This is a genomic window from Allobacillus saliphilus, from assembly GCF_018138385.1.
In the GTDB taxonomy this organism is placed as follows: Bacteria; Bacillota; Bacilli; order Bacillales; family Alkalibacillaceae; genus Allobacillus; species Allobacillus saliphilus.
On sequence record NZ_JAGSIE010000007.1, the window covers coordinates 115,344 to 160,829 of the forward strand.

General features: G+C 39.0%; 34 protein-coding genes, 1 riboswitch and 1 other annotated feature (1 of these 36 cut by a window edge). Of the genes, 8 read left to right on the plus strand and 26 right to left on the minus strand.

Going from position 1 to position 45,486, the window contains the following annotated elements; all coding sequences use genetic code 11:
- Positions 1-1,121, minus strand: partial view of an NADP-specific glutamate dehydrogenase gene (gene gdhA / locus KC820_RS02880; protein WP_212367854.1) — the 5' portion only. The gene continues 256 nt to the left of window position 1, outside the view; only the first 1,121 of its 1,377 coding nucleotides appear in the window; its start codon is at positions 1,119-1,121; the stop codon falls past the left edge of the window.
- Between the two features lie 119 nt (positions 1,122-1,240).
- On the opposite strand from gdhA, the gene KC820_RS02885 reads away from it, so the two are divergent.
- A complete protein-coding gene (locus KC820_RS02885) occupies positions 1,241-2,152 on the plus strand; it encodes a glutamate biosynthesis transcriptional regulator GltC (RefSeq protein WP_212367857.1) in 912 nt (303 codons plus the stop codon).
- Between the two features lie 76 nt (positions 2,153-2,228).
- On the plus strand, positions 2,229-2,936 hold the full coding sequence (locus KC820_RS02890; protein WP_212367861.1) for an SDR family oxidoreductase: 708 nt from the start codon (positions 2,229-2,231) through the stop codon (positions 2,934-2,936).
- A gap of 322 nt (positions 2,937-3,258) precedes the next feature.
- Here the strand turns inward: KC820_RS02890 and KC820_RS02895 are convergent, their stop codons facing one another.
- The 11 genes from KC820_RS02895 to KC820_RS02945 all read right to left on the minus strand — a co-directional run bounded on the left by KC820_RS02895 (position 3,259) and on the right by KC820_RS02945 (position 22,314).
- Positions 3,259-3,912, minus strand: coding sequence for a class A sortase (locus tag KC820_RS02895; RefSeq protein WP_212367865.1), 654 nt, complete (start codon positions 3,910-3,912; stop codon positions 3,259-3,261).
- Positions 3,913-3,975: 63 nt separating this feature from the next.
- Positions 3,976-13,587, minus strand: a complete 9,612-nt coding sequence (locus KC820_RS02900; RefSeq protein WP_212367868.1) for a Cna B-type domain-containing protein — start codon at positions 13,585-13,587, stop codon at positions 3,976-3,978.
- A gap of 172 nt (positions 13,588-13,759) precedes the next feature.
- A complete protein-coding gene (locus KC820_RS02905) occupies positions 13,760-14,884 on the minus strand; it encodes a response regulator (RefSeq protein ID WP_274237397.1) in 1,125 nt (374 codons plus the stop codon).
- Positions 14,871-17,939 carry a hybrid sensor histidine kinase/response regulator gene (locus KC820_RS02910; RefSeq protein ID WP_212367874.1) on the minus strand — a complete coding sequence of 1,023 codons (3,069 nt, stop codon included), beginning with the start codon at positions 17,937-17,939 and terminating at the stop codon, positions 14,871-14,873. The genes KC820_RS02905 and KC820_RS02910 overlap by 14 nt, the downstream gene beginning before the upstream one ends.
- A gap of 256 nt (positions 17,940-18,195) precedes the next feature.
- Positions 18,196-18,978: a sulfite exporter TauE/SafE family protein gene (locus KC820_RS02915; RefSeq protein ID WP_212367877.1), complete on the minus strand. Its 783-nt coding sequence runs from the start codon at positions 18,976-18,978 to the stop codon at positions 18,196-18,198.
- Positions 18,979-19,041: 63 nt separating this feature from the next.
- Complete coding sequence (locus KC820_RS02920) at positions 19,042-20,172, minus strand: MBL fold metallo-hydrolase (protein WP_212367881.1); 1,131 nt, start codon at positions 20,170-20,172, stop codon at positions 19,042-19,044.
- 62 nt (positions 20,173-20,234) lie between these two features.
- Positions 20,235-20,807 carry a sulfurtransferase TusA family protein gene (locus KC820_RS02925; RefSeq protein WP_212367883.1) on the minus strand — a complete coding sequence of 191 codons (573 nt, stop codon included), beginning with the start codon at positions 20,805-20,807 and terminating at the stop codon, positions 20,235-20,237.
- Between the two features lie 18 nt (positions 20,808-20,825).
- The gene (locus tag KC820_RS02930; protein ID WP_144089520.1) at positions 20,826-21,122 is read right to left on the minus strand and encodes a rhodanese-like domain-containing protein; all 297 of its coding nucleotides are present in this window, start codon (positions 21,120-21,122) and stop codon (positions 20,826-20,828) included.
- Positions 21,123-21,140: 18 nt separating this feature from the next.
- Positions 21,141-21,620, minus strand: coding sequence for a DsrE/DsrF/DrsH-like family protein (locus KC820_RS02935; RefSeq protein WP_212367886.1), 480 nt, complete (start codon positions 21,618-21,620; stop codon positions 21,141-21,143).
- A 105-nt stretch (positions 21,621-21,725) separates the two neighbouring features.
- Positions 21,726-21,953, minus strand: a complete 228-nt coding sequence (locus KC820_RS02940; protein WP_212367889.1) for a sulfurtransferase TusA family protein — start codon at positions 21,951-21,953, stop codon at positions 21,726-21,728.
- A gap of 100 nt (positions 21,954-22,053) precedes the next feature.
- Positions 22,054-22,314, minus strand: a complete 261-nt coding sequence (locus KC820_RS02945; RefSeq protein ID WP_144163145.1) for a metal-sensitive transcriptional regulator — start codon at positions 22,312-22,314, stop codon at positions 22,054-22,056.
- Between the two features lie 183 nt (positions 22,315-22,497).
- Between KC820_RS02945 and KC820_RS02950 the strand changes: the two genes are divergently transcribed.
- From KC820_RS02950 to KC820_RS02960, 3 genes are read left to right on the plus strand one after another with little or no spacing between them, the layout of a single operon-like run.
- Positions 22,498-23,001 (plus strand): sigma-70 family RNA polymerase sigma factor, encoded by a 504-nt coding sequence (locus tag KC820_RS02950; RefSeq protein WP_212367892.1) that lies wholly within the window; start codon positions 22,498-22,500, stop codon positions 22,999-23,001.
- Entirely contained in the window at positions 22,994-24,010 is a 1,017-nt protein-coding gene (locus KC820_RS02955; RefSeq protein WP_212367895.1) for an anti-sigma factor, read from the plus strand. Before KC820_RS02950 ends, KC820_RS02955 begins: the two co-directional genes overlap by 8 nt.
- The gene (locus KC820_RS02960; RefSeq protein ID WP_144163139.1) at positions 23,995-24,288 is read left to right on the plus strand and encodes a hypothetical protein; all 294 of its coding nucleotides are present in this window, start codon (positions 23,995-23,997) and stop codon (positions 24,286-24,288) included. The genes KC820_RS02955 and KC820_RS02960 overlap by 16 nt, the downstream gene beginning before the upstream one ends.
- On the opposite strand, the gene KC820_RS02965 is transcribed toward KC820_RS02960, so the two are convergent.
- From KC820_RS02965 to KC820_RS02975, 3 genes are all read right to left on the minus strand, one after another.
- The gene (locus KC820_RS02965) at positions 24,276-24,533 is read right to left on the minus strand and encodes a hypothetical protein (RefSeq protein ID WP_212367897.1); all 258 of its coding nucleotides are present in this window, start codon (positions 24,531-24,533) and stop codon (positions 24,276-24,278) included. The genes KC820_RS02960 and KC820_RS02965 overlap by 13 nt on opposite strands.
- A 394-nt stretch (positions 24,534-24,927) precedes the next feature.
- On the minus strand, positions 24,928-25,260 hold the full coding sequence (locus KC820_RS02970) for a hypothetical protein (protein ID WP_212367899.1): 333 nt from the start codon (positions 25,258-25,260) through the stop codon (positions 24,928-24,930).
- A gap of 378 nt (positions 25,261-25,638) precedes the next feature.
- Positions 25,639-26,967 (minus strand): MATE family efflux transporter, encoded by a 1,329-nt coding sequence (locus KC820_RS02975; RefSeq protein WP_212367900.1) that lies wholly within the window; start codon positions 26,965-26,967, stop codon positions 25,639-25,641.
- 215 nt (positions 26,968-27,182) lie between these two features.
- Positions 27,183-27,433: a binding site (T-box leader), on the plus strand.
- 175 nt (positions 27,434-27,608) lie between these two features.
- Here KC820_RS02975 and brnQ point away from each other — a divergent pair.
- Complete coding sequence (brnQ, locus tag KC820_RS02980; RefSeq protein WP_212367954.1) at positions 27,609-28,949, plus strand: branched-chain amino acid transport system II carrier protein; 1,341 nt, start codon at positions 27,609-27,611, stop codon at positions 28,947-28,949.
- Between the two features lie 147 nt (positions 28,950-29,096).
- Here brnQ and KC820_RS02985 read toward each other — a convergent pair whose 3' ends face one another.
- The 4 genes from KC820_RS02985 to KC820_RS03000 form a co-directional block, all read right to left on the minus strand.
- Positions 29,097-29,258: a hypothetical protein gene (locus KC820_RS02985; protein WP_186279671.1), complete on the minus strand. Its 162-nt coding sequence runs from the start codon at positions 29,256-29,258 to the stop codon at positions 29,097-29,099.
- Positions 29,259-29,537: 279 nt separating this feature from the next.
- On the minus strand, positions 29,538-29,918 hold the full coding sequence (locus KC820_RS02990; protein WP_212367903.1) for a VOC family protein: 381 nt from the start codon (positions 29,916-29,918) through the stop codon (positions 29,538-29,540).
- Positions 29,918-30,319, minus strand: a complete 402-nt coding sequence (locus tag KC820_RS02995; protein WP_212367905.1) for a hotdog domain-containing protein — start codon at positions 30,317-30,319, stop codon at positions 29,918-29,920. Before KC820_RS02995 ends, KC820_RS02990 begins: the two co-directional genes overlap by 1 nt.
- Before the next feature lie 832 nt (positions 30,320-31,151).
- On the minus strand, positions 31,152-32,336 hold the full coding sequence (locus KC820_RS03000) for a DUF4145 domain-containing protein (RefSeq protein ID WP_212367906.1): 1,185 nt from the start codon (positions 32,334-32,336) through the stop codon (positions 31,152-31,154).
- Between the two features lie 607 nt (positions 32,337-32,943).
- Here KC820_RS03000 and KC820_RS03005 point away from each other — a divergent pair.
- Entirely contained in the window at positions 32,944-33,714 is a 771-nt protein-coding gene (locus KC820_RS03005) for a M48 family metallopeptidase (RefSeq protein ID WP_212367908.1), read from the plus strand.
- Between the two features lie 26 nt (positions 33,715-33,740).
- On the opposite strand, the gene KC820_RS03010 is transcribed toward KC820_RS03005, so the two are convergent.
- From KC820_RS03010 to KC820_RS03035, 6 genes are all read right to left on the minus strand, one after another.
- On the minus strand, positions 33,741-36,677 hold the full coding sequence (locus KC820_RS03010) for a type I restriction endonuclease subunit R (RefSeq protein WP_212367910.1): 2,937 nt from the start codon (positions 36,675-36,677) through the stop codon (positions 33,741-33,743).
- Positions 36,674-37,972, minus strand: coding sequence for a restriction endonuclease subunit S (locus tag KC820_RS03015; protein WP_212367912.1), 1,299 nt, complete (start codon positions 37,970-37,972; stop codon positions 36,674-36,676). The genes KC820_RS03010 and KC820_RS03015 overlap by 4 nt, the downstream gene beginning before the upstream one ends.
- Positions 37,965-39,449, minus strand: a complete 1,485-nt coding sequence (locus KC820_RS03020; protein WP_212367914.1) for a type I restriction-modification system subunit M — start codon at positions 39,447-39,449, stop codon at positions 37,965-37,967. The genes KC820_RS03015 and KC820_RS03020 overlap by 8 nt, the downstream gene beginning before the upstream one ends.
- Positions 39,450-39,779: 330 nt before the next feature.
- Positions 39,780-40,802 (minus strand): aromatic ring-hydroxylating dioxygenase subunit alpha, encoded by a 1,023-nt coding sequence (locus KC820_RS03025; protein WP_212367916.1) that lies wholly within the window; start codon positions 40,800-40,802, stop codon positions 39,780-39,782.
- Positions 40,789-42,141 (minus strand): uracil-xanthine permease family protein, encoded by a 1,353-nt coding sequence (locus KC820_RS03030; RefSeq protein ID WP_236782497.1) that lies wholly within the window; start codon positions 42,139-42,141, stop codon positions 40,789-40,791. The genes KC820_RS03025 and KC820_RS03030 overlap by 14 nt, the downstream gene beginning before the upstream one ends.
- 221 nt (positions 42,142-42,362) lie before the next feature.
- Positions 42,363-42,464: riboswitch (purine riboswitch) on the minus strand.
- 355 nt (positions 42,465-42,819) lie between these two features.
- Positions 42,820-43,461 carry a pentapeptide repeat-containing protein gene (locus tag KC820_RS03035; RefSeq protein ID WP_212367920.1) on the minus strand — a complete coding sequence of 214 codons (642 nt, stop codon included), beginning with the start codon at positions 43,459-43,461 and terminating at the stop codon, positions 42,820-42,822.
- Positions 43,462-43,632: 171 nt separating this feature from the next.
- Between KC820_RS03035 and KC820_RS03040 the strand changes: the two genes are divergently transcribed.
- Positions 43,633-44,010: a DUF4870 domain-containing protein gene (locus KC820_RS03040; protein ID WP_212367922.1), complete on the plus strand. Its 378-nt coding sequence runs from the start codon at positions 43,633-43,635 to the stop codon at positions 44,008-44,010.
- 84 nt (positions 44,011-44,094) lie between these two features.
- Here the strand turns inward: KC820_RS03040 and ltrA are convergent, their stop codons facing one another.
- A complete protein-coding gene (ltrA, locus tag KC820_RS03045; protein ID WP_212367924.1) occupies positions 44,095-45,378 on the minus strand; it encodes a group II intron reverse transcriptase/maturase in 1,284 nt (427 codons plus the stop codon).
- Positions 45,379-45,486 lie beyond the last annotated feature (108 nt).

Below are 45,486 nucleotides of genomic sequence, written 5' to 3' on the forward strand. Positions count from 1 at the left end.
TCATTTTCCAGTAAATAGTTTACCGCATCATACGTACAAGGCATATTCGCGCCTTCCCCTACTGCTTTCACATTATTTTTCACTAAAGCTTTCGCAGCGTCCATATCAAGTTCATTTTGAGTGGCGCACGGCAATGCAATATCACAAGGAAAAGACCAAATATTTTCGCAACCTTCTACATACTTCGCTTTTGAATAGACGGTTGTATAATGCTGAACACGCTCTTTTTCATCTTCTTTAATTTGCTTTAAAAATTCGATATCCAAGCCGTTTTCATCATAAATGCAGCCAGATGAATCACTACATGCAACAACCGTCGCACCAAGTTCAGTCGCTTTTTCCATTGCATACAAAGCAACATTTCCTGAACCAGATACAACGACTTTTGCACCTTGAAAGCTATAATTACTGTCTTCAAGCATTTCTTTTACAAAATAGACGGTGCCATAGCCAGTTGCTTCTTTTCTTCCTAAACTTCCACCAAATGCGATTGGCTTACCTGTCAATACACCTGGTTCGAAACTATTGCGCATTTTTCGGTACTGACCAAACAAATAACCAATCTCTTGTTCGCCAACACCGATATCCCCTGCAGGTACATCGACGTTTGGTCCTATATGACGGCTTAATTCAGTCATGAAGCTGCGACAAAAACGCATAATTTCGAGATCTGACTTCCCTTTCGGATCAAAGTCAGCCCCTCCTTTTCCGCCGCCGATCGACTGTCCGGTTAACGCATTTTTAAAAATTTGTTCAAAGCCTAGAAATTTCACGATACTGGAGTTAACCGTCGGATGAAAACGTAGGCCACCTTTATATGGTCCGAGCAAGTTATTAAATTGAACTCTGAATCCACGATTTACTTGAACATAGCCTTCATCATCGACCCAAGGCACTTTGAACGAAATCATCCGATCCGGTTCAACAATACGCTCCAAAATATTTAGCTTCATATAAACGGGATTATCATATAAAACCGGTTTAATCGTATCAAAAATCTCTCTAACAGCTTGCAAAAATTCGTATTCGCCTTCATTACGCTCTTCAACTTTTTTATAAACATTTTTTATATATTCATTTACTTGATTCGTCTTCACTTCTTTCAATTGACTGATAGACATAGAACAACCCCTCACGTGATAGACTTTCTCTTTTATCTATCTTATAATGAATCAAATAATCGTTTCAATATAACAATTACATCAAACCTATGCATTAAATGCATGAATGGAGGTAAATGATGGAATTTAGACAACTGGAATATTTTATGGAAGTAGCTAAACGAGAGCATATGACTGATGCAGCAGAAGAATTGCACGTCTCGCAATCTTCTGTCAGTCGCTCGATTTATAATTTAGAAGAAGAGCTTGGGGTAAAATTATTTATCCGAGAGGGTCGGAATGTTCGCTTGACACCGACAGGACAAATTTTCTTGGAGCGCGCCACACAAATTTATAATTTAGCAGAAGAGTCCAAGAGGGAAATAAAAGAATCACTGAACCCACATTCGGGAACCGTCCGAATCGCATTTCCGATCAGTCTGGCGGCACATACGCTCCCTTCAATTATCTATTCGTTTCGAAAAAAATACCCAGAAGCGAAATTTGAAATGAACAACGCCCTTTTTCACGACTTGATCGGAGGCGTCAAAAAAGGTGATTACAATATGGCGATCACCTCACCGATTCCGAATGACGAACAAGATTCGCAAATCAAAAGCCGGACCCTTTTTCGAGAAGAAATTGTCGCCTTACTGCCGCTTCACCACCCTCTAGCGAAGAAAAAGGAAATTTCCTTATTGGAGCTAAAAGACGATCCATTTTGTATTTTGCCTGAAAGCTATATGTTTCATCAGCTTGTTTTAGACTCCTGCCGGAATGCAGGCTTTGAACCTGAAATTGCATTCGAAGGAACAGATATCGACGCGCTGAAAGGATTGGTTTCAGCAGGACTAGGTGTTGCCCTTATGCCAGAGATGACGTTAATCGATAACATTCCACGAACAGCGGCCGCCGTTCGAATCAATGACCCGGTCATTCACCGCCCGGTTGGTGTCATAATCCCGACACAACGACAACTCTTACCGACCGAGCAACTCTTCTATGACTTTTTACATGAATATTTTGAGCGGTTGGATCAGTTTAGGGCGTAAATTACGGACGCGGACACCAAAATTGAAGTATGATAGAGTAAATTTTAGTTACGATTTTCTAAAGGAGGTCATTCCATTGAAACAACTAACTGGAAAAACAGCCATCGTCACCGGAGCAAGCAGCGGAATTGGAGCTGCGATTGCGGTTGAATTTGCTAGTGAAGGTGCAAATGTCGTGCTGGCTGCTAGACGGACGGAGAAATTAGCTGAAACCGAACAGCAAATCAAAGATCAAGGCAATGACAACGTGCTTTCTGTTCAAACGGATATTTCCAAGCAGGAAGATGTTGAAGATCTTATCAAACAGGCTGAAAATAAGTTTGGCCAGATCGATCTTTTAGTCAACAATGCAGGGCAAGTGCTGACTGGTCCGGTTCGTTCCGGAAAAGTCGATGAATGGGAAAAGATGATCGACACCAACATTAAAGGAACCTTGTATGCGATTGATGGCGTATTGCCAAGCATGGTCGAACGCTCAAGTGGGCATATCATCAATATCGCCTCCGTTTCCGGGTTCGAGGTCACGAAAAAAACTACCGTTTACAGTGCAACCAAATATGCCGTCCGTGCCATTTCGGCTGGTTTGGAAAAAGAACTGGCAAAAACCGGTGTCCGTGTCACAAATATTTCACCTGGGATGGTCGGTACCGAGAGAAACGGAAACGCACCGTGGCCGGGTGAACGGAAGAAATTGGAGACAAAAGATATTGCACGCGCAGTCGTCTACGCTGTGACTCAACCGGATTATGTGAATGTGAATGAAATTACGGTAAGGCCTGTTTAAATGGATGAGAAAAGCGTTCGATTCCCGTTGTGGTTACGGGATCGAACGCTTTTTTACTGGACTCATCACTTGATTTCTATTGGAAATTACCTCGTTCTATTGGACAAACCGCGAGTACTATTGGACAAAGTTAGGCTGCTATTGGACGAAATTTGGATTCTAATGGACAAAATCACGATTCTATTGGACAAAAATGCATTTCTTATGGACAATAACCCATCCTATTGGACAAAAAATACCTTTAATGGACAAGTTACCATTCTATTGGACAACTCAAGCAATCTACCCAACTTCATTTGGAAAATCGGGGCGCACCTAATATTTAGTTAAAGATTTCCTCCGAATAATCATAGATCATTCGCAAATCCCCCTGGACCATGACCCGATTATGCGGTTCGCTCGGGATGTCGCACGTCAGCAGTGTGATTTCATCTTTCCCATTATCTTGAATGACCTCTGTTTCACTTTCTTCAATGACACTCGGATCATTCACTCGATATTCGAATACCCTTTCCATATCCGTCACATAAACGATATCGCCATGTTGCAACCGGGGAATATCGTGAAAAAGCAATCCTTCTTGTTTCATTCGATGCCCAATAATTGAATAGTTTCCTTGTCCTAGCTCTTCGTAATCTTTCATTTCGCCTGCACCATACAACAAATTGGTGTTATTTACAGTCCCATAAATCGGCAATTTCAAACCTGTTCTCGGAATGTACATGAATGCGACTGGATCACCTTTGAAATTCATCGATTTAAAAACATCCATTTCGCTCGGTAGTTCATTGACAGTTTCTTCTTTTCCGCCTTTTGCCCGATTCATTTTTAAGTCTTCACTATTGAGTCGATTCATTTCATTCATGGTTTTATCAACATTTCGATCAATAATGTAATCTTTCAGAAAGGGAGCTGCGATGAAAAATACTCCAAGCACCAAGAATGTACCGACTAGCCCGTATTGCCATTTTTTCATAAACCCTCACCTTTTGAAGAACCTAGCCAAGAGCATCTCAGCTAGGTTCCTATCAAATTGAATTTACTCTTCTGACTGAGCGTTCTTTCTTCTGGAAAAAACGATGATGCTAACAGCTAATGCGATAAAGATTGTACCGATTCCGATCATGATCGCTCTTGAACGTTCCCCAGCTCTAGGAAGATTCGTATCATCACTTTCAGATTTGACGGAATCATCGTCTGCGTTGACATCCTCTGTTTTCGTATTCACAATCTCAAATCCATAATCTGTTTCGTGAATCGCTGACTCGTACCCTTCGACTTCATCCTCTTCAACCGTATACGTATACGCTCTTCCTTCTTGATCAAACTGATTTAAATCTAAGAATTCGTGCGTCCAATCCGTATCAGCGGTTAATTCAACCGTTTCAAGCACCATTCCGTTTTGAAGGAGATGGACCGTAATCGATCCCGGACGATTTTCTTCATCGTCATTCTTCCATTCTTTCAAAACTTCAATCGAATGTTTCCCGATTCGGGTATTGGTGATATCAAAACCGTTGACTTCGGATGCATAGCCTTCTACAGGTTCTTCTTCAATGGCATACGTATAAGCCACACCATTTTCGTCAAATGATTCTAATTGATCAAATTCATAGCTCCAGCCATCCGCTTCTGTGATTTCAACCGTGTCATACACTTCTCCATTTTGCAGCAAATGGACGGTGATGGATGCTGGACGTGATTCAGAATCATCATCTTTCCAGCTCTTTGTAATTTCAATCGATTTTTGTTCAGACCTTGTATTCGTGATGTCAAAACCATCTACTTCTGATTGATACCCTGGGACATCTTGTTCCTTGACGGTGTATTCGATTTCGACACCATTCTGATCATATCTGTCGAGGTCTGTGAATTGATATTTCCAATCCTCGTCAGCCGTAACGACTCTCGTATCGACAACGGTTCCATTTGCCAATAGATTCACAGAAATCTGTTCTGGACGGTCTTCGGAGTCATCATCCACCCACGTTTTCTCACCGGATACAGATGTCTGGCCGACACGCAAATTGGTAATATCATAGCCGTCTACTGTCGATTCATAACCATCAACCGGCTCTTCTTCCACCGTATAATCATAAGCCACACCATTCTCATCAAATTCTGGTAGCTCATCAAATCGATAGGTCCAATTGAATTCAGCTGAAACTTCTTGTTCGTCGATGACTTCCCCATTTTGTAACAAGGAAATGGAGATGGATTCTGGTCGCTCATCTGAGTTGTCATCCAACCAAATTTTCTCACCTGCTACTGATGTTGTACCCACACGGAGGTTTGTGATGTCAAATCCGTTGATGGTTGTTTCGTAACCAGAGATTGGTTCCTCTTGGATACTATACGTATATTCAACACCTTCGTTATCATACTGGTCCAAATCTGAGAATGTATGGGACCACTGATCAGATGCAGTAATCGTTGCTTCTTGAACAATTTGATCGTTTTGTTTCAGATAAACTTTGATGGATTCTGGACGATTTTCTGAATCATCATCTAACCATGTTTTTGTCACAGTCACGTCAGTCTTCCCAGAGCGAGTGTTTGTTAGATCATGTTGATCAGTTTCCTTCGTATATCCCTCGACCTCTTCTTCATCAATGGTGTAATCATACTCTACACCCTCGTCATCAAATTGATCCAAGCCAGTGAATTGATACTGCCAATTTGTTTCCTCACTTACTTGTTTCGTATCAATTACATTTCCGTTTTGCTTTAATTGGACCATAATTTCTTCTGGTCGCTCCGGATTGTTATCATCCAGCCATGTTTTGGCGCCTTCAACAGAAGTCTCACCTACACGGAGGTTCGTAATATTAAATCCGTCGATGCTTGTTTCATAACCTTCTACCGGCTCTTCTTCAACCGTGTACGTATATGCCTGACCATTCTCGTCAAAAGCTTCAAGATCTTCAAAAGTGTACGTCCAATCGTCTTCTTCTTTGACGGTCACCGTTTCAAAAACGTCACCATTTTGAAGTAAGTGAACTGTTACTTCGCTCGGTCGTTCTTCTGAATTGTCATCTAGCCAACCTTTTGTGACGACAATATCTTTTTGCTCAGATCTCGTATTGATTAAATTGAAACCATCATTGTCCGAGTCATAGCCTTCGACATCCTTTTCGGCAATCTTATATTCATAAATGACGCCATCTTCATCATATTTGTCTAAATCACCGAAATGATACCTCCAATTATCCTCAGCAGAGATATTTTTCGTATCGATGACAGCATTATTTCTCAGTAGATTCACGGTTACAGAGTCCGGTCGATCTTCTTCATTGTCATCATTCCATGTTTTCGTGCCTTCAACTTCAGTAGTCCCGACACGGACATTGCTGACAATAAATCCTTCCTCTGAGTTTCCAGTAATACTGGAAAGATTATAATGATCAGTTAGCCCTTTTTCTTCAACTGTATACTCATATCGATCTCCTGTTGGATCATATACCGCCAGATTCTCAAATGTATGCTGCCATTCACTTGATTCATCAATCGTTTCTTCCGTCAAATATTCTCCATTTCGATGTAATTCGATCGTTACTTCATCCGAACGCTCGGTATCATCCTCATCATCTAACCATTCTTTTGTGACATCAACAGAAGTTGTTGACACGTTCGTAATGGCGAATCCATTCTGCTTATCACCGAAAATGCTTTCTTGTTTATAACCATCCATAGGCTTTTCTTTTACGGTGTATTCATAAGCAACCCCGTTATCGTCGAATTCATCCAAATCGGAGAATGTGTGCTGCCATTGACCTTCTTCATCTGAAGAAATGGTGGCGGATTGAAAAGGGTCACCGTTTCGGTATAAATCCACTTCTACCTCTTCAGGGCGTAAATCTACCTGACCACCATCGTTCCATTCTTTTGACACATCAATCGAGATGACTCCTTCACGTACGTTGGTAATTTGAATCCCATCCGGCGTTTCCTGTTGAGTTGTTTTATAACCATCCACTGGTAATTCTTTCACCTCATACGTGTATGGCTGTCCTTCATCATCGAATAATGCCAGCTGATTAAAAGTATGCTCCCAATCATCTTCTGGGCGAATAACCTTTGTATCAACAGCCTGATCCTCATTGTCACTACGATAAAGCTCGACCGTAATTTGAGCTGGTCGGTCATTCGTCGCGTTTTCATCGTCCAACCATTCTTTCGAAACTGTAATAGATGTTTGGTCCGAACGTGTGTTAATTAGGTCATAACCGTCGACTTCTTTCTCATATCCATCTACCGGTTCTTCATCGATGATATATTCATACTCCACACCTTGCTCATCGTATTGATTTAGATTCTCAAAACTATATGACCAATCATCTTCCGCGTTCACCGTCTGTGTTTCTCTGAATTCCAAGTCCCCTTCACGGGTCAAGACTACAGTGATTTCTTCTGGGCGATTGGCTGTTCCTTCTTCATCTAGCCATGTTTTGGTGCCTTCGACATCTATTTTTCCGGTTCTGATGTTTGTGATATCAAACCTATCAATGGTTGGTTCATAACCGACAACAGGTTTTTCTTGAATGTAATATTCATAAGCTTCACCGTTGTCGTTATACGAAGCCAATCCACCAAAACTATATTCCCAATTTTCTTCAGCTGTCACTGTTTGTTCTTGAACAAAATCATCGTCGCCTTCTCGTTTAAGCTCTACGGTAATTTCCTCAGGACGATCTGGTGAATTGTCATCGAGCCACGTTTTCGTACCGGAGAAGGATGTCGTTCCAGTTCGGACGTTTGTGATTTTAAATTCCGTATAGTCATCGCCTATTGGAGTAACGACGGTAGAATAACCTGGTACATTTTCTTCCTCTATTGTGTATTCGATGGTTTGGCCTTCACCGTCAAATTTATCAATGTCAGTAAACGTATGTTGCCAATTACCATTTTCATCAGGACCGATAACTACAGATTTAACTGTTTCTCTCTCGTTGTTTTCTTTCAATTTAATTAAATTGACAGTAATACTCTCTGGACGATCGGCGGTTTCTTCTGTATCCAGCCACTCTTTTGTTATCTCAATGTCCATCTTCTCGGAACGAACATTTGTAAATGTATAGCCTTCGTCATTATTACCAGAGCGTTCAGAAGTATAGTTATCTCCCGGATCAACTTCAATTACTTCATATCTATAAAGCTCACCATCTAGTGCGTACACCGGCAAATTATCGAAAGTATGACTTTGACTATCTTCGCTGCCGTCAAAGGTTACTGTTCTATAATCTTCATCTGCATTCCGTTGCAAATGAATGGTAACCGGTTCACGGTCAGCTGAATTTTCATCTTTCCAAACTTTTTCGACGTCAATGGACGTTTCAGGTACGTTTGTGATTGTAAATCCGTCTTCTGCGTTACCTGAGATTTTTTGTCTTTGGTACCCTTCTACGTCCCTCTCTTCAACTGTGTATTCGTACTTTTCTCCATTTGAATCAACGGCGTCTAAATCTTCGAAAGTACCAGACCAGTCGTTTTCTTCATTTAATTCAATAGATTGGTCTTCAAGTGCCGTTCCATTTTGAAGGATATCTACGGTGATCGATTCTGGACGAAGACTTTCGTTGTCACCGTCATTCCATTCTTTTGAAACTTCTACATCGACTAACTCATAATTGACCACTTCAACTGGTACTTCCTTGTCAGAACCGAAATCAATCGTAAATTCAGTATCTCCCCAATAGGGTTGATACCCGTCCAAAGGAGCAACCTCTTCAAAAACATACGTGCCTGGACGGAGGTCTTCAACATTTATTTCTCCATTCTCATCCGTGAAATGAGTCGTTTCCCCATATGTTCCATCATTTTCTAGAGAAATGGCATCTAATCTGAATTCCACACCCTCTAAAGGTTCATTTGAGTCCCCATCCGTTTTCGTTAATTTAACGGAGCCGGTGATGATGTCATTTTCGAAGTTTCCTAGTTCAATTTGTTTTGTTTCTGTACCAGAAGTTACTGTAAATTCCTGCGTTAAACCATCCCCTTGAATTTCGTAACCAGATGGCGCTTGTGTTTCTAAAAGCTGATATGTGCCCTCTGGCAAGCCAGTGATACTTAGCTTTCCTTCTGAATCAGTCGTTAAACCGGTAAAACCTTCAATAGATTCGTCTGTTCCAGCATTTACCACATCAAATCTTGCACCTTCTAAACTGTAATTCGTATCAGCATCGACCTTTTGCAATGTTACTTCTGCATAAGGAGTGTTTGACACCTGAACAGGTACCGAATCCTCATCTTCAACATCATCTAAAGAAACTTCAACTTCAAATGAATTAGAATTTCCAACATAACCAGATGGCGATCCAACTTCAGTTATTTCATAAGTCCCTGGTTTTAAGTTTTCAAAAATGACCTTACCATTTATATTTGTCGTTTCAGTTTGTGGACTATCTAAAGGGTAATCTCCACCTGCGTATGTTATTTCAAATTCTGCACCCTCCAGTGGTTGCCCATTGATGCTATCCTGTTTTGTCAATTCAATTGAAGTCGTTTTGACACTATTTTCAATTACCCCTAATTCTAAAGGTTCCGGATTTTCTTCCTCACTGCGATCAATTGTAAAACCAATAGGTGTATCATTCACTGAAAAACCATGAGGCGCTTTAGTCTCTACTAATTTATACTCACCTGGTCGCAAATCACCAGTCTCCACCAGCCCTTTTTCATCAGAAGTTACAGTGCTAACAACAACTTCATTTGCATCTTGTATTTCAAATACAGCACCCTGCAAACCAACAGATGGATGGTCGGCATCAACTTTTGTGATTTGAGCACTGCCAGGGATTAATTCATTTTCAACCTCGATAGTATCAATTTCAATTTGCTCTTCTTCAATTTTAAAATCATATTTATTACCATTAACTTGATAATGCGTAGCAGGGTCTGTTTCAATAAAGTAATATTCACCTGGTTCTAAATCTTCCTCAAAGATAATACCCTCTTCATTTGTAGTTAAAGTTTGGACTGGAGGATCATCAGGATCATCATCTGCATTTCTCAACTCAAATTTGACACCTGATAATTCCGTTCCATCTGTTCCATCTACTTTAGTTAGCTGAACATGTCTCTTTATCTCATGGTTTTCAACTGTATGCTCTGATAACTCTGAATCAACTGTCACGGTTTCTGTATCATCTATTCCGACAACATAACCTTCTGGGGCTTCTGCTTCCTTCAATTGATAGTCAGCATGCAATAGGTTTTCAAAAGTCACGACCCCATCAGCATCCGTTGTTGCCGAATCAATCAATACTTCTCCTGTTTCGTCGTACAACTCGAAGATCGCTCCTTCAAGTGTCGTGTCAGAGTCATCCGCATCTACTTTGGTTACTTGAAGTGAACCAACCTCACCGTAGATTGTTCCAGAAATCGTTGAGAAATCGATCTCTCTGAGAATGTTCGAATCGGTATCAAGTTCTCCTGTTTGTTCAGCATCGAACTTCAATTCATTTGAAATACTTTTATCTTCACCCGCATAGAGGATATACGAGTCATATTCCAACACATACGGCTTATCAATTACTTCTTCCATGAATTCAATGGTGAACTGGTCTTGCCCACTTTCATTTTTTGTAATCGTTATTTTATAGTCATTGCCTTCCTCTAACGGATCGTCGTTTTGGGAAATCCCTGATTCCGTTACGGTTGTGTCATACACCTTGATAGTCTCAGGCAACAATCTTTGGTTGATACTCAGTGTATCTGTAAGTGAGAGATTGTTTACCGTTGATTGCGTATAGTTGATTCGGATATCCCAATTGACTATACGCCCATTTTGAGAAGCTTCTTTATTGGTATATTCTCCTCCATGATCAGGACTAACCGTTGCATCAACTTGAATATCATCAGAATTATCAACCGTAATCAATGCCTCATTCTTATATGATCGCTCAATTAACATGTCATTTAAGTCTGTTGTAAATTCAATCAGGTAAGGAGAGTCGATATCCCCAAAATCTACATTAAAACCAGGCTCGTCATTTTCACCTGAAATATCAGTGAGACTGAATTGGTCAGTCACATCTTCCCCTTTGCTGTAACCCTTTTCTTCACCTGTCAACTCCATCTTGTATACAGCAACATTATTAATGTCAAAGTTTTGTTCGCCTTGAATAATGTCTTCTACCTCAACATTTTCTAACGTTTCTTTATTGTAGTTAACGCCAATTCTCCAAGTAATTTCTTTTGTTGCTGGATTATAGGAACCATTTTTAAACCCATTATTTTGTGTGTATTCATCAGGTGTAAATGTTGCTGTTCCTGTTTTCGTTACTTTTTGGGTTTCGTTTTCCGGAATCCACTCTAAGGAAGCATTATTGACGAAACTTCCCTCTGAAAGATCCGCTTTATCAAAATCAATTTCAGTGGTATAAGTAATGACCACTTTTTCAGTTAAGATTTGATTAAAATTAATCTCAATTTTACCGGTGTCTTCGGCAAAATCAAAAGTAAAATGGTTACCTTCTGCCCATTCATTCCCACCGTGGGTCACTTCAAGGTTCTTTGGTGTAAAACCGTTCGGTAATGTATCAAACACACCCACGTCTTCCATCACATGTTCATCTCGATTGATTTCAATACGCCAATTCGTCTCTTTTGCATTGTAATTAGTATTTCCGTCGTGAGACTTCGTGAAGATTCCTTGGCTGACAAACTGACCGCCACTTATAATATTATCAAATTCATCTTTAATTTCATTTTCAACTGTAAATCCTTCGTCAACTCGATCTACAACCGTGGTTTGATATAAAATTTTATACGGTTCATTAATTGAATCTTGAAATTGCAATTCAAAACCTTCATCCGTTTTAGTCATCGTATATCGTGATTCATCAATCGTTTCCGTACTCGCTTCCTCTCCTGTATTAGGGTTAATTGAAACTTCCAACACTTCAAAACTATCATCTACTAATTGTTGATTCTTTCCAAAAACATCAGTCAGCTTGGCATTTCCTTCGTCAATCGCTTTCTCATCATAGTTATACTTAACTTCCCAATCAATTGTCTGTGCTACATCATCATATTCAATAGCATCTTTTTCCAATGGTTGACCACGTGTTACAGCAACTGACGCTTCAGCATCTAAAGGGTCGATATTATTTCCATTTAATGTTGCTTTATTCGTATAACTTTCCCCAGTCCGATCGTTCACTTCCGTGTCATAAACGACCCGGTAGGCAGAATCGATTTCTCCCAATTCAAGGGGGAATCCAGTACTAAATTCTTCCGTCACTTCTGTTTCACTAACAACAGTTCCGTCAGCATTCATTTCTAATTCATAAACGTGCATCGTACCATTTACAAACGAATGATCTCCTTCAGTTATTTCATCATTTAGTACAGCATTTTCTATCGTTTGCAAGTTTTTATTGAAATCTACTGTCCAAGTGATTGTCTCGGTATTATAGTCTTTATTTGGAACACCGTTTTTATCTATTGAAGAACCGGACGGTATGAATTTGATAGGAAATTCAAGCGATTCTTCACCATTGATTGGTATGGTGATCGGGCCAGGTTCTGCTGGTCCATTATAGTCTTCATCGAACGAAGCTTTTAGCTTAATCTCACCAGCAATGTTTGAGTGATTGGTAATTTGCTCGTTGAATTTGATTTCAATGTTATTTCCATTTGTTGTAAATGAACCAAAAACTGTATCGCCTAGCGACAGTTCTTCTGGTTCAGCCACTTGTGGAATCGAAAACACTTCCGGAACTTCAATCGTATAAGTAGAACCATCCCCATAGTTATGTCCATTGGGTAGCTTGAATTTATAGGTCATATTAACGTCCAAGCGATTATATGGAGGTTCGATTATGATCGGCTCTCCTGGTGTTAGTTCCTCGTTTTCACCATTCATGATCTTTTGCAAGGTTACACCTGTAATTATGTTTTCAGTTATTTCGCTATTCAGTACTTCACTGGATGAATGAGACTGAATTTTTCCTTGGCCAGCATCCTTTGTTTCTTCTGTTTCATCAGTTGGATTTACCGCCGACTCATCTTTTTGCTGCGAATCTTTTTGAGAGGTTGCTGATGAATCCTCTCCGCCTTTTTCATTCTGTCCTTGTTCATCTTGGTCTTCTTGCACCTCTTCATCCGCCGCTTCTTGCTCCTCTTCATCCGTAATAGTGTCAGATCCATCTACTGAATCCTTACCATTTTCATCCATATGAGATTCACTCGCTGACTCTTCAAACTCCTCCTCTACGGCTGGCTCTTCATTAACTTCTTCGTTAACATTCGTCAAGGTCACATCTACTGTAAATTGCCCGCTTGCTTCTGGAGCACCCTCAATTTCCTCATTAAAAAACACCTCTACAAGGCCTTCAGTAGAAGCAGTAAACGTACCGACTTCAACATCTTCAATTTGAAGTGTTCCATCTTGATCTTGTTCAATCAAGACGTCCTCTGGAACAGTGAACGATTCAGTGTATTCATACTGGATGTCTTTACCGTTCACATCCCATTGAACATGGAGCTGCGCAGCCCCCTCCTCTGTTTCACTCTCCTCTACTGTCATTTCTGTAAATACACTGTCATCTTCCTTCTCATTTGTTGGTTGTCCGGTCAATCCTAAACTGGTCGTAAATGTTTGTAACATCATTAGGAAAATGACTGATAACGCGATTGTACGTTTCATTATATATGCCCCTTTCTAGTCCTACTGTATATGTAGAAAATTTAAGTTTACATTGACTAAATTTTGATTTTATCTGCTTATAAATTACTAGAAAAGAGTATACAGAAACTATACATTGCTAATTTTCTTCATGAAAAAAGAGCGCTATCGATTCAGCGCTCCAGTTTCGACATTATTTTTTATTTAGTGAACCGATCTGACTCTCGTACCAATCGATCACTTTTTCACTTAGTCCAACATCCAATTCTTCCTCTAACATATTGGTCAACTCATGATAATATTGATTGACGAGCATCGTTTTTCCGTCGGCAGCATATGTTTTCATTAATTCAAAATAGCCTTCTTCTTCCATGGGATACCGTTGATAAATTTCGAAAGCGTGTTTCAACGCTTCGTCCAATTGTTGATTTTGACGATACCAATCGATCACCTTCATTTTTGAAGTAAGCCAAAGCATTCTCATGCGAAATTGATCATTGTCCGCCCAAATGAAATCATAGCCTTGAAAATATTCTCCTGTGAAAAAGGTTAATGCTCGTTCATATTCTTCAATGTTTTCCTCACAAACGGACTCATTCAGTCTGAGAAGCTGTTCGAATTGATCAACATCTACTTTTACATCCTTCAATGCTATACGATATCCATTTCCCTCACTGAGGATTGAAATTTTTTCCTTGAAAATCTTGATTGTTTTTCTCACCTGATAAACAGTCGAGTATAACTGCGTTTGTGCTTTTTCGATGATAAAATCTGGCCAAAGCAGTTCAATCAATTCTGATTTACTGACCATTCGGTCCCGATGATGGATCAAGTAGAAAAAGAGTTGCTGGGCCTTTGATGTCCTCCACTTCAATGAGACTGCTCGGCCATCACGAACTATTGACGGGTCTCTGAATAATTGGATGTGTAGAGATTCTTCTTCTGTTTGACGGTGATTTTTCAACAGATCCATCTGCTTTTTCAGTCGCTTAGTCGTGGATTGTATTCGTTCGAATTGAATCGGTTTTAACAAATAATCGAGTGAATTCAGTTCAAATGCTTTAATCGCAAAATGATCAAAGGCTGTTACAAACACAATGGAGGAGTTTGGGTTCATTTCGGTGATCTTTTCAGCCAATTCAATTCCGTTTAAACCAGGCATTTCAATGTCCAAAAACACAACATCCACTTTCATTTCGGTCAAAGCTTTTTTCGCCTCGATAGGATTCGTATACTTCCCAACGATTTCATATTCAGCTATTTTATTCAACAAATGTTCCAGGTAATCCAACGCCAACGGTTCATCATCTATGAGCACGGCTTTCAACAGATCCACCTCCAGTTGATTGAGTAGGAAAAGAATTTATATTAAAAGCAATGACAGTACCGATTCCTTGTTTACTTCTCACCTTCAAACCTTCGCCAAAATGTTTGATGAGCCGTTTATTTGTATTTAACAGTCCAACACCTTTTGTCTCATGATCTTCAATCGATTGAATGACCGAGTCTTCCATTCCAACACCATCATCCTTTATGATAATCCTCAAATAATCTATTTTTCGAAAGACTTTTATTTCGATTCTACCACCATCCGGTTGTTTCATAATTCCGTGTTGAATTGCATTTTCCACAATCGGTTGAATGGTTAAAGCCGGTAATTGAAAACCTTCAATATCACCGATCTCCCACCTTACATCCAGTTTATCACCGAAACGAACCTGCTGGATATATAGATAAGAACGAACGATCGAAACCTCTTCATCCACTGTGATCCATTTATAGGCCGCGTCAAAATCAAATTTGTTTCTCAAAAACTTACTGAATTCATCAATTAACTTTTGTGTTTTTGCAGCATCCATCATACTTAATGCATTGATCGTATTTAATGTATTAAAAATGAAATGAGGTCGAATTTGAGCTTGCAACCACCTTGTCTCAAGCGCTAATTGTTCCTGAGTCATCTTTTTCAAATTTGTGAGGTGGCGGACGCGGGCTCTCAATTCCTTTGTCTCTACTGGTTTGGTAATATAGTCATTTGCGCCAACCCGAAAGCCTGTATCAATGTCATTCGGGTGGTTTCTCGCTGTCAATAATAGAATCGGAAGCTCAGTTTGATTGTAACGTTCTCGGATTTTTCGCGTCAGATCATACCCTGACATCCTTGGCATCATGACATCGATAATCAATAAGTCCCATTGCTCGTTATCCAGATAATCCATAAACTCTTCGACGTGCTGAACACCCATCAGCTCATAGTTTTCCTCTGATAGTACAGACTCAATGACATTCAGATTCACCAGATCATCATCAATGATTAATATTTTCGAATGCAAGTCATCAGATTCACCTTGAACAGGATCTACTGAACGCTTTTTAGGCAAAAATGGTTTTACAGCAGACGAAATTTCAGGAATCTCTTCCTCACTGATCGGCAATGTAAATCTAGCAATGGTTCCTTCGTTTTTTTCCGAATCAATAGAAATCTCTTCACCATGCAGTTCGACTAATTGCTTACTGATGTTCAGTCCAAGCCCAAAACCTTCCGATTGGTTACGTGTGTTCCTTCCTTGATGATAGGGATCAAAGATTTGTTGGACAGTCTCCTCGTCCATACCGATGCCAGTATCTGAGATCGTAACAACGACCTTGTCGTTTTCAACTCGAGCATCTACGGTAATCTCACCTTCATCCGTGTATTTAACCGAATTATGAAGGAGATTATACAACACTTGAATGATTCGGTTTTGATCTGCATGAACTACCGGCACATCGTCAGGAACCCGGTTCACCAGTTGAACCTTATTTTCATTGATCGTATATCGGAACATGTCAAGAACCCCGCCCACAATCGACTGGAGGCGAAACGGTGAAGGAGAGATTGTTGGCTTGGTTATTTTCAAATTAGCTATTTCAAATAAATCATCAAGCAATAGAGATAGACGGTTACCAGAAATCAAAACCGTCTCCAATTCTTTTACACTTCGTTGATCCAATCGATCTTTGTTTCGCTCAATGGTCGTTTGCGTCAAGTTCAACATGCTATGTAGTGGATTTCTTAATTCATGTGATGTTTTGACCAGAAATTCATCTTTTTCATCAGAAATTTTTCGTAATCGATATGCTTGCTCCTGAGAATTTTTATATAGTCCAGCATATTGAATGATCCACATCATCGTAAAACAGCCGATAGTAACCAGTAAGTCAATCGGATAAAAATACGTGTTGATCCCTTGTATATTCCAAATTCCCCACCAGATATAACTATTTAATAGAGCGATTAAGGCAAGTTGCATCCATACGCTGTTTTTACTTTGGTTTTTGAACAGTAGAATGATTGCGAGAACCAATGCTACGATAAAAAACAGACTAAAGAAACCTTGTAATTGCTCCAACGATTGAACTGGCATAGCAAAAATCGCAATCGTCAAAACAATTGTGAGATAAGCAATGATTCGTTGCGCGTTTTGATTGATCGTTAACGAAGTATTTTTCACTAACAGCCATAAAGCGAATACCAATCCGACCGATGCTGCGTTCGCTAGTTTCAAGTTCCATAGATAATCAAGGTCTAACCAGACAGCCAAGAGTTTTTCATCACTTCCCAATGAATGGGTAACGATTGCGCCAAATAATAATAATGAGACTTGTATGAATGACCAATTTCGATCATTGATGAAAAACAAACTGACTGCATAAATGGCACAAAGTACAAACGCGACGAAAATGATTAACTGCATAGTATAGGATGATTGATTCTCGGAAAGCACTTGAGAGGTTTCTCCGAATTTAACCGAACGGACGATTCCGCCATCAGAGGGGTTCAAATGATTGGCAACCTGTAACTGAATCGTGATGAACCCATCCTCATTCGGTGAAAATGTAGCTGTATAGGGTAAGTTTTTTGCAACATAATTCGCTTTGGACGTAGCGATTGTTCCCGACTGTTCGACCTGTTGTCCATTAACAAATAAAGCCGAAGCATTCCTGATGCTCGGAAAATGTAAACTATATGTACACGGTTGGTCAGGGTCTACTAAGATAGTCAGTTCATATGTACCATAGGCAACCGATGAATCTTCCTCCGCTGAGCTCTCGGACCATTGGCCTGGAACGTCGACCGTCGAGTACGCCTCCCCCAGATCGGACGAAAGCTGATTTGGAAAAAATCGCCACTCCCCATCCAAGTTGACCGTTTGTCCATCGATGATCGAAGTATCGCTTAGATCCAATAACCCTTCCTCAATTGCGGGCCGATCCGCTTCGCTTGGAACAAAAATCGTCATCCAAACCATGCGTAATAGGGCCAATAGCAATATAAAACCTATGATTATGAGCCAAACATTCTTTTTATTCGTTTGACCAGAACTATTCATTAGTATACGACCTCTTTTACGATTTCATTATGATTCAAACATATACTATTTTCCTTTGTAGGTAAATACCGGTGCTTAATTTTGGACAGATTAATTAATGATTTGGTTGATAAACTGATGAGACTTTGTGGCCGGTTGAGAAATGGTTCTTAACTTATGAGATTCGGAGATATTTTGATAGATTTATGTGCCCACCAGCAAAATAAATGGGCCCATATACGGAATATATGCGCCCATTTCCAAAATATATGGTCTATTAAATAAATTCCAACCATATTTTAATCGCTGAAGCAAAAATCAATACAGATAAAATCCACTGTAAGATTTTTGTATCCATTTTCTTACCCATCATCGCACCGATTGGAGCTGCGATTAAGCTAGCAACAATCATGACTGCAGAAGGAACGAAAAGAATTTGACCGGTCATTAATTTACCTGCTGTCGAACCGATCGATGATATAAATGTAATCGCTAAAGATGATGCGATTGTCATTCGTGTAGGAATTTTCAGGACGATTAACATAATCGGCACTAAAATAAATGCTCCGGCTGCACCAACTATTCCGGCTCCAATACCAACTGCCAATGCTAGACTAGATGCTAACATTTTATTGAATATAACCTCATCGAACGATTGATCATCCAATCCTTTTTTCGGCAAAAACATCATAACGACTGCGATGGTCGCAAGGATGGCATAGACAAAGTTAACGGATCCTTCTGATAGAAAACGAGAACCAAAACCACCGATAAAGCTACCGATTAAAATGCTGACACCCATGTAAATAATAAGTTGTTTATTTAAATATCCGCCTTTACGATAAGCCCAGACACCTCCAATGGTCGCAAAGAATACTTGAATGGCGCTTATCCCAGAAACTTCATGTGCTGAAAAAGCAGCAAAACCTAATATTGATGGTATATACAAAAGCATTGGATACTTAATAATGGAGCCACCGATTCCGACCATTCCCGAGATGAATGAACCGACAAAGCCAATGATAAAAATCAGTAATAGAAACAAAATGCTATATTCCAATGAAATCTCCCCCACTTCATAAGAAGGAAGGATTAAGGACGAGCCTCAATCCTTCCATTCCTTTTACTGAATCGCACAACGGTTTGGTCCAATTTCCATTTCACGTTGTCGATCGTGATCTGGTGAAATTTTACCCATATTCGTTTCGCGAATTTCTTGGTGTGAATTTGGTTGTGGTGGTAAGTTTTCTGTTACCATGCTACGGAATTCATTCTCATCTTCAACGTTTAATCCGTGGTTCTTTTCATATAGAGTTCCTAGCTTCTCACCGACAGAACCATCGTTATTCAATTCATCGTTCGTCATGAAGTGAGCTGGTAAAACGTATAAGTCAGAAGATACTTCTTTATATCTACTGTATAGTGTTTCACGTAAATCTCCTACCCAGTCTTCTGCCTTACCTGCCAAGTCTGGACGACCGATGGAATTAACAAACAAAATATCGCCTGACAATAGATATTGATCATCTACGATAAATGAAGTCGATCCAATCGTATGCCCTGGTGAGTAAAGTGCATGGACATCAATATTTGATGAACCAACTTGAATAACATCCTCATCATTTAATGGCTTATATTCAAATTGAACTTCTGTTGCATCTTTTGGTGGTAACCAGTACGTTGCTCCTGTCTCTTCAGCTAAACGACGACCGCCAGAAATGTGATCGGCGTGTAAGTGCGTGTCTAACGCGTGTGTGATGTTAGCACCTTTTTCTTTAGCGAAATCAACAAACACATCCGTCATTCGTACCGCATCAATCGTTGCCGCTTCATCTCCAGAAATAATCATATACGATAAGCAACCTTTACCTAAACGAACAAATTGATATAGCTCGCCACCATCTGTTAAATCAGCTACTTTTATAGGCTCTAAATGTTCACTCCAAGCTTTCATGCCACCTTCTAATGAGTAAACATTTTCATAACCTTCTTCAACTAGCATCTCACCAACAAACTCAGAAGAGCCGCCTTTTGCACAAACAACCAAAATATCTTGGTCTGTTGGCAATTGGTCTTTGATTGGATCAATACCGTCAATCAAGTCAAAATATGGTGTATTTACATAGCTAAATTGTTCGCCTTCAATTTTCCAATCATTAAAGTCATCTTCGTTTCTTACATCTAGAATAAACAATTGTTCTTTATTTAAAGCTTTTTTCGCTACTTCTTTTACATTCATTGTTTGAATAGACATCTAAAAATACCCCCTATGGTATTAAAATTTGTAAAATGAAAACCCGCCCTTAGACGAGTCGATTATTCACTACGGTCTATATCTCCATCCCAAGTACTCATCCCCGGCACAACATTATAGACGTTCTCGAAACCTTTTTCAGTCAATAACTGTGCAGCTAAATCACTACGATTTCCAGTTCGGCATACGACATAAACTGCTTGATCTTTTTTAATCTCGTTTAAACGAGCTTCTAATTCACCAAATGGGATCGATACAGCACTCGGTATGTGACCGAAAGCATATTCAGCTGGCTCACGCACATCAACTAACGTAACATTTTCTGCTGTCAATTTCTGCTTCAGTTGTTCATTATCCACTTTATTTTCATGTGTCGTCTCTTCATTAGCTTCGTCTGTTGAAGCTTTACGGATATAATGTTTAATGACATCATCTTCTTCGACAACCCCTAAATATTGGTGTCCTCCACGCTCAGACCAAGCTTTCAAGTCTGCTTTGGATCCAGGGTCGGTCGCTTCGACTAATAACACTTTTCCTGGCTCTAACTGATCAATCTCCTTACGCGTTTTTACGACAGGCATCGGACAAGCCATTCCTTTACTATCTAATACATGATCCACTTTAATTTCTGTCATTGCAAATCCCTCCAATAATTATTCGATTGAACCTTCCCAATCCAGCATTCCGCCAGTCATATTGGTAACGTTAAATCCTTTCGATTCAAGGTACTGAGTCGCTTGACCACTACGTCCGCCAGAGCGGCATACCATAATATACGCTGCATTTTTATCTAATTCATGCTCGCGAAATTCAACTAAACCAAGCGGCATGTGTAACGCGCCAGGTATTTTCCCAGTAGCAACCTCATCCGCTTCACGGACATCAATTAGATTCAATTGCTCTCCATTTTCTAATTTTTCTTGTACTGTCTTTGCATCAATTGTTTTCATTCGTTATTCCTCCAAAAATTAAATAAATAAGTTAATGGTGCCGTCTTCACCGTCAGCGATGTAAGCTGCGACACCACCGTATTCGATGTTATCCATTAATTCTTCTTTTTTCAGTCCTAATAGATCCATCGTCATCGTACATGCAAGCAACTTAATATCCTGTTCTTTAGCCAAGTCGACTAAATCGGAAACTGGCATTGCGTTATGCTTCTTCATAACTTTTTTGATCATCTTTGGACCCATACCGAGAAATTGCATTTTCGATAATGGCATTTTTTCTGCCCCACGAGGCATCATTTTCGCAAACATTTTCTCCATAAAGGACTTCTTCGGTTGCAATTTTTCATCTTTACGCAACGTATTTAATCCCCAGAACGTATGGAAAATCGTTACATCATGATCATAAGCTGCTGCACCGTTCGCAATAATATAGGCAGCCATCACTTTATCGTAATCACCACTAAACAAGATGATATTCGTCTTTTTTCTTTCGGACATTTTACTTCCTCCTAATTGATTATTTGAAAGGAGAACGAATGTTGTTTTTCGCTCTCCTCCACTTTATCCCCATACCTGTATAGGTATAATACAGTCTAAAAAAATTTATGCTTTTTTAATATAGAAATAGAATACGCCGTCTTCTTCTTTCATATCAACAAGTTCATGACCAGAAGACTTCGTCCATGCAGTAATGTCACTCTTAGATCCTGCATCAGTTGCTATAACCTCAAGAATTTGACCACTTTCAATGTCATCAATCGTTTTCTTTGTTCTTACAACTGGCATTGGGCATGCAAGTCCTTTAGCGTCTAATGTCTTCTCAATATTCATTATAAATTCCTCCTGTTAATTGTTTTTTATATTTTAATACCCTACGGGGTATATTTTAAGATAAAAGAATGATTGTCAACAAGTAAATTTATTTTTTTACTTATCGACTTTTTACCAATAAATTCACAGCTTCCTTAACTTTATCATCTGTGTTCTCGCCGTTTTCTTCTGCTTCACGCACACATTCAATTAAATTTTCGCTGACGATTACACCAATTGCTCGGTCAATCGCCGTTCGACTTGCGGAAAGCTGCGTAATGACATCTTGACAATCCGAGCCTTCTTCCATCATTCGAAGTGCGCCTCTAAGTTGGCCTTCCAATCGTTTAATACGATTCTTTATTTTATCATCGTATTCCATTGCGTCTTCCCCCCTCTACTAATTAATCCCAAGTTTATCATGTGTTATTTCAACCGATATATTTATATCATATACCCCTAATGGTATAATGTCAAACAAAAAATTGTAACCATGATAAAATGTCAGTAAACGTGCAACTTTTTGTACCGCTCATCCGTTGTTTGAGTGAAAGGGGGATCATAAATGGAAATTGACGATATATACAAAAACTACATGTACGATCTATATCGTTATTTATTCTCCCTTTCAAAAAATCACCATACTGCTGAAGATTTAGTACAAGAAACATTTTACCGGACTTACTTAAGCTTACCTGAACAAAATATTACGAACATCAAAGCTTGGTTGTTTAAAGTTGCCTATCATACATTTATCGATGATACGCGCAAAAATAAGAAACAAATTCCTAATGAAGAGATCGAACGATTAAAAGACAAAGAGTCCAGTGCTTGGACACCCGAGGAGCAAGTACTTCAAAATGAAGAGTACCAACAACTTATCGAAATGGTCCATCAACTGCGGCCGAAACACCAACACGCTGTCATCCTTTGTGATCTACACGAACTTACATATGAAGAAGGTGCACAAATTATGGAACTAAACATCAATTCATTTAAAAGTAATTTGTATCGTGGTAGGCAAGCATTGATGAGTAAATTAAACGAACGGAGGAATCAAGATGAGTGATGATCAAAATTATTGGAAGATGATTGACCGATCAAAAAAGCAATTTGATGAAAACACAAATATTGATTCCAATAAAATACTAAAAAAAAGTCGCCATAAAGCTTTGACAACAAACATTTTAATTAGTTTGGCAGTTCTTTTGATGATTGTACCCACTTTAACACTGCTTACCTATTTTTATTATGGAAGCGGTGGCCATGACGGCCGGGCAAACACGCAAATCAAAGTCGCTAGTGACGTTATCGAAGTGACCGAGCCGAATATGTTTGTAAAACGAATGGAATTAGAAGAAACGATCGATTTCTTTTCAATGGATTTGAACTTTGATGTTTATAAACGGATTGGAAAAGAAGAATATCGAGTGGGAGAATATGACATCGATTATATGTTGGATCAACCCGCTTTCCCGAATCGAACGTTCTTTTTGGATCGACCGCATCCAGAAATACCGCCTAGAGATGAGCCTAGCTATTTTATCCATCCAGCACTCCATGTACCTTATGAATTCAAAAAAGAGTGGGAAATTGTTCAAAACGTCCCTGATGGAACGGTTGTAGAAGCCTATATATCTTTCAGCAATCCAATGAAACCAGATGACATTCGTGACATTAACCCCGGTCGCGATCCAGATATCGATTTTTTATGGTTAGCTGTTGATACAGGTGTCGAAAGGAAAGTCGTTGATGATCAAGGGCTACCAGTTACACCAATCGGATACCCTATTTATAAAGATCCACCAACGTGGACGCCTTTTGATAACAGGCAGGATAATAGCGAAGTTTTTAAAGAGATTTTAAACCATTTAGAGATCCACGAAGAACAAGCGACGAAAATTGCCCGTGCAAAAACATTAGCTCTTGAGGAACGCATTGATTACATTCAAGAAAATGGTGTAAATATTTATGGAGCTGTTGTTACAGGACCAGCATCTGAAATTCGAAAGCTTCAGGACAACGAGTATGTTAGAAGCCTTAAAGTTGGCGAGGTGAAATTATGGAATTGGCGATGAAAATTAAATCGAAAGTAGCTGGTATACCTGGGTTGGTTTCCATTATTAGTGCGCTTCTCGGTTTAGCCTATTTCAATGTTGAGTATTTAACGAAAATGAACACGTCAATCTCACCATACGTCTTTTTTATAATGGCATCAGTATTCTCAGGAATCGTCGGCCTATTTAGTAAAAAAAGTCGTTTGTATGCAATATGGGGTTTAGGAATCGGAATTTTTCTTGTGGTTCATCTGATCTTGATGATTTTCTTTTCAATCAATATTAATTACAAACCGTAAAACTCCAATCTTGACGGAGGGAATTTTTCTAAAACGTTTTCGTCGGGTGGTTGCACGCGCTTGTCGGGTGGTTGCACGCGCTTGTCGGGCGGTTGCACGCGTTTGTCGAGCGGCTGCATGCGTTTGTCGGGCGGTTGCACGCGCTTGTCGGGCGGTTGCACGCGTTTGTCGGGCGGTTGCACGCGTTTGTCGAGCGGCTGCAAGCGTTTGTCGAGCGGCTGCATGCGTTTGTCGGGCGGTTGCATCCGTTCGTCGAGCGGCTCTAAACGTTTTTCGAGCGGTTGGCAGCCGACAATGTCATAACTCGATGATTTTATAATTTTTATCTGGGATTAAGATGTCGTCGCTTGTATGATCCAAGGGGTGACTGGTGAGAAAACAGGCATTTAAATGAAAAGTATATCCAAAACGATTGGGATACGAAAAATATCCTAGAAATCGATGTAACCTCATCTCGTCAAGCTTAATCGCGAGATGGGGTTTTGTTTACCGAAACGAAAATCATGAATAGTGAATGGCTTAATTGCAATTCGACGAGCAGCAAAACATAGATATTTATCCGCATTAAATCAAATGATTTGTTATACCCTCATGCAAAGAAAACATTTTTTCCTTATGTATGCACTTATGAAGGATAAATTAAGTATTATTTTTCAAATGTCGTTCATAACGAAAATAAGAAACCAAACGTAATCCTATTGGCAACAAGGCGAATAACGCTACCCACTTAATCGATTCATCAGCGAATAACACCCATAGTAATGCAGCAACTACGAAGATAATAAAAGTTGCGTTCCCAGAAAACCCGTTCAGAGGTTTATTATCCAACACAATTGTTTTCGCACCTTTTAAATCTTTTGTATAACAATCGTCATGAAATGCAACCACCTCAAACACAATGGTCGACGTCACTAATTCATCTTGAACATGAATTTCCCCATGACATCTATTACAAATAATTGACTTAGACAATCAAACACTTCCCTATCTTATCCTTAATAACTTGATTTTAACATAGTTATTTGTTTTTTCTAAATTGGATAATAATTATATAAACCTATGTGTGAAGCCACAGAGCATTCGTGTATAAAAGCCCTGAAAATTTGTGATTTAACACTGAAGGTAACGATATTAACACTGAAGATTTGCATTTTAACACTGAAGGTAACGTAATTAACCCTGAAGCTTTATATTTTAACACTGAAGAAACTGAAATTAACCCTGAAGTTTTGTATTTTAACACTGAAGATAGTGTGGCCGATAGCGTAGCACAAGATCAACAACAAATTTTAAAAATGATAAACGCAAAAACATCTCACCTTTTTATCAGTGAGATGTTTTTTATCCAAACTATCGGAACAATTCTTTTTCTCGCCAGTTCCCCCATTTGTAATAAGCAATCGAGAATAGACAGCTAAGAAAGAAGCTCGAACCCATTCCAAGTGGGATCCCAATTTCTCCGTAAACGGATGAAAAGAAATAAGTAAGTGGAACACGTAATACCCACAGGGATATAATGTTTAACATCAACACTTGGAACATTGCTCCTGAGCCTCGGACGACACCATTTAAAATAAAATTTAATCCGATAAACAGATAGAAGAAAGCGATTGTTTTAACATATAACGTCCCGAAAGCGACGCTGGCCTCTTCTTGAATAAACAAGCGAACAAGTGGCTCTGCCCAAATGTAAAAGGTGATCGTGACGAGAGCCATTAAAATCGCATTATAGATCAACCCAACTTTTGTCGTTTTGAAAACACGATTCCATTGTTTTGCCTCTATGTTTTGAGCAGCCATCGTATTGACTGCTGTTCCGAGAGCCGAGGCTGGCAGTAGAATCAGTTGATTCAACCGTTGAGCCGCACCGAACCCAGCAACCGTCGATTCGCCGAAGCTATTCACGATCGAAAGAATGACATTCGATCCAGCATGAATGACAATCATTTGGGTAATAGACGGTATACTCAATTGTAAAATTGTTCGAACTTCCACCCAACGAGGCTTTTGAAATCGAAACTTGAATGTCTGATATTTCCGTCCTACATAGTACAAGCTTACGAGAAAAATAACGATATATACGATCACCGTCGCATAAGCCGCACCAGCCAAACCAAGGTTTAACCCTTTAATGAAAATTGGATCTAGGACAGCATTCAATAATGCCCCGACTAAAATGAAATAAAGTGGCGTTTTGCTGTCACCGAAAGCACGCAGGACTGTTGCGACAAAGTTATAGCCGACAAGAAAAAACATCCCGAAAAAATTTATAAGTAAGTATTCTTTCGCAATCGGTTTAATAGACTCGGGTGTATTTAACCATCCGAGCAATGGCCCAACTACAATGGAACCAACGACCGCAACCATTAACGCCAACCCCATTAACAAAATAACCGAAGAGCTTAAATACGATTTAATTTCTTTCGGATCGTTTTTTCCACTTAATTGAGCGAAAATCGTCAAAATGGCATTATTACTCCCTAAAACAAATGCCAAAACAATCGACATGACGGTTAAACCAATCGTAATCGCCCCGAATGCCGTACTCCCAAGTAGATTTCCAACCCATAAACTGTCCGTCAACTGCATCGACATTTGTAGTAGATTGGTAAATAAGAGCGGTAACGCAAATATATATAATTTTCGATAAATCGAACCTGTCGTTAAATCCTCTTTCAATTGCCATGTTCCTTTCTACTATATCCAACCTGCTCACCATCATAGTATACAACATTCACATAGACTAGCTCGCATATCTTAAGATGAAAATTCATCATTTTATTTACATTATTCATAGTCAAAATTAAATTTTTCAGATAAAAATCAAAAAAATACTTGATAATATATTTAAAAGCAATATAATGAATTTAATCAATTATTTAAAAGTTTAGAAACCAAAATCGATGAAGAGAATAGTAGCTTGTCAATCTAAAGACTACAGAGAGTCCGCAATTGGTGAAAGCGGACGTCGGCGGATCAAGTGAAAATCATCTCTGAGATGCAATGCTGAAATCATCATCCAGTAAGCATTTGCCGGAATTCCTGCCGTTACAATTGGACGCGTATGATAGTACGTTGATCGAGTGCCACAATTATAATGATTGTGGAATTTGGGTGGTAACGCGAGTACAAGCTCGTCCCTATTATAGGGACGGGCTTTTTTTGTTCCTTCAGATTGGATTGCTTTCCTTCTTTATTCAATCATTAACGAGGAAAGAATTCCAATCAATTCTACCTACTCCGTAGTACATCGATCATCAAACGAAACGCACTTAGGCATGGAAGTATTTTTAAACAACATCAGAAAAGGAGCGAGTGGAATGAAAAAGAGAGAAACGTTTTTTGTAGGACTTATGTTATTTTCAATGTTTTTTGGGGCTGGAAATTTAATTTTTCCACCATTTCTTGGTAGTGGGTCTGGCACTTCCTTTTGGCCGGCAATGATTGGGTTCATCGTAACAGGAGTCGGCTTGCCTCTGCTAGTCGTATCTGCCATCGCATTGGTTAAAAATGGTGCGAATGAACTTGGCAGCAGAGTTCATCCTTGGTTTGGTGCTGTTTTTACCTTATTGATTTATTTGTCGATTGGACCATTCTTTGGCGTACCACGTAACGCAAACGTCGCATTTGAGATGGGCTTTAACCCGCTTATGGCAGGAAGCTCCTTTAGCCAATCATTGCTGTTACTCGGATTTACAGCATTATTCTTTTTCTTCGTTTTCTTATTGAGTATGTATCCATCTAAAGTTGTGGATTTAATGGGGAAAGTTATTACACCGACATTGCTAATTTCGATTGTGACGCTATTTTTATTCGGTTATTTCCGGTTGGATAAATCATTTGAAGCACCGAATGAAACGTATCAAACGGCATCATTTTTCAAGGGAATCATTGACGGCTATGCCACGATGGATGCTTTAGCAGCAATGGCATTCGGAATTGTTATTTTAACGGCAATCAAGCAAAAAGGAGTTACTGATCATAAACAGTTAAGAAGCTATACGGTAAAAGCTGCACTAATCGCCGGTACAGCACTTGCCTTAGTCTATACTGGCATTGGATTTATGGGAACTCAAGTAGCTGGTCAGGAAACATATGAAAATGGTTCAGCCGTATTATCCACCGCCGTCACGATTCTGTTAGGCAATAACGGAAAAATTTTACTCGGATTCATTTTCACCTTAGCTTGCTTCACAACGTGTGTTGGTTTGACGATTGCTTGTGGCCAATACATCTCAAAATTATCGAAAAAGCTAAGCTACCGTGTCGTTGTTTTTATGGTCACACTTGCTAGTTTCCTAATTGCGAATCTCGGACTGAATCAAATTATCGAAGTGACGATTCCATTCCTAGTCATGTTGTATCCATTAACAATCGTCCTTGTCACATTACCATTTATCGACCGATTTTTTGGCGGTTCGAGAGGAGTTTACCGAGGTGCAATGGCGTTCACTGGATTCGTCAGCATTTATAACGGACTTGAAATGCTTGGATTTCATGTAGAAGCATTATCATCATTCATGAGTGTATTACCTTTTGCATCACTCGATTTAGGGTGGGTTGTACCCGCATTCGTCGGTGGTTTACTCGGATTCCTTTGGGATCAATTCAGCCAAAATAAAGTAAGTGGAGAGAATCCTCAAATTGAAAAAGTATCGTAATACTAAACCGGGCGAGCTTTCGTCCGGTTTTTATTTTTGTCGTCAATCATTTGTACGCTAATACCGAATCCGAACTCATTTTTTTACATAAAAAAACAAGATGCGTTTTATTCTTTGTCTACGCATCTTGTTATTAAAGTGGTTTCATTATCTATGACCAACTTCCATATCCATTTGGTTGGAAATCTGTGGGTCAATCATACGACGGTTTTTTCTGTTCTGGAAATGTTGAACAGCATCTGTAACCGCAGCCATAATCATAAAAGTCGCCAATACGACTAAAGTGACAATCACTAATGATAAATTCATAACGAACACCCTTCCTTTCTTAAAAATCTTCAAATTTCTTTGTTTACAAGGATATACTACCAAATATAAACGTTTGAGTAAATAGTTAAACGTATTCTTTTACATCTTTTTGTTTTCTTACACATTTACCCATTTTCTCCCGATTTATTAATCATTTAAAGTAGAAAAGTATGAATTTTCTTACACTTTCACCGGAATGGCTTTTCGAGCGCATTTACAACAAAAAAGACAAGGAATCATCCTTGTCTCAAAGGGTTAACCGATAGTTTTTTTAGCAAATTAACAATTACAAATCATGATCACATTTCCATCAGGATCTTCAATATTAAACCACGCTGTTTTACCGACCCACTCAATCTCTCGCACGACTGGAATATCTTTATCGCGAACATATTGATACGCAGCATCAATATTCGGTGCAAACAAATTAAACAACGGATTCGGTGTCACTTGATGCTTGAAATTCGGGTCAAATGTGTGGTCATCCAACGTTAGCGAAGTCGTCCCGGTCACTGGTAAATTAAATACAGGGGATTTTACCTGATCCAAATCGATCGACAAGCCGACCAAATCAGAATACCATTGCGCTGACCGTTTCAAATCAGTTACATGAAAAAAGATTCCATTCATTTGATTTTTGATCGGTACTGTTTTCTCCATTAATCTCCCACCTCCTCTTGATCTTGTAGAATAATCCCGGCAAAATTCTCGGTTAGCACTTGCTTACCTTTTTGATTCGTGCAAATAAATGACGCCATAATCGATATCCGCTTTTCATCTCTTCTTTCAAGCTCCTCGATTGTTACGACGCACTCAACCGTGTCATCTGTAAAAACAGGTCTCAAAAATTCGAAATTCATTGTCCTAGCAAGCACATTGTAATCCCCACCGACTTTTGTCGGCAGCGTAGCCGTAAGCAATCCTTGAACAACAATTCGACCAAGTTCATCCGGGGTCGTATGGTGATCACCTTCATCCATAGAAACTTTCGTAAATAACTCTACGTCTTCTTTTGTAAAAGTTCTCTCAAATTTGATTTTGTCCCCTACTACCATATTCACTGGAGTTCCTCCTTATCCTGATTGAATGCTCATTCGTTTGCGCTACGATCATACATAGTCAACCTAAGAATTTTATTCAAAAATAGGAATCTATTCTGTGAGTATCTGAGAAGGATTAATCATTTATACAATTGAGTTTGGGGATTGTCTATTCAAAAAGCAAGGTGGTAATTTCATTGTTTCTTCATTAAAAATAATGCAATCGTAGACATAATTAGAGCAAGAATGGAAAGGATAAAAGCTGTCCAAAGCATATTTCCAACCTCATTTCTTGTTTTATTCGAAAAGGAAGCTATAATAAGAGTAAGATATGGGTGGGAAGGGATTTCTCCCTTCCCGGGTGGTAGTGAGACTTTCGCTTGGTAGAGCGGGGGTCTCGTTTTCGTTACTAGAGTCGGATTGCAATCAAATATTGCCCAATACCGTATGTCTTGTTTTTTTCGAATAAGGCAGTTATAATAAGAGTAGAATATGGAGTGGGAAGGGGTTTCTCCCTTCCCGGTTGGGTTACTGAGACTTCCGCTTTGCCGAGCGGGAGTCTCTTTTATTGTTACGAGAGTGACGTATTGCAATCGACAGCTCTATGGCTGCGACTACAAAGTTGATCACCACAGTAACAAACACCAACACTTCCATATCTACACACCCCCTTTCCAGAAGAAAGAATCTTCTTCCCGATAACAACCAGGGTTGTTAGGGGGTATAAATATTATAGCATTAATTCAACTGAAAAGGAACAAACGTTCTTAATAACAACTGGTTATTTTTATTAAATTATTAAGGATATTAAGTTCGATAAGGAAAAGGCAGGGATTTTCTCCCTACCTCGTAATTAAACCAGTTCTTCTATTTTGGAGACTTGTTTCTCCTTTAATTGATTAAAGAAACTTTCTACTCTACTTGTTCCTACGCCTTTATACTTACCCAGAATAACAAGTTCCTTCGGTAAGTCACGCACGAATTTAATCCCATCTTCATTGAGTTGATCAATTAATCCTGGCATACCTGTAAAGTTTTCTTTGTTAATCTCAATCTTCCCTAGTTCCTCTGTTACGACTATTTCTTCTGACTTGTAGAATAAGAACAATTCTCCTGGTCGATTTTGCATTAGTTTTCTTCTTCTAATTTCTTCATTTATGAAGTTTTTTAACTCTGAGAAAAATACTTCTGAATGAGTTTCATTATAACGAACGATTCGGTTGTGGAATCCATCTAGTCTTTCAGGAAGTTCGCTCATAATTCTTGCTTCTTCCACACCGCCTAAGCGGACCAAGAAACGTTCTGAGTTTTCAAATCTCTGTGGCAACAAGAAGGTATCTCTAAGAAAATAAGGAACCTCAACGCCATCATTCCCATAAGAAATTGTTCTTATAGGAATTAAACCCGGCGCTTTATCCATGGTTTCAGAAAGAGATACTTCTTGTTTCTCAACAGGACCTCCTGTTTCACTATCGGCATCATTTGTACTCTTTGCATTCAGGTTATGCGAATCAACTGATACCTGTTTTGGCTGTTCGTTTTGGACCGCTTGCTTTAACAGCTCCTCAATCTTTTGAAAGCGAAAATTCATCTCTTCTAAGTCATAAGAGTGATCTCTTCTCATTACCGGATCCACATACTCTGGAACCTCAATATCATGAGAGCCATAAACTTCAACAAACCATTTTACGATGATATAGATATGTTCCCATGCAGTTAATGATTCAGAAAACCTAAATTGTCGTGTATCATGTGCTGCTTTATTCCCTAATTTCCTGACTTCATGTAGTGAGTTTTTCACTTCGTCTGTTAATAAGCCACTCTCATCTAAATCTTGTATTCTCTCAATTATCGTTAAATAAGGTTCATTCTCCATATTTTCATGGATCATCACTTTTTCGAGAAGCGTCTCAATAAATGTCCGGCTATGTGTTAACATCGATCGCGGACTATTATAAATGGCATTCTCCAATTCTCTTAGCGTTCGTGTAAATTCTTCAGAAATTTGATTTAAGAAATCATAGAAATAATTCTCCATAAAAATCTACCTCCAATCCTTATCAATTAATTTGATAAACCTATCTTTGCTAAAACTTCTCGTTTAAAGTCTTCTTCTTTACTTGGTACGATAACGTGTTCTGCCAATTTCTTTTTCTCTACCGAGAGATTATGTAGTACTTCTTCAACAGATGTTCCATTGTCATCAGCTGAAGCAATCGAGTAGTATACATAGACTTCCTTTTTTTGACCAATACGATAGACTCAGTCGGTTGTCCGATTTCAATCGTGGGATTCCACCATCTACAGATCCTATAATTACTGCTTATATAGCAATTCGATTGCTATAAACGTAGTTATTACAATATGTATAAGAATCAAATTCACTATTTATGAAGTTTTCTCTACTTTATTGGTAATGGCACCCGAAAAGCTATCAGTTCTATCCATCATTGAAGAAACACCCCCAAAACCCATTAAAATTAAATATATATTTACAAAAATTATACCATATATTAGTAGTTAATTTGACATATTCATTCAAATTTCTTATTTTTCTGACTTAATTAATTACACTGGAATCAATAACATTTGCCGCTTACTTTAATTCAGTTTAATATAAGTATAGAAAGAAGGTAGATTAATAAATGCCTAGTCTAAAATACGGAACCACAACTATTCACTACTGTCATTACAAACAAAATAGAAAAGATATCAAAGTATCTGTTACACTAGTCAATGGTGTTGAGGTATATACTCCAAAGGATATAAGTGACGATCAACTTACTGAAATTCTTTACAAGAAAGCGCCTTGGATTACTCAAAAACTTGAAGAACTTAATGAAGTAAAAACGGCCGTTCAACCGAAAGAGTTCGTCAGTGGTGAAAAGCTGCCATACTTGGGACGAAATTATCGTTTGAAGGTTTTGAAGCAGCCTGTCCAAAGGGCCGACTTTCAGTTTAAACAAGGGCGGTTTATTGCGAGGGTTCCAGAACAATGGAATCAAGATCAAATTCAACATACCCTTGAACAGAAATTAATCCAATGGTATAGACTGCACGGTCACAGAAAGATTCTAGAACGTGCTGATTACTATCAAAACATACTCGGTGTGGAACCAAATTCACTCCAACTGAGAACACAACATAAACGCTGGGGAACATGTACACCGATTGGTGATATTTATATTAATTGGCGAATCACGATGGCTCCTATTTGGGTGATAGATTATGTGGTTGTTCATGAACTCGTTCATTTAAAAATTCCTGAGCACAATGAAAAGTTTTGGCGATTAGTTAAAGCAACGTTACCTCATTATGAAGAAGCTAAAGAATGGTTAAGAGTGCATGGCGTGGAGTTGCATTGTGTCGGTTTAAAAGAAGGGCAAAATAATAGAGACATGACTTACTCAGTTTAAGTCATGTCTCTTCTTCATACATAAAGTTATTTATAATGGACTTCCCCTAAATCCAATAGTTCTCTAGCGACGTTTTCAACCATGTGATTGGGTATGGAGCTTGCGCGTAGTTGTCGTTTGACTTTCTTTCGCATTTCGCGCTTCACATCTTCTTTTTCTGTCCAATCTATAACTGCATTTTCTTGTATGATTTCAGTGATGATTTCAGTTAAGTCTTTTATACTTTCATGCTCTGACCCGGGTACATAATGTTCCAACGTTTGATAGAATGGCAACTGTCTTGGGTCTTTGAGTCCGATTGATTGGCTTTCTTCTTCCATGCTGATCATTTCTTGTCGGATTGACTGAAATTCTTCTAACAATTCTTCAATCGTTAGCTGGCGTGATTTCCGTTGCTCGATGAGTTCTTCCAATCGCTCTTTCAGTGAAGTATATTTCACTGGGTTCTCATCTAACTTGATCCGAATCTCATGCTTGATAGCATGTTCCATTTCGGCAGCTTTCGCCTCTGGTGTTTTAATCTCATCTAGTTTTTCATCGAATCTGCTTGTTAAAATATTAACCGGCTCAAATAAAATCTCAGGCTCAGATGCGTAAATATATTCTTCGATTAATTTACGAACCTTCCCCCCACAGTCGGAAATATCCATTCCTTCTTCGATATAGTATCGAGACTTTGCAAGCTTTCGAATCTTGCCTAACCATTTTAAATCCTCTAAATACGGCTGGGCTTTCGGACTCGGCATGATCATATCCATACTTTCAGAGAACTTTTTAAATGCCACATCAAATGAATTCCGAATATCTTCAGGTTCAAGCACTTTCAGACAGGCATCAGAATCTTTTTTGTCTACGTGATCAAAAAATCGCATTGCTTTTCGGTGGCGGCTCTCTAATCTAGGGATTTCTTCGTCGACATGATGCATCGCTCCCTTAATATCTTCTTCATGGAAGATTCCTAAAGCTTCTTCCAAGAAACGAGAGACACCATAGTAATCCACAATTAAACCATATGACTTTTTATCATAGGTTCTGTTCGTTCTCGCAATTGCCTGTAAGAGATTATGTTCTTTTAGCGGCTTGTCCAAATACATGACTTGTTCCACAGGAGCATCAAATCCTGTCAGCAATTTATCACACACAATCAGGAAAGCGAGCGGGTCCTCATGTAATGGCTTTTTGAATCGCTGAATAACTTCTTTCTCTTCTGTTTGAGAAAGTCCATATTGCTTCATTCGCTCGGAGTCATTATGACCACTGGAGATAATCACGGCCGATTCATAATCACTTAATTCATCCAGCAGCTCTTTATATGCAACAGCCGCCTCACGGGAAACTGTAACGATTTGTGCCTTAAACCCATTCGGTTCAATATGCTTCTCGTAGTGTTCGACAATATCTAAAACGACTTCTCTTATCCGCTTCGGTGATGAAGTCAACGCTTCTTCGGTCACGTACTTCTGTTTAATCCGTTCTCGGTCTTCATCCGAGTAATTACGGAAAAAGCGATCAAACAACTCATCGATCGTTTCACCTTGCACATGTAAGTCAATTAACCGAGCTTCATAGAAAATAGGTACTGTTGCCCCATCTTCAACGGCTTTCTCGATTGGGTACTTATCGATGTATGTACCAAATGTTCGCACGGTACTTTTATCTTCTTTATCGATTGGTGTTCCAGTAAAACCAATATACGTCGCATTCGGTAACCCTGTCCGCATGTTCATCGCCAGTGAACTATACTGGGAACGGTGCGACTCATCGACCAAAACAATCACATTCTCCGAGTCAGTCAATAATGGATACTCTTCTCCCTCATCCGTTTGGAACTTCTGAACCAAGGTCATCACCGTTGTTCCGGGACCTTGTTGGAGAAGACTTTTTAACTCCTCAACGGACTCAGCTTGTTTCGGATTCGGGAAACCACAACGTTTAAATGTGTTCGTAATTTGACGGTCTAAATCTTGACGGTCAGTTACGACGACGATTGTAGGATTCTCTAGTTCTTTTAGTCGCCTTAATTTCATCGATAAAAAGACCATTGATAATGATTTTCCTGAACCTTGTGTTGCCCAAACAACCCCTCCTCGAGCTTGTGGGTGTTCACCCGTTAAGATTCGTTCTACCGCTTTATTCACCGCTCGATATTGTTGATATCGTGCCATTTTCTTAATCACACGACCATCTTCCGGTTCATAGACGATGAAATTTAGAATGATATCAAACAGTCTCTCTCTGTCCAAAATACCTTGTGTCAGAACATCTTGAGGTGTGGCGTTTGAGCCAATCTCATCAACCGTTAATGGGTAAGGTTCTCTCCACGTAGAGTAATGCTGGACACTGGCACCAATCGTTCCGACCTTGGCTCGATCATTACTCGTTGAAACCATAAACTGATTGTAATAAAACAAATTTTCATTAACGATTTGGTACCGTTTCAGCTGCTTAACCCCTTGGCCGATTTGTTCATCTGGAGGGAGAGTCGGACTTTTACACTCAATCACAACTAACGGAAGACCATTTACATAAAGCATAATATCCGGACGAATCGTTTCATTCGCATTCGTGTAGCTCAATTGACTGGTAATGATAAATTCATTTTCATCGATGTTATCAAAATCGATCAACTGAACCGTCTGACTCTTCCTTCCAATTCCTAGATCTTGTTGAACGGATAACTTATTAATCAGAATCTCATGAAAATCTTGATTGGCTTCCATCAAACTGGTAGCTTCCATGTGCGTAATTTTGCGAACAACCTTGTTTAAGTTGTTTTCACTAATCCATGGATTAAGCTTCTTAACAGAATTTATTAAACGCTCTTTAAGCACAACTTCATTTTGCGACGTCCGTTCTCGATCAAGAGCCGTTCCTTCGACATACGTGTAGCCAAGCTTCTTCAGTTGGTCAATCATTCGATTTTCAACTAACGTCTCTTCGTTCCAAGCTTGAACTTCACTCATGACGGAAGTTCCTCCTTATCGTCTAGTGGTACACGGACTTTTCCTGTTAGTAGTTGTTGCATAAGGCCTTGTTTAATTTCATTTAGTATATTTAATTTGTTCGATTCTATCTGAATTTTATTGTGATATTCGGTTAGAATGTTTGATATTTTAGCCTGTTCATCTTTAGGGGGTAAGGCAAAGTTATAAATTTTAATATCATCTGATTTTACAGCTGGATAATTACTTCCTGTCATATTAGATGTTAGATAATTTACAAAGCGGTCTGATAAAACAACTTGGTACAAAAAGTCCGAATTACATTCATTATTACTTCTAAGTACTGCAAAACCAGTAGAGCAAACAGCTTCATTGTATTTTGCATTTATATATGCAAAACCTCTTAAGTATGGTCTCACCGTTGATACAATAATATCACCAGTTTTAACTTTTCTTCTGGCCCTACTAGGAGCATCTTTAAACAGATGTCTATTTGTTCTTGTAATATTATTTTTATCAATCGATGCAATATCAATATAATTCAACTCATAAGAGTCTTCTGTCCTACTAGATAATTTTTCTGGATTAATGTGCGCGACATCTTCAATAAAAACTACTTTCCAGTTTCTTGGGATTTTTCCGATAGAAGAGTCTTTAAATTTGGTATGCCCAATCCCTTTCGTCAATAACTGTTGCATTAATCCTTTTTTCACCGTCTCTGTTTGTTCGATGATTTGTTCTGTTTTTTCAATTGTTTCATCGACGGATGAGAGGATTGCTGCAATTTTTTGTTGTTCTTTTAAAGGTGGTATAGGTAGTCTAATTGAACCAAGATTTGTACGACTGATTCTTTGTCTAGTAGAACCAGAAGAAAAAGATACTACCTTACTTAAAACTATATGGGAATTCAAAGAATAATTAATAAACTTTCTGTCATATTTATCGATATCAGGTCTAAAAATAACTATATCAACAGAAGTTATATTTCTTGTGCCCAGATGAGGGACAATACAAGCACGTCCAATAGGGTCAGCCAATCGGCAAATTAAAATATCTCCATCAAAAACTTCTTTACAATTTAAATCACTGAAGGTGTCTTCCGTAATATATCTTTTGGATTCTTTTTCTATAAATTTACCAATACCTATATTACCTGTTTGAATTAGTCTTATTCCTTCATCTGAGATGTTTTTTGATTCAATCCAATCACCATCAATAAAAGAATGTCTCTCATTATCATTTACGATTGATTTAATTTCTGTTACTTTCCAGTCATTTGGAATTGGACCATATTCTGTTTTGATATACTCACTCATCATACCCCAACTCCTTCAAATACCCATACATCTTACTCTCAATTTCATCACGCTCTTGCTCTAGCTTTTTCAAATCATTTAATGCTGCTTGAACGTCAATCTCTTCTTCCTCTTCAGTTGTATCAATGTATCGGGCAATGTTTAGGTTGTAGTCATTTTCTTCAATTTCTTCAAGGTCAACTACTCGGCAATACTTCTCTTGGTCTTCCCATTGGTCATAGGCTTGAACAATTTTCTCTATATCTTCATCTCTTAATACGTTTTGATTTTTTCCTTCTTGGTAATCTTTTGAACCGTCTAAGATAAATACTTTTCCTTTATGTTCATCAGCTTTTTGACGGTTCAAAACTAAAATACAAGCAGGAATACCCGTGCCGTAAAACAAATTAGATGGTAGCCCAATAATCGCTTCTACTAGATCCTCTTTCAGTAGACCTTCTCGTATTTTACCTTCTGCACCACCACGGAAAAGGACACCGTGCGGCATCACGACTCCGGCTTTTCCTTGATGATTCAGGGTAGAAACCATATGTTGAACAAATGCATAATCTCCAGCGTTTTTAGGCGGAATACCAAAACGGAAACGGCCATATTCGTCCGCTTCAGCTTCTTCCCTACCCCAGTTCTTCAATGAAAAAGGTGGATTGGCAATGACTCGGTCATATAGCAATAACTCTTTATCATCACCTAAAAGTTTTGGCTCACGTATGGTATCTCCTCGCATAATTTCATGGTCACTTAGCCCATGTAAAAGTAAGTTCATCTTACAAATTGACCAAGTACCTAGGTTACGCTCTTGGCCATGCAGCGTAAGGTTTCTAGGATTTCCACCTTGTGATTTTATGTAATCTACGGATTGAACTAACATACCGCCAGAGCCAACCGTCGGATCGCACACTCGCATACCTTCCTCAGGTTTAATTAGATTAACAATTAATTCAACAACTTTAGAAGGTGTATAGAATTCGCCACCTTTTTTACCTGCATCATCCGCAAATTGTTTGATCAAATATTCATACGCTCGACCTAACATGTCCGGCTCGGATAAGTTCCCATTACTTAAATCAATGGAAGAAAAGTGTTGGATTAATTGCATCAGTAATTTATCAGGTAATTTATCTTTATCATTAAAGTCAATACTAGCCAAGACACCATGTAAAGAATGGTTTTCTTCTTCTAATGCTTCAAACGCTTTATTAATTGTGTTACCGATGTCGTGTGTTTGCACCTGAATATGCTCCCACCGCGCTCGTTCGGGTACAAAGAATTGGTGTTCATCACGATCATACCAAGCGTAGTCGTCGCCTTCTTCATGTTCAATCATTTTTGCACGTTCTACGAAAACATCACTCAACCGCTTCAAAAATAACAATCCAAATATGTAATTTTTATAATCAGAAGAATCAATTGATCCTCTTAATATGTTAGCCGATTCCCATAGGTGGGATTCTAATTGTTGTAACGTTAATTTACTCATTTGTCCATCCTCCATATATTTCTATATACCTATATACTAAATATATCAAAATATTATAGCGTTGGATAGATGGGAGCACTTAACTTACGTGACAATAAAAGGACAGTACATCAACATTGGTTTATAGTTTTCTTTAATCATTTCGTAAAGATCTTTTCATTTTGAAAAATCAAACCCTCAAACCTCCCAAAAAGTCTGTGTGTCTACTCATGCAATAGTGGACCGCCAGTTAAATCTCTTCAATTCATTCAAGTATTCAGCTCATTTTCCAACGAAAAAAGACAGGTTCATCACCTGTCTTTTTTATCTAAACCTCTTCGATTTTCTCTATTATTTAACCGCAGACTTCTTTTTCATCCGTTCTAATTTTTCTTCATCTAACGGAAGTGTCCCTGTCTCAATCCCCAATTCAGACAACCAACGACGGTAAGCGATTGTCAGTGCGTCTGATTTCAAATGCATCTCCGCCTGCAAATCCAATGGAAGCAATTCTGGTTTTTGGCTTTCGACGATATCAAGGTCTTGGTAGAAGATTGTATCCTGGAATTCACGGTATGGTTCGTCTGGTTGATCGAGCTCATAGTTTCGTGTCAATAACATGAATACACGGCTTTTTTCATTGTCTTCTTGATTGACCGCGGTTAAAATCGTGAATTCTTCATCGGATCCTTCTGTCGTTTTTGTAAACCGAGCGACTGTCGGGCGTAATACTTGATAGACATAATCGGTGTATCCACCTTTTGAGCGACCGTCCGCATTTGGTTGATAGACTGGTATTTTACTTGTCGTTAAGTGTCCATCTACAAAATCGACGTTATAGTCAACGACTTCTGCATGATTCGCATCACCTAACATGCCTTCGTGGACAAACATAAGATGAGCGACATCAATAAAATTTTCAATAATTCGTGGTGCATTGGCATTCACTTCATACGGTCCACAAATAATTGTTCGGTAACCATCCGCTTCACCTTCCGGATAGTTGATGAGTTGTTCTGGTTCATCTCCAAGGCAGACCCAAATCAATCCCATATATTCTTCACAATGATAGACTACAGCGCGAGCTTTCTTCGGGATTGGTCGTTCACAAGGTAGTGCCGGAATTTTTGTACAAGCACCTTGTTCGTCGTATTCCCATGCATGATAAGCACAGACAAGTTTTCCATCGACGACTTTCCCTAACGATAACGCTGCGCCACGGTGAATACATAAATCCTTGAATGCATGAACACCTTTTTCATTGCGGAAAATGACGACGCGTTCACCTAACACGTGTACCTGTTTCGGGTCGTCACCTAGTTCGTCAGCTTTACAAACGGGATGCCAATCATTCCATAATCTATCTTGTTGCATATTCTATCTCTCCTTTTGCAGTAACTGTCTTTTTATCTTCCAGCTTTTCTGGTAGTAATACATTCAACAATAATGCACCTATTGCTCCGACCGCTGTTCCGGAAGCAACAAAATACGTAGCCAAAGTCGGCAACTCGCTCATCACTTCTTGTGGAATGAGGGCTGCGAATAACGCCAACATAATCGGTACTCCAATCACAATCATATTTCTTTCCGTAAAGGGTTCGTTTTTAATGACTTTCAGGCCATTCATCATAATGACAACACATAGAACGGCGAACACACCACTGATGACAACACCTGGAACACTTGCAATAATACTCGTTAGTTTAGGCATCATACCAAGAATGACTAAAATCGCTCCTCCGGCAATAATTGGACGGCGACTTTTAATACCTGTCACAGCGATGATCCCTGCGTTAGAGGAATATCCAGTCACGGGTGTCCCTCCGAAAAATGATCCGGCAAAACAACCTAATCCTTCACCAACTGCGCCCCCGTTCAATCGCTTGTCATCAAGTTTCTGATCCGTTACTTCACCGACTGTGAACCATGTTCCGGTTGTTTCAATAACGATAATCATATAGATGGCTATCATAATTAAAACAGCATCTAATTCGAATGTTGGCATTCCAAAAGCGAAAATACTTGGAAGGGCAAACCATGAACTATCTTTTACGGATGAAAAATCAACGAGTCCATAAAAGGACGCGATAATTGTACCGATGCCAAGCGCCATAATGACAGATGCGAGCTTCACAAAACGGAAGCGTTTAGTCGCTTTTTCACCGAGATACATGCAGCCGATCAAAATCGATGCAGAAATAAAAGCAATCATGATATTTACATTGGCGTTTCCTGGAGCGTTATACACGGAACTAATGGCACTCGGCATCAAGGAAATTCCCACAACGACAATGACCGTTCCAGCAACAATAGGTGGAATGAATTTTTTCACGACTTTACTGAATAGCTTCAGTCGTCCGATTAATGCAATGAGAATTGCTCCTGGAATCAAACTGCCGATCATCGCTCCTAATCCTGATGTCGTACCGATTGCTGCGAGTGCAGTTAACGGAACAAACGATGGTCCTTGCATCACAGGAAGCTTCATCGCAAATCCCGCTTGAATTAATGTTGCCAACCCACATGCGATAAACGTCATTTGAATCAATAGCGCTGTATCCCCTACTGTCAATGAAAGCAGTCCAGCTAATATGATCGGCGGGATAAATAAATCCATCGCCAACACATGTTGGAAGCCGACAAAGACTGATTTACTGACAGATATTTTTTCATCATTGGGAGACGGCTCTTTTTCCTTCTTTTTAGGTTCCATTTCAGTAACTTTTACTTCACTTTGAACACTTTCCATTGATTAACGTCCTCCCTTTAGTGGTTGCTCGACGTTTTTCATATAATCCAATCTCTGAGAGAAATGAAATTGGAACACACAGTACGTTTTCGAACATTAAAAAAGCTCGAACTACACGCCTATGTAAAAGCATGTACTTCGAGCTTGTTAAAGTCGAAAAGTAACTCGCATCTTAATAAAAAGATGCTACCGTACGTGCTTTTCATAGTCGGTTTATTTACGGTAAACCGGTAGAAACTTGCAGGCCATATCCCCGCGATTATATGAAAAACGCTTATGAAATTGTTTGGTTTTAGTATAACATTATTATAAGAGCTGGCAAGTAGTTTGCGAGATTTTTTTATAAAAAATGAGTGGAACGCTTACATTAACTTTGAATAGCATAAGAAAAATAGTTAGAAACCGAACATTAAAGTAATATTTGTTATTAACGTTTGTTAAAGTCACATTGGTTCTATGCCTTGATTTTAAGTGTTAGAACGCTTATTTGAACGGTCTGATTGAAGTTTTGAACAGTCAACGACATTGTTTGAACAGTCAAGGCGCTGTTTTGAACGGATAGTGAGCAGCTTTGAACAGTTAGCCGAGTTTTTTGAACGATCAGAGCGACGATTTGAACGGTTAGCATACTTTTTTCAACAGTTAACCCTTCACCGTCACACCAAATAACTCAATCAATGAGATCGCTTGGTCTGCAGAGACGATTGCTCCTTGAATATCCTCTTTTTGAATATGTATTTGCCTTAATTCACACTCACTAAGGTCAACATCTCTCAGCGAAGTTCCGGTAAATTGCACGTCATCAATTGTAGATGAGCCGAATTGCACATTGAAAAACTCCGATTCTATGAAATTGGCACTTTTCAGCAAGCAGTCACTGAATGCTACATCTTGCATGTTTGCTACATTAAATAACGTATAAGGTGCTTGGCAATCAATCATTTGTACATCGCGCAGTTCGGCACAATCAAAGTCAGTACCGACCAATTTGCAATTTCTGAATTCAACGTGATTCATCTGTGTATTGGTTAAATTCACATTTGACAGGTCACAATTCTCAAATATGACGTCAACAAAAGATGAAAATCGTAATTGTGCTGCATCGAAATTCACTCCTTTAAAATGAACTTCTTGGAATCTTGCATGTTCAGCATTGATTGGCTTTTCAATTGTAAGGATTTTTGCCATTTCCACATGTGAATAGTCGTCAAAAATAGCCAAGTCCCTTTCTTCCAGGTGTTTAGGTAAGTCTGGGTGTTCGATTGGACGGTTTTTCTTTTTCATAACTTGTACTCTCCCTCATCAATTTTGTATCTATTCATCATTCTTTATCGAAATAGGTATTTGGGCAACTTTTTTGCAAAAATGTATACCGAGGTATACATTAAATCGAACCTTCAACATGCTATGATTATAGTACTTTACGATTATTAAATGCTAAAGGAGGGTTCGTTCATGTCGACCGAAAAAGCATTCACGCAAGATGTAAAGCAAGATCGGAAAAATAACAAAGCGATGGCAATCATCTCATACTTAGGTATTTTTGTCATTGTGCCGCTGTTAGTCGCAAAGGATTCTAGATTCGCTATGTATCATGCTAATCAAGGACTCATTTTGCTCATCTTCGCGGTTATTTTTTATACAATTGGTTCAGTCATTCCCGTTATTGGCTGGCTGTTGGTTTTACCTCTAACTTCTATTGTCTCACTTATTTTAGCTATTATGGGGATCATCAACGCGGCAAATGAGAAAGAAAAGCCTCTACCGTTAATCGGAAAATATACGATTATCCATTACGATGAACTTGATAAAGGTCCGCAATCTTCTTCTTAAACAATCGAGTAGGAGGAGGTAGTTAACCTCCGACCTCTCACACCACCGTACGTACGGTTCCGTATACGGCGGTTCAATTTTATATTAAGCATGTAATTTCATATAGTGTTGTACACCGGAGATTAGCCCGAACCGGGCTAATCTTTTATTTGTTATAGTAGTAGTAAGAATCCACGAATAAGCAATGCGGACTGCACCCTTACTCGTGTAGCTATTCATGTAGGCATTATATTTGCTCATACCCAGTTTAATCAGATTCTTTCTCCTGTTCTTTGGTGTTTTCCACTTCGTCCAAATACACATTCTTAGACGCATTCTTGTGTGGGAGTCGATTCGTTCAAGAACAGTCTTCATGTAGCCTACCTTAAAATAATTAACCCACCCTCTTATGAGTTGGTTAATTCGTTCGACTTGATACTTCGTATCAACACTCCACTTTCTCTTGGTTAGTTGCTTAAGTTTGTATTTGAATGATTGAATCGATTTCTCATGTGGTTTTGCTTTGTACTCTTTAGTTTGGTAGTCTTTAAAGAAGCCAAAGCCAAGAAATTTTAACTCTGGGTTATTGGGTTTGGTCACTTTTGATTTAGTAGTGTTGACTATAAGACCAAGCTTTTCTTCAATGAACTTTGATACCGATCGCATAACACGATTTGCAGACATCTCGCTTTTGACCATGATGATACAGTCATCAGCGTATCTCACAAAGCGAAGTCCGCGATTTTCAAGTTCTTGGTCTAGTTCGTTCAGCATGATGTTACTTAATAAAGGAGATAAGTTACCACCTTGCGGTGTACCTATGATTGTCTCTTTATATCCTTCATCCAGTTGTACCCCGCTTACTAGGAACTTTCGGATGAGTGAGATGACATCCCCATCTTTCACTGTTCTCGATATAAGGTTCATTAAACGGTCATGATTGACCGTATCAAAGAATCGCTCTAAGTCTATATCTACAACCCATTCGTAACCATCGTTCATGAATTCAAGTGCCTGACGTATAGCCATTTCAGCGTTACGCCCTGGTCTAAATCCATAGCTGTTTGGATGAAATTGTCGATTAAATATGGGTGTTAAAACCTGAGCTATAGCCTGTTGAATAACCCTGTCTACTACAGTTGGGATTCCTAAAAGACGTACTCCGTCCTTATCTTTAGGGATTTCGACTCTTTTGACTGGCAATGGTCGATATTCTCTTTGTCTGATTTGACGGGTAATATCTTTTGTGTTTTCTAGCATGTACAGGGGGAGTTCTCCTGTTGTCATACCATCTACACCTGCGGCACCTTTATTTTTGATGACTTGTTTTTGTGCCCGTTCGAGGTTATCCCTTCTTAATATACTGTCTAGCAGTTTCTTATCGTACATGCCTGTTACTTCCTTTCTTTCTCGTGAAGTTGGTATCCACTTTAACGCGATGTGCCAGTGGTCTATTTCCTCTTCCAATACAGAATTCTGTAACGATAAAATTGTTCA

Excerpts from the sequence above, each read along its gene's own strand:
- KC820_RS02965 (WP_212367897.1), bottom strand. The coding sequence starts at position 24,533 with ATGCAACCGCCCGACAAACGCATGCAGCCGCTCGACAAACGCTTGCAG.
- KC820_RS02900 (WP_212367868.1), bottom strand. The coding sequence starts at position 13,587 with ATGAAACGTACAATCGCGTTATCAGTCATTTTCCTAATGATGTTACAA.
- ltrA (WP_212367924.1), bottom strand. The coding sequence starts at position 45,378 with ATGTACGATAAGAAACTGCTAGACAGTATATTAAGAAGGGATAACCTC.
- KC820_RS02985 (WP_186279671.1), bottom strand. The coding sequence starts at position 29,258 with ATGAATTTATCATTAGTGATTGTCACTTTAGTCGTATTGGCGACTTTT.
- KC820_RS02940 (WP_212367889.1), bottom strand. The coding sequence starts at position 21,953 with ATGAATATTGAGAAGACATTAGACGCTAAAGGACTTGCATGCCCAATG.
- brnQ (WP_212367954.1), top strand. The coding sequence starts at position 27,609 with ATGAAAAAGAGAGAAACGTTTTTTGTAGGACTTATGTTATTTTCAATG.
- KC820_RS03010 (WP_212367910.1), bottom strand. The coding sequence starts at position 36,677 with ATGAGTGAAGTTCAAGCTTGGAACGAAGAGACGTTAGTTGAAAATCGA.
- KC820_RS02955 (WP_212367895.1), top strand. The coding sequence starts at position 22,994 with ATGAGTGATGATCAAAATTATTGGAAGATGATTGACCGATCAAAAAAG.
- KC820_RS03025 (WP_212367916.1), bottom strand. The coding sequence starts at position 40,802 with ATGCAACAAGATAGATTATGGAATGATTGGCATCCCGTTTGTAAAGCT.
- KC820_RS03020 (WP_212367914.1), bottom strand. The coding sequence starts at position 39,449 with ATGAGTAAATTAACGTTACAACAATTAGAATCCCACCTATGGGAATCG.
- KC820_RS02960 (WP_144163139.1), top strand. The coding sequence starts at position 23,995 with ATGGAATTGGCGATGAAAATTAAATCGAAAGTAGCTGGTATACCTGGG.
- KC820_RS02945 (WP_144163145.1), bottom strand. The coding sequence starts at position 22,314 with ATGGAATACGATGATAAAATAAAGAATCGTATTAAACGATTGGAAGGC.
- KC820_RS02885 (WP_212367857.1), top strand. The coding sequence starts at position 1,241 with ATGGAATTTAGACAACTGGAATATTTTATGGAAGTAGCTAAACGAGAG.
- KC820_RS02895 (WP_212367865.1), bottom strand. The coding sequence starts at position 3,912 with ATGAAAAAATGGCAATACGGGCTAGTCGGTACATTCTTGGTGCTTGGA.
- KC820_RS02920 (WP_212367881.1), bottom strand. The coding sequence starts at position 20,172 with ATGTCTATTCAAACAATGAATGTAAAAGAAGTAGCGAAAAAAGCTTTA.
- KC820_RS02950 (WP_212367892.1), top strand. The coding sequence starts at position 22,498 with ATGGAAATTGACGATATATACAAAAACTACATGTACGATCTATATCGT.
- KC820_RS02925 (WP_212367883.1), bottom strand. The coding sequence starts at position 20,807 with ATGACAGAAATTAAAGTGGATCATGTATTAGATAGTAAAGGAATGGCT.
- KC820_RS03015 (WP_212367912.1), bottom strand. The coding sequence starts at position 37,972 with ATGAGTGAGTATATCAAAACAGAATATGGTCCAATTCCAAATGACTGG.
- KC820_RS02990 (WP_212367903.1), bottom strand. The coding sequence starts at position 29,918 with ATGGAGAAAACAGTACCGATCAAAAATCAAATGAATGGAATCTTTTTT.
- KC820_RS03000 (WP_212367906.1), bottom strand. The coding sequence starts at position 32,336 with ATGGAGAATTATTTCTATGATTTCTTAAATCAAATTTCTGAAGAATTT.
- KC820_RS03040 (WP_212367922.1), top strand. The coding sequence starts at position 43,633 with ATGTCGACCGAAAAAGCATTCACGCAAGATGTAAAGCAAGATCGGAAA.
- KC820_RS02930 (WP_144089520.1), bottom strand. The coding sequence starts at position 21,122 with ATGAAAACAATTGATGCAAAGACAGTACAAGAAAAATTAGAAAATGGA.
- KC820_RS03035 (WP_212367920.1), bottom strand. The coding sequence starts at position 43,461 with ATGAAAAAGAAAAACCGTCCAATCGAACACCCAGACTTACCTAAACAC.
- KC820_RS02910 (WP_212367874.1), bottom strand. The coding sequence starts at position 17,939 with ATGAATAGTTCTGGTCAAACGAATAAAAAGAATGTTTGGCTCATAATC.
- KC820_RS02935 (WP_212367886.1), bottom strand. The coding sequence starts at position 21,620 with ATGTCCGAAAGAAAAAAGACGAATATCATCTTGTTTAGTGGTGATTAC.
- KC820_RS03030 (WP_236782497.1), bottom strand. The coding sequence starts at position 42,141 with ATGGAACCTAAAAAGAAGGAAAAAGAGCCGTCTCCCAATGATGAAAAA.
- KC820_RS03005 (WP_212367908.1), top strand. The coding sequence starts at position 32,944 with ATGCCTAGTCTAAAATACGGAACCACAACTATTCACTACTGTCATTAC.